This window comes from Phenylobacterium sp. 58.2.17 (assembly GCF_026411515.1).
GTDB lineage: Bacteria > Pseudomonadota > Alphaproteobacteria > Caulobacterales > Caulobacteraceae > Phenylobacterium.
On sequence record NZ_JAPMTQ010000004.1, the window covers coordinates 158,358 to 212,885 of the forward strand.

General features: G+C 68.1%; 54 protein-coding genes, 1 tRNA gene and 1 riboswitch (2 of these 56 running past the window's edge). Of the genes, 19 read left to right on the forward strand and 36 right to left on the reverse strand.

Features of this window, described 5'->3' with window-relative positions; genetic code table 11:
• On the reverse strand, nt 1–69 hold the 5' portion of the coding sequence (locus OUA97_RS05265; protein ID WP_267230765.1) for a DUF1971 domain-containing protein. 237 nt of this gene lie to the left of the window's left edge; only the first 69 of its 306 coding nucleotides appear in the window; the start codon lies at nt 67–69; the stop codon falls past the left edge of the window.
• Nucleotides 70–162: 93 nt separating this feature from the next.
• On the opposite strand from OUA97_RS05265, the gene OUA97_RS05270 reads away from it, so the two are divergent.
• Nucleotides 163–864: a DUF4336 domain-containing protein gene (locus tag OUA97_RS05270; protein ID WP_267230766.1), complete on the forward strand. Its 702-nt coding sequence runs from the start codon at nt 163–165 to the stop codon at nt 862–864.
• 17 nt (nt 865–881) lie between these two features.
• Here the strand turns inward: OUA97_RS05270 and OUA97_RS05275 are convergent, their stop codons facing one another.
• From OUA97_RS05275 to OUA97_RS05285, 3 genes are all read right to left on the reverse strand, one after another.
• Nucleotides 882–2,036, reverse strand: coding sequence for a serine hydrolase domain-containing protein (locus tag OUA97_RS05275; protein WP_267230767.1), 1,155 nt, complete (start codon nt 2,034–2,036; stop codon nt 882–884).
• The gene (locus tag OUA97_RS05280; protein ID WP_267230768.1) at nt 2,033–2,620 is read right to left on the reverse strand and encodes a TetR/AcrR family transcriptional regulator; all 588 of its coding nucleotides are present in this window, start codon (nt 2,618–2,620) and stop codon (nt 2,033–2,035) included. Before OUA97_RS05280 ends, OUA97_RS05275 begins: the two co-directional genes overlap by 4 nt.
• A gap of 91 nt (nt 2,621–2,711) precedes the next feature.
• On the reverse strand, nt 2,712–3,278 hold the full coding sequence (locus tag OUA97_RS05285; protein WP_267230769.1) for a TetR/AcrR family transcriptional regulator: 567 nt from the start codon (nt 3,276–3,278) through the stop codon (nt 2,712–2,714).
• A gap of 142 nt (nt 3,279–3,420) precedes the next feature.
• On the opposite strand from OUA97_RS05285, the gene OUA97_RS05290 reads away from it, so the two are divergent.
• Entirely contained in the window at nt 3,421–4,872 is a 1,452-nt protein-coding gene (locus tag OUA97_RS05290) for a flavin monoamine oxidase family protein (protein ID WP_267230770.1), read from the forward strand.
• Here the strand turns inward: OUA97_RS05290 and OUA97_RS05295 are convergent.
• The 3 genes from OUA97_RS05295 to OUA97_RS05305 form a co-directional block, all read right to left on the reverse strand.
• A complete protein-coding gene (locus OUA97_RS05295; RefSeq protein WP_267230771.1) occupies nt 4,869–5,558 on the reverse strand; it encodes an aspartate/glutamate racemase family protein in 690 nt (229 codons plus the stop codon). The genes OUA97_RS05290 and OUA97_RS05295 overlap by 4 nt on opposite strands.
• Nucleotides 5,555–6,559: a D-cysteine desulfhydrase gene (locus OUA97_RS05300; protein ID WP_267230772.1), complete on the reverse strand. Its 1,005-nt coding sequence runs from the start codon at nt 6,557–6,559 to the stop codon at nt 5,555–5,557. Before OUA97_RS05300 ends, OUA97_RS05295 begins: the two co-directional genes overlap by 4 nt.
• 69 nt (nt 6,560–6,628) lie before the next feature.
• Nucleotides 6,629–7,036: a DUF6491 family protein gene (locus tag OUA97_RS05305; protein WP_267230773.1), complete on the reverse strand. Its 408-nt coding sequence runs from the start codon at nt 7,034–7,036 to the stop codon at nt 6,629–6,631.
• An 89-nt stretch (nt 7,037–7,125) separates the two neighbouring features.
• A riboswitch (TPP riboswitch) is annotated at nt 7,126–7,233 on the forward strand.
• Between the two features lie 55 nt (nt 7,234–7,288).
• Between OUA97_RS05305 and thiC the strand changes: the two genes are divergently transcribed.
• Together thiC and OUA97_RS05315 are read left to right on the forward strand one after the other, a co-directional pair.
• A complete protein-coding gene (gene thiC / locus OUA97_RS05310; RefSeq protein WP_267230774.1) occupies nt 7,289–9,106 on the forward strand; it encodes a phosphomethylpyrimidine synthase ThiC in 1,818 nt (605 codons plus the stop codon).
• A 130-nt stretch (nt 9,107–9,236) separates the two neighbouring features.
• Nucleotides 9,237–9,980: a pentapeptide repeat-containing protein gene (locus OUA97_RS05315; protein WP_267230775.1), complete on the forward strand. Its 744-nt coding sequence runs from the start codon at nt 9,237–9,239 to the stop codon at nt 9,978–9,980.
• On the opposite strand, the gene OUA97_RS05320 is transcribed toward OUA97_RS05315, so the two are convergent.
• The 3 genes from OUA97_RS05320 to OUA97_RS05330 all read right to left on the reverse strand — a co-directional run bounded on the left by OUA97_RS05320 (nt 9,981) and on the right by OUA97_RS05330 (nt 13,170).
• Complete coding sequence (locus OUA97_RS05320; RefSeq protein WP_267230776.1) at nt 9,981–10,196, reverse strand: hypothetical protein; 216 nt, start codon at nt 10,194–10,196, stop codon at nt 9,981–9,983.
• A gap of 84 nt (nt 10,197–10,280) precedes the next feature.
• Nucleotides 10,281–12,314 carry a hybrid sensor histidine kinase/response regulator gene (locus OUA97_RS05325; protein ID WP_267230777.1) on the reverse strand — a complete coding sequence of 678 codons (2,034 nt, stop codon included), beginning with the start codon at nt 12,312–12,314 and terminating at the stop codon, nt 10,281–10,283.
• A 121-nt stretch (nt 12,315–12,435) separates the two neighbouring features.
• Nucleotides 12,436–13,170 (reverse strand): HAD family hydrolase, encoded by a 735-nt coding sequence (locus OUA97_RS05330; protein WP_267230778.1) that lies wholly within the window; start codon nt 13,168–13,170, stop codon nt 12,436–12,438.
• A 172-nt stretch (nt 13,171–13,342) separates the two neighbouring features.
• On the opposite strand from OUA97_RS05330, the gene OUA97_RS05335 reads away from it, so the two are divergent.
• From OUA97_RS05335 to pgsA, 4 genes are read left to right on the forward strand one after another with little or no spacing between them, the layout of a single operon-like run.
• Nucleotides 13,343–15,130, forward strand: a complete 1,788-nt coding sequence (locus OUA97_RS05335; RefSeq protein ID WP_267230779.1) for a long-chain-acyl-CoA synthetase — start codon at nt 13,343–13,345, stop codon at nt 15,128–15,130.
• Nucleotides 15,131–15,176: 46 nt separating this feature from the next.
• A complete protein-coding gene (uvrC, locus tag OUA97_RS05340) occupies nt 15,177–17,045 on the forward strand; it encodes an excinuclease ABC subunit UvrC (protein ID WP_267230780.1) in 1,869 nt (622 codons plus the stop codon).
• 48 nt (nt 17,046–17,093) lie between these two features.
• The gene (locus OUA97_RS05345; protein ID WP_267230781.1) at nt 17,094–17,216 is read left to right on the forward strand and encodes a hypothetical protein; all 123 of its coding nucleotides are present in this window, start codon (nt 17,094–17,096) and stop codon (nt 17,214–17,216) included.
• 25 nt (nt 17,217–17,241) lie between these two features.
• Complete coding sequence (pgsA, locus tag OUA97_RS05350) at nt 17,242–17,865, forward strand: CDP-diacylglycerol--glycerol-3-phosphate 3-phosphatidyltransferase (protein ID WP_267230782.1); 624 nt, start codon at nt 17,242–17,244, stop codon at nt 17,863–17,865.
• 165 nt (nt 17,866–18,030) lie between these two features.
• Here the strand turns inward: pgsA and OUA97_RS05355 are convergent, their stop codons facing one another.
• From OUA97_RS05355 to OUA97_RS05365, 3 genes are all read right to left on the reverse strand, one after another.
• Nucleotides 18,031–18,648 (reverse strand): glutathione S-transferase family protein, encoded by a 618-nt coding sequence (locus tag OUA97_RS05355; RefSeq protein ID WP_267230783.1) that lies wholly within the window; start codon nt 18,646–18,648, stop codon nt 18,031–18,033.
• A 74-nt stretch (nt 18,649–18,722) separates the two neighbouring features.
• Nucleotides 18,723–19,613, reverse strand: coding sequence for a pirin family protein (locus tag OUA97_RS05360; RefSeq protein WP_267230784.1), 891 nt, complete (start codon nt 19,611–19,613; stop codon nt 18,723–18,725).
• 47 nt (nt 19,614–19,660) lie between these two features.
• A complete protein-coding gene (locus OUA97_RS05365; RefSeq protein ID WP_267230785.1) occupies nt 19,661–20,158 on the reverse strand; it encodes an Lrp/AsnC family transcriptional regulator in 498 nt (165 codons plus the stop codon).
• Between the two features lie 141 nt (nt 20,159–20,299).
• Here OUA97_RS05365 and OUA97_RS05370 point away from each other — a divergent pair, with 141 nt between their 5' ends.
• Both OUA97_RS05370 and OUA97_RS05375 read left to right on the forward strand, forming a co-directional pair.
• Entirely contained in the window at nt 20,300–23,713 is a 3,414-nt protein-coding gene (locus OUA97_RS05370; protein WP_267230786.1) for an indolepyruvate ferredoxin oxidoreductase family protein, read from the forward strand.
• Nucleotides 23,714–23,732: 19 nt separating this feature from the next.
• Nucleotides 23,733–24,218 (forward strand): VOC family protein, encoded by a 486-nt coding sequence (locus OUA97_RS05375; RefSeq protein WP_267230787.1) that lies wholly within the window; start codon nt 23,733–23,735, stop codon nt 24,216–24,218.
• A 12-nt stretch (nt 24,219–24,230) separates the two neighbouring features.
• On the opposite strand, the gene OUA97_RS05380 is transcribed toward OUA97_RS05375, so the two are convergent.
• The 3 genes from OUA97_RS05380 to OUA97_RS05390 all read right to left on the reverse strand — a co-directional run bounded on the left by OUA97_RS05380 (nt 24,231) and on the right by OUA97_RS05390 (nt 26,752).
• Nucleotides 24,231–25,178, reverse strand: a complete 948-nt coding sequence (locus tag OUA97_RS05380; RefSeq protein ID WP_267230788.1) for a tetratricopeptide repeat protein — start codon at nt 25,176–25,178, stop codon at nt 24,231–24,233.
• A 14-nt stretch (nt 25,179–25,192) separates the two neighbouring features.
• The gene (locus OUA97_RS05385; RefSeq protein ID WP_267230789.1) at nt 25,193–25,504 is read right to left on the reverse strand and encodes a hypothetical protein; all 312 of its coding nucleotides are present in this window, start codon (nt 25,502–25,504) and stop codon (nt 25,193–25,195) included.
• Nucleotides 25,505–25,573: 69 nt separating this feature from the next.
• On the reverse strand, nt 25,574–26,752 hold the full coding sequence (locus OUA97_RS05390; protein ID WP_267230790.1) for a serine hydrolase domain-containing protein: 1,179 nt from the start codon (nt 26,750–26,752) through the stop codon (nt 25,574–25,576).
• A gap of 90 nt (nt 26,753–26,842) precedes the next feature.
• Here OUA97_RS05390 and OUA97_RS05395 point away from each other — a divergent pair, with 90 nt between their 5' ends.
• Nucleotides 26,843–27,955 carry an NAD(P)/FAD-dependent oxidoreductase gene (locus OUA97_RS05395; RefSeq protein WP_267230791.1) on the forward strand — a complete coding sequence of 371 codons (1,113 nt, stop codon included), beginning with the start codon at nt 26,843–26,845 and terminating at the stop codon, nt 27,953–27,955.
• Here the strand turns inward: OUA97_RS05395 and OUA97_RS05400 are convergent.
• The 3 genes from OUA97_RS05400 to OUA97_RS05410 are packed head-to-tail and all read right to left on the reverse strand — an operon-like array spanning nt 27,952 to nt 31,912.
• On the reverse strand, nt 27,952–29,178 hold the full coding sequence (locus OUA97_RS05400; RefSeq protein WP_267230792.1) for a PQQ-dependent sugar dehydrogenase: 1,227 nt from the start codon (nt 29,176–29,178) through the stop codon (nt 27,952–27,954). The genes OUA97_RS05395 and OUA97_RS05400 overlap by 4 nt on opposite strands.
• Before the next feature lie 14 nt (nt 29,179–29,192).
• A complete protein-coding gene (gene asnB, locus OUA97_RS05405; protein ID WP_267230793.1) occupies nt 29,193–30,884 on the reverse strand; it encodes an asparagine synthase (glutamine-hydrolyzing) in 1,692 nt (563 codons plus the stop codon).
• On the reverse strand, nt 30,884–31,912 hold the full coding sequence (locus OUA97_RS05410; protein WP_267230794.1) for a glycosyltransferase: 1,029 nt from the start codon (nt 31,910–31,912) through the stop codon (nt 30,884–30,886). The genes asnB and OUA97_RS05410 overlap by 1 nt, the downstream gene beginning before the upstream one ends.
• Nucleotides 31,913–32,037: 125 nt before the next feature.
• Between OUA97_RS05410 and OUA97_RS05415 the strand changes: the two genes are divergently transcribed.
• Nucleotides 32,038–32,114: transfer RNA gene (locus OUA97_RS05415), tRNA-Met, on the forward strand.
• 256 nt (nt 32,115–32,370) lie between these two features.
• Here the strand turns inward: OUA97_RS05415 and OUA97_RS05420 are convergent.
• From OUA97_RS05420 to OUA97_RS05430, 3 genes are all read right to left on the reverse strand, one after another.
• Nucleotides 32,371–32,676: a hypothetical protein gene (locus tag OUA97_RS05420; RefSeq protein WP_267230795.1), complete on the reverse strand. Its 306-nt coding sequence runs from the start codon at nt 32,674–32,676 to the stop codon at nt 32,371–32,373.
• A gap of 105 nt (nt 32,677–32,781) precedes the next feature.
• Nucleotides 32,782–33,444 (reverse strand): DsbA family oxidoreductase, encoded by a 663-nt coding sequence (locus tag OUA97_RS05425; protein ID WP_267230796.1) that lies wholly within the window; start codon nt 33,442–33,444, stop codon nt 32,782–32,784.
• 161 nt (nt 33,445–33,605) lie between these two features.
• Nucleotides 33,606–33,788: a hypothetical protein gene (locus OUA97_RS05430; protein ID WP_267230797.1), complete on the reverse strand. Its 183-nt coding sequence runs from the start codon at nt 33,786–33,788 to the stop codon at nt 33,606–33,608.
• Between the two features lie 142 nt (nt 33,789–33,930).
• Here OUA97_RS05430 and OUA97_RS05435 point away from each other — a divergent pair, with 142 nt between their 5' ends.
• Nucleotides 33,931–34,218: a hypothetical protein gene (locus tag OUA97_RS05435; protein ID WP_267230798.1), complete on the forward strand. Its 288-nt coding sequence runs from the start codon at nt 33,931–33,933 to the stop codon at nt 34,216–34,218.
• Between the two features lie 15 nt (nt 34,219–34,233).
• On the opposite strand, the gene OUA97_RS05440 is transcribed toward OUA97_RS05435, so the two are convergent.
• Nucleotides 34,234–34,407 (reverse strand): hypothetical protein, encoded by a 174-nt coding sequence (locus OUA97_RS05440; RefSeq protein ID WP_267230799.1) that lies wholly within the window; start codon nt 34,405–34,407, stop codon nt 34,234–34,236.
• A gap of 65 nt (nt 34,408–34,472) precedes the next feature.
• Nucleotides 34,473–34,880 carry a hypothetical protein gene (locus OUA97_RS05445; protein ID WP_267230800.1) on the reverse strand — a complete coding sequence of 136 codons (408 nt, stop codon included), beginning with the start codon at nt 34,878–34,880 and terminating at the stop codon, nt 34,473–34,475.
• A gap of 255 nt (nt 34,881–35,135) precedes the next feature.
• On the opposite strand from OUA97_RS05445, the gene OUA97_RS05450 reads away from it, so the two are divergent.
• On the forward strand, nt 35,136–35,342 hold the full coding sequence (locus OUA97_RS05450) for a hypothetical protein (protein WP_267230801.1): 207 nt from the start codon (nt 35,136–35,138) through the stop codon (nt 35,340–35,342).
• Here OUA97_RS05450 and OUA97_RS23350 read toward each other — a convergent pair.
• The 5 genes from OUA97_RS23350 to OUA97_RS05480 all read right to left on the reverse strand — a co-directional run bounded on the left by OUA97_RS23350 (nt 35,339) and on the right by OUA97_RS05480 (nt 44,673).
• Nucleotides 35,339–36,979: a M10 family metallopeptidase C-terminal domain-containing protein gene (locus tag OUA97_RS23350; RefSeq protein WP_323690523.1), complete on the reverse strand. Its 1,641-nt coding sequence runs from the start codon at nt 36,977–36,979 to the stop codon at nt 35,339–35,341. The genes OUA97_RS05450 and OUA97_RS23350 overlap by 4 nt on opposite strands.
• Before the next feature lie 100 nt (nt 36,980–37,079).
• Complete coding sequence (locus OUA97_RS05465; protein WP_267230802.1) at nt 37,080–37,703, reverse strand: class I SAM-dependent methyltransferase; 624 nt, start codon at nt 37,701–37,703, stop codon at nt 37,080–37,082.
• A 39-nt stretch (nt 37,704–37,742) separates the two neighbouring features.
• The gene (locus OUA97_RS05470; RefSeq protein WP_267230803.1) at nt 37,743–38,852 is read right to left on the reverse strand and encodes a response regulator; all 1,110 of its coding nucleotides are present in this window, start codon (nt 38,850–38,852) and stop codon (nt 37,743–37,745) included.
• Nucleotides 38,853–39,035: 183 nt separating this feature from the next.
• On the reverse strand, nt 39,036–41,552 hold the full coding sequence (locus OUA97_RS05475) for a TonB-dependent receptor (RefSeq protein ID WP_267230804.1): 2,517 nt from the start codon (nt 41,550–41,552) through the stop codon (nt 39,036–39,038).
• Between the two features lie 394 nt (nt 41,553–41,946).
• Nucleotides 41,947–44,673, reverse strand: coding sequence for a TonB-dependent receptor (locus OUA97_RS05480; RefSeq protein WP_323690524.1), 2,727 nt, complete (start codon nt 44,671–44,673; stop codon nt 41,947–41,949).
• A 511-nt stretch (nt 44,674–45,184) separates the two neighbouring features.
• Between OUA97_RS05480 and queC the strand changes: the two genes are divergently transcribed.
• The 3 genes from queC to OUA97_RS05495 are packed head-to-tail and all read left to right on the forward strand — an operon-like array spanning nt 45,185 to nt 46,962.
• Nucleotides 45,185–45,916: a 7-cyano-7-deazaguanine synthase QueC gene (queC, locus tag OUA97_RS05485; RefSeq protein WP_267230806.1), complete on the forward strand. Its 732-nt coding sequence runs from the start codon at nt 45,185–45,187 to the stop codon at nt 45,914–45,916.
• Nucleotides 45,913–46,545, forward strand: a complete 633-nt coding sequence (queE, locus tag OUA97_RS05490; protein WP_267230807.1) for a 7-carboxy-7-deazaguanine synthase — start codon at nt 45,913–45,915, stop codon at nt 46,543–46,545. The genes queC and queE overlap by 4 nt, the downstream gene beginning before the upstream one ends.
• Nucleotides 46,546–46,587: 42 nt before the next feature.
• The gene (locus OUA97_RS05495; protein ID WP_267230808.1) at nt 46,588–46,962 is read left to right on the forward strand and encodes a 6-pyruvoyl trahydropterin synthase family protein; all 375 of its coding nucleotides are present in this window, start codon (nt 46,588–46,590) and stop codon (nt 46,960–46,962) included.
• A gap of 6 nt (nt 46,963–46,968) precedes the next feature.
• Here the strand turns inward: OUA97_RS05495 and OUA97_RS05500 are convergent, their stop codons facing one another.
• The 5 genes from OUA97_RS05500 to OUA97_RS05520 all read right to left on the reverse strand — a co-directional run bounded on the left by OUA97_RS05500 (nt 46,969) and on the right by OUA97_RS05520 (nt 50,791).
• A complete protein-coding gene (locus tag OUA97_RS05500) occupies nt 46,969–47,949 on the reverse strand; it encodes an NADPH:quinone oxidoreductase family protein (protein WP_267230809.1) in 981 nt (326 codons plus the stop codon).
• Nucleotides 47,950–48,006: 57 nt separating this feature from the next.
• Nucleotides 48,007–48,231: a hypothetical protein gene (locus OUA97_RS05505; RefSeq protein WP_267230810.1), complete on the reverse strand. Its 225-nt coding sequence runs from the start codon at nt 48,229–48,231 to the stop codon at nt 48,007–48,009.
• A 65-nt stretch (nt 48,232–48,296) separates the two neighbouring features.
• On the reverse strand, nt 48,297–48,812 hold the full coding sequence (locus OUA97_RS05510) for a response regulator (protein ID WP_323690525.1): 516 nt from the start codon (nt 48,810–48,812) through the stop codon (nt 48,297–48,299).
• 134 nt (nt 48,813–48,946) lie between these two features.
• A complete protein-coding gene (gene aroC / locus OUA97_RS05515) occupies nt 48,947–50,071 on the reverse strand; it encodes a chorismate synthase (protein WP_267230811.1) in 1,125 nt (374 codons plus the stop codon).
• 33 nt (nt 50,072–50,104) lie between these two features.
• Nucleotides 50,105–50,791 carry a J domain-containing protein gene (locus OUA97_RS05520; protein ID WP_267230812.1) on the reverse strand — a complete coding sequence of 229 codons (687 nt, stop codon included), beginning with the start codon at nt 50,789–50,791 and terminating at the stop codon, nt 50,105–50,107.
• A gap of 97 nt (nt 50,792–50,888) precedes the next feature.
• Here OUA97_RS05520 and pdxH point away from each other — a divergent pair, with 97 nt between their 5' ends.
• Both pdxH and OUA97_RS05530 read left to right on the forward strand, forming a co-directional pair.
• Entirely contained in the window at nt 50,889–51,554 is a 666-nt protein-coding gene (gene pdxH, locus OUA97_RS05525; protein ID WP_267230813.1) for a pyridoxamine 5'-phosphate oxidase, read from the forward strand.
• Nucleotides 51,551–53,053 carry an AAA family ATPase gene (locus tag OUA97_RS05530; protein ID WP_267230814.1) on the forward strand — a complete coding sequence of 501 codons (1,503 nt, stop codon included), beginning with the start codon at nt 51,551–51,553 and terminating at the stop codon, nt 53,051–53,053. Before pdxH ends, OUA97_RS05530 begins: the two co-directional genes overlap by 4 nt.
• Nucleotides 53,054–53,164: 111 nt before the next feature.
• Here the strand turns inward: OUA97_RS05530 and OUA97_RS05535 are convergent, their stop codons facing one another.
• Together OUA97_RS05535 and OUA97_RS05540 are read right to left on the reverse strand one after the other, a co-directional pair.
• Nucleotides 53,165–54,343, reverse strand: coding sequence for an NAD(P)/FAD-dependent oxidoreductase (locus tag OUA97_RS05535; RefSeq protein WP_267230815.1), 1,179 nt, complete (start codon nt 54,341–54,343; stop codon nt 53,165–53,167).
• Between the two features lie 58 nt (nt 54,344–54,401).
• Nucleotides 54,402–54,528: the end of a VOC family protein gene (locus OUA97_RS05540; RefSeq protein ID WP_267230816.1), read on the reverse strand. The gene runs 242 nt beyond the window's last position; the window shows 127 of its 369 coding nt (coding positions 243–369); its start codon lies off the right edge, out of view — the gene reads right to left on this strand; it ends in the stop codon at nt 54,402–54,404.

Below are 54,528 nucleotides of genomic sequence, written 5' to 3' on the forward strand. Positions count from 1 at the left end.
CTCGTCGAACTCCGGAGTGCGGCGATAGGCGACCACGTCGTTGGGAAAGCTGTCGGCCGGTTTGGTCATGACTTGATCCCGCTGCTGGGTCCGCGGAGACTGCCATGACTTCCAATGGGGAGCAGTGATCGTCGTCAAAGACGCGGCGGCGAAGGGGGATCCATGAGCATGTCGCGTCTACGCCCCTTCGGGCCCGAGATCTGGCTCGCGGACGGCGGCCAGGCGCAGGTCGCCGGGTTTCGCTATCCGACGCGGATGGCGGTGATCGGCCTGACCGGCGGCGGCTTGCTGGTCTGGTCGCCGGTAGCGCTCGACTACGACCTAGCCGCGGAGCTTGCGGCGCTGGGCGAGGTCGCCGTCCTGGTCGCGCCCAATTCGCTGCATGACCTGCATCTGGCGCAATGGCGCTCGGCGTTCCCGACCGTTCGGCTGTACGCCGCGCCGGGGCTGGCGGCCAAACGGGCCGACCTGCGCATCGATGTCGAGCTTGGGGATACGCCGCCGGGCGACTGGCCGGCCGACCTCGACTACGTGCTGATGGCCGGCAACGCGATCACCACCGAGGCGGTGTTCTTCCATCGCCCCAGCCGCACGGTGCTGTTCACCGACCTGCTGCAGCAGTTCCCGCCCGGCTGGTTCACCGGCTGGCGGGCGCTGGTCGCGCGGCTGGATCTGATGACGCAGCCCCAGCCCGCCGTGCCGCGCAAGTTCCGGGTCGCCTTCACCGACCGCCGCGCCGCCCGCGCCAGCCTGGCGCATATCCTGGACTGGCCGAGCGACAAGGTGGTCATGGCGCACGGAACCCCCGTGGAACGCGACGGTCGCGCGTTCATCGCCGGCGCGTTCGGCTGGCTGACGCGCTAGGCGCGCAGCCTTGGCGATCAGTCGAGGGACCTGGCGATCGCGCGCAGGAAAGCGACGTTTTCCATCTCGCGATTGGTCGCCTCGTCCATCGAGGTGCCGTACGCCCGGTTCGCCGACAGCTTGACGATCACCACGCCCCGCGAGGGATCGACGTAGACCAGTTGGTTGTAGATGCCGATTGCACAGAACTCCCCGCAGTCGCCATCGGGCAACCACCACTGGTAGCCGTAGCCGAGTTCCAGCGCGTGGTCGGCCAGGATCGGCCGGCCGGGCGCAAGATGGGGTGCGTCGGCGCGGGTGGAGGCCTTCACCCAGGCCTCAGGCACCACCTGGACGCCCTGCCAGACCCCGTTATTGCGATAGAGTTCGCCGAGCTTGGCGAAGTCGCGAGCCGTCAGGTTGAGCCCGGCGAAGGCCATCTCCATCCCGACGCTGTCGCACAGCCAGTCTCCCGGGGCTTCCAGCCCCAGCGGCTCGACCAGCTTTTCCTGCATGTAGTCGGCGATGGATCGGCCGGTCGCGCGGACCAGCAACGCGCCGAGGGCCTGGGTGTCGCCGGAATTGTAGCGGCAGACAGTCCCGGCGGCCGACTCCGGCGTCATCGTCGCGACAAAGTGGTCGAGCGTGGAGCGCCCGCTCATCGCCGCGCTGAGGCGGAAGATGTCGGAGGTCGGGTCGTTGTAGTCCTCGTTCCAGCGCGCGCCCGAGGACATCTGGAGGACGTGGCGGATGGCGACGCCATCATAGGCCGAGCCGGGCTCGACTGGCACATAGCGGCTGATCGGATCGTCGATGCTGGCGATCTTTCCGTCGTGGATGGCGATGCCGACCAGCGCGGACACGAAGCTCTTGGCGACCGACCAGGAGATCCACTGAACGTCGCGGCCGCCCGTCAGGGCGTAGCGTTCATGGCGGACACGCCCGTCCTTGAGCACCAGCAGGGCGACGGTGTCCGTTTCGATGAAGAACTCCTCGGAAGACTTCCGCCGCCCGTCGAAGTCGTACTGGGCCGGCGGCAGGACCGACTCGCCATCCGGAAACTGGTACGGCGCGCGGGCCGGCGACATGTGACTGGAGGGCATCAAGTCCTTCAGTCGGGGGAAGTTCTCGTGCTGCGGCGCCCCTGAGAACATGCCGGTGTCGGACATCGTCGCTGCCTTTTCGGTGGTCATGGCTCGCCCTCCTGGGACGGTTCGGATTTGGCGCTGAGCAGGGACGCGCCAGCGTTGCGGATCAGTTCCGGATTGGGGGGCGTAAGCCCCAGGTGCGCGAAGAACGCGGCGCCGAAGGCCAGGCTCACGGCCGCATAGGCTCGGTCGAACCCATCACCGCTGAAACGGTCGGCGATCCTTGTGGCGACTTCGGTGATCAGCCTCTGATAGATGGCGGCCAGCCGGGTCTTGAGCTCGGCGTCGCGCAGCGACAGGTGCCAAAGTTCCATCATGACGATGTTGGTCGTGCTGTCGGCGAACACCTCATGGAACAGCACCCGGCTCAACTCGTCGGCTGTCGTGGCGCGCCCCTGCACCTCGACCCTGCGGAGCTGGGCCTCCCCTCGCTCCAGCAGCCGGTCGATCAGGGCGGTGACCATGTCGGCGCGGTTGCCGATGAAATAGCGGACCAGCGAGCGCGGCTGGCCGGCCTCGACGGCGACGTGGGTCAGGGTGGTGTCGGCCAGGCCCTTGCGTACGACGCAGGCCTCGAACGCCGTGAGGATCTCGCCCCTCCGCTCGTCTCCGATACGAGGTCGCGCCATCACCAGCCCTCCGACTTTCGAATCTTGTCAAAAATGACAATTTACGACCGGCAGGCGTCTGTCAACCTGAGGGCCAAAGCGGGGCAGGGGCTTAGGCGCGCTGGGCGAACAGTCCGTCCAGCATGACGTCCAGCAACTGCGGTCCCGGCGACCAGCGATGCTCGCTGACGGTGATCAGGTTGTGCGCCACGCCGATCATCATGCAGAGCAGCGCCTCGCCCTTGGCGGTCTTGTCGCCGGGTGCAATCTCGCCCGCGGCCTGGCAGGCGGCGATGGCTTCGGAGAACACCGCGTGGCGGTTCGTGGTCTCCGGCAGGTGGGCGTAGAAGACCTCGCCGTCCTCAACGCGGTCGTCGTTCAGATAGACCAGCCGGTACTGGTCTGGATGCGCCAGCCAGTAGGCGAGATAGGCCTGGCACATGGCGCGCAGGCGCTGCTGCGGCGTCGCCGCCGTCGCCGCCGCTTCGGCGACCGAGGCGAACAGCGGGTCGAAGAACTGCTCCCAGACGTGGCGCAGCAGTTCGTTCTTGTTGCGGAAGTAGCCGTAGAGGGCCATCGGCGAGCAGCCGGCCTCGGCCGCGACCTTGCGCATCGAGACGCTCTGGAAACCCTCGGCGGCGAACAGGCCGCGGGCGGTGGCGACAATGCGCTCGCGCATGGCGTCCACCTGCTCCCGCGAGCGCCGGGGCCGTCCCCTCCGAGCCTGCGTCATCCGTCCTCCGTGGCCGCACGAACCCTATTGCACGATCGCCGTTCGCCGATTTAATTATACGCGTATAAATAAATAATCGGAGGCGAGGATGCAGAACCAACCTGATCGGCGCGCGGTGCTGACGGCGTCGATGGCCGGCGCCGGGGCCATGGCGGTCGGCGGATCGGCCGGGGCGTCGACACCGGCGGCCCAGACTGCCGACGTGATCGTGGTCGGCGGCGGCTTTTCGGGCCTGGCCGCGGCCCGCGCGCTCAAGGCGGCCAGACGCCGGGTGGTGGTGCTGGAGGCCCGCGACCGCGTCGGCGGGCGGGTCAAGCCGGGCCGTATCGCCGGGGTGACCATCGATCTGGGCGGCATGTGGCTGGGACCGACCCAGACGCGGCTGGCCGAACTGGCCAAGGGCTACGGCGTGGCCACCTATCCGACCTTCCTGGAAGGCAAGAACCTGTTCGAGGTGAACGGCGTGCGCGGGACGGGACGGGGCGAGGACTCCTTTTCGGCCCTGCCGCCCGACGCCCTGGCCGACTTCGCCGCCATGGTCGGCGAACTGGAGCAGATGGCCGGCAAGCTCAAGGGCGTGGCGCCCTGGGCCGCGCCCGACGCCGAGGCGCTGGATCGGATCACCTTCGCCACCTGGCTCGACGGCCACGCCAAGACCAAGGGCGGGCGCGGAGTGTTCGAGATGTTGATCCCGGCCCTGCTGTGCGCGCAGCCGCACGACGTCTCGCTGCTGTTCGTGCTGTTCTACCTGCAATCGGCCGGCGACCTTGCGACCCTGACCTCCTCGGGGCCGGGTGGGGCGCAGAACTTGCTGTTCGTCGGCGGGCTGCACCAGGTCGCCGCACGGATGGCCGCCGAGCTTGGCCCGGCGGTGAGGCTGAACAGCGCCGTGCGCACGATCCGCCAGGACGGCTCGGGCGTGGAGGTGGTCTGCGATGACGGCCGTTACACCGCCCCGCGGGTGATCGTCGCCCTGCCGCCGCCGCTGGCCGGCCGCATCGACTATGCGCCGATGATGCCGCACGCGCGCGATGCCCTGACCCAGCGGATGCCGATGGGCTCGTGCATCAAGGTCTGGGTGGCCTACGAAAGCCCGTTCTGGCGCAAGGCGGGCCTGAACGGCTCATTGTTCAGCGACGCCTTCGCCTTCGGTCCGGCCTTCGACGTCAGCCCGCCGGGGCAGCCGCGCGGCCTGATCGCCGGGTTCTTCGACGGCGCGCACGCCGGTGAGTGGAGCCCGCGCTCGCCCGCCGACCGGCGCGCCGAGGTGCTGCGTCTGCTGGTCGAGGGGCTGGGGCCCGAGGCGGCGACGCCGCTGGACTATGTGGAGCAGGACTGGTCGACCGAGCAGTGGTCGCGCGGCTGCTACGGCGCCTTCGCGCCGCCCGGCGTGCTGTCGGCCTATGGGCCGTCGCTGCGCGCGCCGGTCGGCCGGGTGCACTGGGCCGGCACCGAGACCGCCGAGATCTGGACCGGCTATGTCGAAGGCGCGATCCGGGCCGGCGAGCGCGCCGCCGCCGAGGCGGTCGCCGCCGGCTAGTAGGCGGGAACCGGTTCGAGGCCCAGGCAGACCGCGACGCAGCGGCGCGCCAGGGCCTCGCCGGCGTCGATGAACGGCAGCCGGCCGGAGCCGGCTTCGATCACCAGCGGAACCTCGGTGCAGCCGGCGATGATCGCCTCGGCCCCGCCGGCCGCCAGGTCGGCGGTCAGGGCGGCCATGCCGTTGCGCACGTCGGGTCCGCGCTCGCCGGCCTTGATCCGATAGAGCAGGGACATGAACGCCTCCTGCCGCTCGGGCTCCAGGGTGACCATGCCCATGCCCTGGGCGGCCAGGTATTCGCGATAGAGCTTCAGCGCCTCGCGGGTGCCCAGCACCCCGGCCCGCCGCGCGCCGCTGTCGCGGGCCGCCGCCGAGGCCGTGCCGATCATGTCGATCAGCGGCAGGCCGCTCGAGCGGGTGATGACGTCGGCATAGGCGTGGGCGGTGTTGCAGGCGATGGCCAGCACGTCGGCGCCAGCCCCGCGCAGGGCCCCGGCCATCTCGGCCAGCACCGGGCCGGGCCGGTTCACCGGGTCGTTGCGGTCGGGCACCTGTGGATTGATGTCGACCAGGGTGCGGATATGGTCCTGGTCACGCTCGGCGGGCGTCAGCGCCTGCAGCTTGGCGAGGAAGTCCAGCGTCGCCGCCGGTCCCATCCCGCCCAGCACGCCCAGGACCAGGCTCACGTGAGCGATCCTTCGAGCTCGCTGTGATAGCCGAACAGGCCCTGCGCTCCGCCGGTGTGCAGCAGCACGACCGTCTCGTCCTTGAAGACCCCCTTGCGGGCTAGGTCGATCAGGCCCTTGACCGCCTTGCCGGTATAGACCGGGTCGAACAGCAGGCCCTCCGTCCGCGCCGCCAGCTTCAGGGCGTCGATCACGCCCTCGTCGATCAGGCCGTAGCCGGCGCCGACATAGTCGCAATTGGCGAGAGTCATCTCGCGGGTGACCCGATCGCCGTGGCCCAGGAGGGCGGCGGTCTCGACCGCCAATTTGTGAACGTTGGCTTCCTGGACATCTCTCGGCGCCCGCACCCCGATGCCCAGCACGGGGATGTCGGCCCCCAGCAGGGCAAGGCCGGCGACCAGGCCGGCGTGGGTACCGGCGCTGCCGGTCGCCGTGACGATACGGTCGATGGTCAGGTTCTCGGCGTCCGCCTGGCGCACCAGCTCCAGCGCGCAGTCGACATAGCCGAGCGCCCCGATCGCGTTCGAACCCCCGCCTGGAATAACGTACGGCTTGCCGCCGCGCTCGCGCACCGCCTGCGCGGATTTTTCGAGCTCGACGTTCATGTCGGTCCCGCCCGGCACGTTCCTGATGGCCGCGCCGAGCAACCTGTCGAGAAGCACGTTGCCCGAGCCGTTATAGTCGGCCGCGTTCGACCCGGTGCGCGCCTCCAGGATGACCTCGCAGGCGAGGCCGAACTTGGCGGCTGCCGCCGCCGTCTGGCGCACGTGGTTGGATTGAACGGCGCCTTGGGTGATCAGCGTATCGGCGCCTTTCGCCAGGGCGTCGCCGATCAGGAATTCCAGCTTGCGGGTCTTGTTGCCGCCGCCGGCCAGGCCGGTGCAGTCGTCGCGCTTCACGTAGAGCGACTTGATTCCCAACTCGGCCGCGAGCCGCGGGGCGGGCTCCAGCGGGGTGGGAAGGTGCGCGAACCGCGCGCGCGGGAACCTGGCAAGCTGCATGGGATACTCCTCGAGCGCCTGCCTAGCACGCGGCCAATGTTGCTCGCGAGCCCAGATTAGCTGGCCCGTCTAGGGTTTCACCTTGGGCGGCAGGGCGGCGACCTGTTCCGGCGTCAGCTTGGTTATGTCATTGATGATGCAGGGAGAAAGCATCCCGGGGCTGGTGCGCACCTTGAGGTCCAGGTCCAGCGGGCGGCAGATCAGGTCAACCCCGGCGGTCGGCTGCATGACCAGGGCGTCGTTGGAGCTGGCGCCGGCCAGGCAGTTCCCCGACATGCCCAGGCGATAGACGTCGCGATGGCGCACGGACAGATAGAGCGTCTGGTCGTCGCCCTTAGTGTGGTTGTCGATCTGGCTCATCCGGAAGCACGGGTTGGGCGAGGCCGCTGGCTTGGCGGACTCCTGGGCCAGGGCCGGTGCGGCGAGCGCGGCGGCCGACAGGGCGGTCAGGGCGGCGGCGAGGACGAGGCGTTGCATGGCGATCCTCCTTCAAGGGCGCAGTCTAGGCGCCAGATTGCGGCTGGACGGCGGCGCTTTCAATCGGCGGCGTTCGCGCCTATGACTGGCGCTTGTCCTCGGGGGGCCGCGCTTAGGCGGCTGAGAGGCGGGCGAGCCCGCGACCCGTAGAACCTGATCCGGGTCATGCCGGCGAAGGGAAGGCGTTCCGAGCATGCTCATGCCCGGATTCCCGGTCGCCGGCAGGCCTTCTGGCCGCATAGGAGCTTGCCGGTGAACATTCAGACGCCCGTCAAAGACGCCATTCCCACCGGCGAGCGCCCCGGCTCGCGCAAGGTCTACCAGCCCGGCGTGCTGTGGCCCGACATCCGCGTGCCGTTCCGCGAGGTGGCGGTGCATCCGTCGGCGAACGAGCCGCCGGTGACCATCTACGACCCCTCCGGTCCCTACACCGACCCCAAGGCGAAGATCGACATCAACCAGGGTCTGGCCCGCGTGCGCGAGCCCTGGATCGTCTCTCGCGGCGATATCGAAGTGGTTGAAAACCCTCGTGAAGTGAAGCCAGAGGACAACGGCTTCGCCAAGGGAGAGCATCTGGCCCCGCAATTCTCCGCGCCGCGCCGGGTCTACCGCGCCAAGGGCGGGGCGGCCGTCACGCAGCTGGAATACGCGCGCCGCGGGATCATCACCCCGGAGATGGAATACGTCGCCATCCGCGAGAACCTGCGTCGCCAGGAGAACGACGGGGCGATCCGCGACGGCGAGGATTTCGGCGCCTCGATCCCGGACTTCGTGACGCCCGAGTTCGTCCGCGACGAGGTGGCCCGCGGCCGGGCGATCATCCCGGCCAATATCAATCACACCGAACTCGAGCCGATGGCTATCGGCCGGAACTTCCTGGTGAAGATCAACGCCAACATCGGCAACTCGGCGGTGCTGTCGACCGTCGCCGACGAGGTCGACAAGATGGTCTGGGCGATCCGCTGGGGCGCCGACACGGTCATGGACCTGTCGACCGGCAGGAATATCCACAACATCCGCGACTGGATCATCCGCAACAGCCCGGTCCCGATCGGCACGGTGCCGATCTACCAAGCGCTGGAAAAGGTCGGCGGGATCGCCGAGGACCTGAACTGGGAGGTCTTCCGCGACACCCTGATCGAGCAGGCCGAGCAAGGCGTCGATTATTTCACGATCCACGCAGGGGTCCGCCTGCCGTTCATTCCGCTGACCGCCAAGCGCGTCACCGGCATCGTCAGCCGCGGCGGCTCGATCATGGCCAAGTGGTGCCTGGCGCACCACAAGGAGAACTTCCTCTACGAGCACTTCGAAGAGATCTGCGAGATCATGCGGGCCTATGACGTCTCGTTCTCGCTGGGCGACGGCCTGCGCCCCGGCTCGATCGCCGACGCGAACGACGCCGCGCAGTTCGCCGAGCTGGAGACCCTGGGCGAGCTGACGCCGATCGCCTGGAAGCACGGCGTCCAGGTGATGATCGAAGGGCCGGGCCATGTGGCCATGCACAAGATCAAGGCCAACATGGACAAGCAGCTCGCGGCCTGCGGCGAGGCGCCGTTCTACACCCTCGGCCCGCTAACCACCGACATCGCGCCGGGCTACGACCACATCACCAGCGCCATCGGCGCGGCGATGATCGGCTGGTTCGGCACCGCCATGCTCTGCTACGTCACGCCCAAGGAGCACCTGGGCCTGCCGGACCGCGAGGACGTCAAGGAAGGGGTGATCACCTACAAGATCGCCGCCCACGCCGCCGACCTCGCCAAGGGCCATCCGTCGGCGCGGATGTGGGACGACGCGCTCAGCCGCGCGCGGTTCGAGTTCCGCTGGGAGGATCAGTTCAACCTCGGACTCGACCCGGAAACCGCGCGCCAGTACCACGACGAGACCCTGCCCAAGGAGGCGATGAAGACCGCACACTTCTGCTCGATGTGCGGCCCGAAGTTCTGCTCGATGAAGATCAGCCAGGACATCCGCGAGGCCGCCGCCAAGCAGAACGACGTCGCCGCCGGCATGGAGCAGATGAGCGAGAAATTCCGCGCTGAGGGCGGGGAGATCTACGTGAAGACCTAGTGATCCGATCCCCCGCTCGTCCCGGCGGAAGCCGGGACCCATGCGGCCTTACCGCTTGCGACCGATTTCGACGTGGATAGGGCTTAGTCAGCTTGGGCCCCGGCTTCCGCCGGGGTGAGCGGAGGTGAAGATGGCGATCGAACTCAAGGCTGGCGTGAAGGTCGCCGATCTGGACCTGTCCAATCTCGACTTTACAGACGCCGACTTGACCGATGCGGTGTTCGAGGGCTGCACGCTCAAGGACGGCCATGTTCAGGGCGCGGTTCTGCAGGGCGCGCGGTTCAAGGACTGCCGCCTGGTCCGCTGCCGTTTCACCCACGCCGACCTGCGCGAGGCGGTGTTCGAGGGCTGCAGTTTCGCCGACGACGAGGGCCACGTCGGGACGGTGTTCGCCTTCTGCCGGCTGGAGGAGGCGCGGCTGCGCAAGTGCGACCTGTCGTTCGCGCGGCTTGAGCGTTCGAGCCTTTGGGGCGTCGAGATGGAGGCTTGCAACCTGCGCGGATCCGCCTTCGTCCGTGCCGACTTCGGCCGCGCCTTCGGGCGTAATGTCGTTCAGTGGGCCGGGGCGCTGAAGGGCTGCAACCTGGAACTTGCGGACCTGACCCAGCTGCGGCTGCCCAAGGGCGACCTCAATCGCTCAAACTTCCGCGAGGCGGTGTTGGTCGACGCCGACCTGGAGGGGGCGGATTTGCGCGAGTGCGACCTGTTCCAGGCCCTGACCGTCGGCGCAAAGCTGGCCGGCGCCGATCTGCGCGGCGCGGAGGTGAGCGGCCTGAACCTGACGGAACTGGCCACCCTGCAAGGGTTGAAGATCACGGTCGATCAGCAGTATCGGCTGCTGAACGCAATGGGCGTGGACGTCCACGCCGAGTGATCAGTCGCGGTCGGCGCGGACCTTCACCGGCTCGGCCTTCCAGACGCGGACGGCGACGGCGGCGGTGATCGAGGCCAGGACCGCGGTGATCGCGCCGCACCACTGGAGGGTGTTCATGCCCTCGGCGGCGAAACGGCCGACGGCGGCGCTGACGAAGAACACCAGGGCCGCGGTGCCCCACTCGGCGCCCCAGCTCGAAAACAACAGCTTCAGCATCAACAAGACCTCACGATCGCGACTGCGGCCGGCAAAAGCCACAGAGAACGGCGTTCGGGAATGCGGCAAGGGGTCGCTTGGCCGTTAGGCGGCGACGGCCACGGTCTGGCGATCGGCGACGGCCTGCAGCACCCCGAACAGCTTGGCCGCCTCGATCGGTTTGGCCATGTGCAGGTCGGCGCCGGCGCTCAGGCTCGCGGCCTGGTGCGAGGGCAGGGCGTTCGCGGTCAGCATGACGATCGGGGTGCGGCTCATGCCCCGCAGGCGTTCGCGCTCGCGGATGGCGCGCACGGCGGTCAGGCCGTCCATCACCGGCATCTGCATGTCCATCAGCACCAGGTCGAAGCGCTGGACGGCGAAGGCGTCGCAGGCCTGTTCGCCGTTCTCGACGCAGACCAGGTCGACCGGCAGGTCGGTGAACAGCACCTGGACGACGCGGCGGTTGGTCGGGTGGTCGTCGGCCAGCAGCACGCGCAGCGGGCGGTCGGGCGCAGCCTCCGCCTCGATCTCGGGATCGACCTGAACCGGCGCGGCGACCACGGCCATCGGCAGCCGGACGGTGAAGGTCGAACCTTCGCCGGGGGCGCCGGTCGCGTCGATCTCGCCGTCCATCAGTCCGACCAGATGCTTGGCGATGGTGAGGCCAAGGCCCGCCCCGCCGTGGCGGCGGGTGCGCGAGCGGTCGCCCTGCTCGAAGCGCCCGAACAAGCGCTCCTTGTCGGCCGGATCGAAGCCCATGCCGGTGTCCTGCACGTCGATACGCCAGCGGTCGGGACCGTCGGTACGCACCGCGATCGCGACATAGCCTTCGCTGGTGAACTTCACGGCGTTGGCGAGCAGGTTGACGAGCACCTGCTTCACTCGCACCGCGTCGCCGACCACCACCGTCTCGGCGGCGGGGTCCAGGTCGAGGATGAGGTCGAGGGCCTTCTCTTGCGCCCGCGGGCCGGCCAGGGCGGCGACGGCGCGGACCGCCTCGCCCAGGTGGAACGGCCGGGTGACGACCTCGACGTCGCCGGTCTCGATCTGTGAAAGGTCCAGCACGTCCGAGAGCAGCCGCTCCAGCGACTCGCCCGAGCCCTGGATGATGCCGACCATCTCGGCCTGAGAGGCGGTCAGGGAGGTCTTGCCCAGCGCCGCGGCGATGGCGTTGACTCCGTTAAGCGGCGTGCGGATCTCGTGGCTCATATTGGCGAGGAACTCGCTCTGCGAGCGGTGGCTGGCCAGGAACTCCAGCGCCGCCTTGCGAATCCGGGCGATCATCACCGCACCGACCAGGCCGAAGGCCAGAAGCACCAGCGCCACCGGCAGGGCGGAGGCGCGAGCCAGGGCCGCGCCGGGCTTCTGGGGCGTCCAGCTCAGATAGAGCGGGATCTCGCCCTGGCCGGTCGGCAGCTTCAGTTCGGCGTCGCCCGGTGCGGCGAGCGAGGCGCCGACGCCCGAGCGCAGGTTCTGCAGCTGCAGCCGCTCCTGCAGCTTGCCCAGCGAGGCCGGGTCGATCTTCAGAGCCATGACGATGATCGGCGCATAGGCGCGCCGCGGCACGGCGGTTGCGAAATCCGGTTGCACCAGGGTGGCCGTGACCAGGTAAACGGCGCCGTCGTGGGCGATGAAGTCGCTGGCCTGGATCGCGTGCGAGACGGGCTCACGCGGTCCCCCAGGGCCGCGCCGTCCGATCGGGCCGCGCTCGGCCTCGGCCTGCCTGACCTGGGCGATCAGCGGCTCGGCGCCGCGGAACCGCTTGTAACTGGCAGGATCGACGGTCTGGCGATGCAGCCGCGCATAGAGCGGGCGATTGTCGCCATCGAGGACGAACAGACGCTCGAAGTCGATGTTCTGGGCGAAGTAGTCATTGAGGTTGGCGTCGGCCCAGGCCGCGTCGAAGCGGTTGTCCAGGTTGACCACCGCCTCGTCCCAGTTGGTCTCGGGAAGGATCGAGCGTTCGATCTCGGCGATGCTGGTCAGGACGCCGCGCTCGACCAGGGCGATCTCGCGGCTGCGGACGTCGGCATCGACTTGCCGCGCCCAGATCAGCAGGCTGGCGACGAACACGGCCATCGCGCCCAGGGCCAGCGCGACCAGCGGCGCCAGCAACCTAAACTCGGACTCCCGCCGCATTTGCCCCCGGCCCTTAATCGGCGCTACAGATCGCGACAGTGGCGACAAGGTGGTTAAGGGAGGGTGTGGCCCGGCAAGTTGCACGAAATAGGCGACTGGCCCGCAGGTTTCGCCCTGAGCTTCAGCCCCGATTGTGCGGGTTGAGTTCTGCGATGGAGCGCACGATCCGATCCGGCCGGATCGGGCTGCCGGCCGGCAGTCCCTCGCCGAGATGGTCATGCCAGATGGCGTAGATGCCCAGCCGCTGCGGGGCGGCGACTTCCCATTCGAGGTTGTCGCCGACCATCCAGGTTTCATGCGGCTGCACGCCGAGCACCTGCATGGCGTGGACGTAGGCTTGTTCCTGCGGCTTGCCGAACCCGGCCTCGCCCTCGATCTGCACATGATCGAACAGCGGCGCGAGGTTGAAACGCTCGACCTTGGCACGCTGCGGCTCGGCCGCGCCATTGGTGACCAGGGCCAGCTTCACGCCCAGGTCGCAGAACGCCTGAATCGTCTCCAGCGCGCCGGGGAAGAACTTGGCCTGCTGCTCGCGATAGGTATGAAAGCGCTCGCCGAAGGCATGGGCGAATTCAGCGGTCAGGTCGGGCGCGCGGTCGCGAAGTTCCGCGAAGCCTTCCTCGACCGCCAGGATGCGGCCGGCGCCTAGGTTCTGACGCCAGATGGCGGCCCGGGCCTCGTCCGACCAGAACCGCCGGAACCCGGCCTCCATGACCACGCCGGCGTCCTCGGGCGTCACCGGGGCGAAGCGGGCGGCGAACTCTTCGATCACCGCCTGCAGGATCAGCCGGCGCGATCCGAAGGAGATGATGGTTTCGTCCAGGTCGAACAGAATCGCTTTGGGCAGGCTGCTCATGGCGCGTTGGGATGCCAGCGAAAGCCCGGCGATTCCAGCCCCGCCGGCGCCGGGTGAGTCCTTTCCGCCACGCTCGCGCTCGCCTGACGCGTGTGTGACCGGATGCGGCCATGGCCCAGCTTGACCCCCCTGACCGGGCGCCTCCAAGGTGGTGTCACGTCGGAGGGAATGAATGCGACTCAAGGCGCGTCTGGAACGTGATTGGCGGTTCTTTCGCAGTCTGAGACGCACCCTTAAGCGGGTGAAGTCGATTGCGCCGACCTCGGACAACCTGATCTGCGACGACATCCAGGCGGCGGTCGAGCAGTGGCGTGAGCGTCCGGCCCTGACCTTCGAGCACAAGACGCTGACCTATGGCGAGATGGACGCCGTGGCCAACCGTTTCGCCCACTGGGCCAAGGGGATCGGTGTGCGGCGCGGCCAGACCGTGGCGCTCTTCCTGCCTAACCGGATCGAGTACTTTCCGATCTGGTACGGCCTGACCAAGATCGGCGCCGTCACCGCCCTGATCAACAATCAGCTGGCCGGCGCGCCGCTGGCCCACTGCCTGAACATCTCGGGCGCGGCGCATGTCATCGTCGACAGTGAGACCTCGCCGGCCTTCGAACAGGCCAAGGGGCTGCTGGAACGGCCCATGCAGCAATGGGTGCTGGGCCAGGCGCACGGCGACCAGCGTGATTTGAGCCAGGCGCTGAAGAGCTGCAGTCAGCTGCCGCCCGACCGCTCCGTGCGCGACGGCATGACCGCCAAGGATACGGCGCTCTACATCTACACCAGCGGCACGACCGGCCTGCCGAAGGCCGCGCGCATCACGCATGTCCGAGCCCAGCTCTACATGCGTGGATTCGCCGGCTCGACCGGGGCGACCGACAAGGACCGCGTCTACGTCACCCTGCCGCTCTACCACGCCACCGGCGGGCTCTGCGCGCTGGGCGCGGCGCTGCTGAACGGCGGCTCGGTGGTGCTGCGCAAGAAGTTCTCGGCCAGCCACTTCTGGGACGACGTGGTCGAAGAGAACTGCACCATGTTCGTCTACATCGGCGAGCTGTGCCGCTACCTCGTGAACCACGAGGAGGTCGAGGCCGAGCGCGCGCACAAGATCCGCCTGGCCTTCGGCAACGGCCTGCGCGCCGACGTCTGGGCGCAGATGAAGAGCCGGTTCCGCATTCCGGAGATCCTCGAGTTCTACGGCGCGACCGAGGGCAACGTCTCGATGTTCAACTTCGACGGCAAGGTCGGGGCGATCGGGCGGGTGCCGAAGTGGTTGAAGGAGCGGTTCAACTTCCGGCTCGTCCAGTTCGACGTCGAGAAGGAAGAGGAGGTCCGTGGCCTGAACGGCCTCTGCATCGAGGCCGGTCCGGGGCAGATCGGCGAGTGCATCGGCAAGATCGGGCACGATGCGCGCAGCGAGTTCACCGGCTATGTCGACAAGGCCGCCTCGGACAAGAAGATCCTGCGCGACGTGTTCGCCAAGGGTGACGCCTGGTTCCGCACCGGCGACCTGATGAAGACCGATGTCGACGGCTACTTCTATTTCGTCGACCGGATCGGCGACACCTTCCGCTGGAAGGGCGAGAACGTCTCGACGGGGGAGGTGGCCGGCCACCTGCAGGCGATCCCCGGCGTGGCCGAGGCCAATGTCTACGGCGTTGCGGTCGAGGGCGCGGACGGCCGCGCCGGCATGGCCGGGCTGGTGGTCGAGCCGGAGTTCGACATCAAGGCCTTCGAGGAGGTCGTGAACCGCGAGTTGCCGCCGTACGCTCAGCCGGTGTTCGTGCGCATCCTGCCCGCGATCGAGACCACCGGCACCTTCAAGTACCGCAAGATCGACCTGGTCGACGAAGGCTTCGACCCGACGCGCTTCAAGGGGCCCGTCTACTACAAGGATCCGAACAAGGGCTATGTGAAGCTGACCAAGCCCGGTCACGCCAAGATCCTGGCCGGCGGGGTGAAGCTCTAGCGCCGCGCGCCCTACGCCGCGGCGCGGACTCGCCTATATTGGCGACATGCCGACCGAAGTGACCGCCGACGCGCCTCTGCAGGGCGCAGCCCTGATCAAGGACGAGGTGCGCCGCCTGCCGGACGCGCCGGGCGTCTATCGTATGATGGGCGAGGGCGGCGAGGTGCTCTATGTCGGCAAGGCGCGGTCGCTGAAGAAGCGCGTGCTGCAGTACGCGCAAGGCCGCTTCCACACCCAGCGCATCGCCCTGATGGTCGACCTGACCCGGTCGATGGAGTTCGTCACGGTCCGCACCGAGACCGACGCCCTGCTGCTGGAAATCAACCTGATCAAGCAGTTGAAGCCGCGCTTCAATGTGCTGCTGCGCGACGACAAGAGTTTTCCAGAGATCGTCATCCGGCGCGAGCATCCGGCCGCCCAGCTGCGCAAGCATCGCGGCGCGCATACCATCAAGGGCGACTATTTCGGGCCGTTCGCCAGCGCCCTTTCGGTCAACAAGACCCTGAACACCCTGCAGAAGGCGTTCCTGCTGCGCTCCTGCTCGGACAGCGTCTACGAGAGCCGCACGCGCCCCTGCATGCTGCACCAGATAAAGCGGTGCTCGGCGCCCTGTACAGGGCTGATCAGCCTGGAGGACTATGGCGGGCTGGTCGACCAGGCCGAGGATTTCCTGCGCGGCAAGAGCCGGGCGGTGATCGGCAGGCTGTCGGCCGAAATGCAGGCGGCCTCCGACGAGATGGAGTTCGAGCGCGCCGCCCGCATCCGCGATCGCATCCGGGCCCTGGCCTCGGTTTCGCAGGAACAGCAGATCAATCCGGAGACCTTGGAGGAGGCCGACGTCTTCGCCCTGCACGCCGAGGGCGGCCAGGCCTGCGTGCAGGTGTTCTTCTTCCGCGCTGGCCAAAACTGGGGCAACCGCGCCTACTTCCCGCGGGTCGACAAGAGCGACGAGGACCCCGAGGTGATGTCCGCGTTTCTCGGCCAGTTCTACGACGACAAGCCGATCCCCAAGCTGATCCTGACTAATATCGAGCCGGCGGAGAGCCCGCTGCTGTCCGAGGCGTTCGCCGTGAAGGCCGGGCGCAAGGTCGAGATCCACCAGCCCAAGCGCGGCGAGAAAGCCCAGCTGGTCGAGCACGCCCTGACCAACGCCCGCGAGGCGCTCGGCCGCAAGATGGCCGAGAGCTCGGCCCAATCGAAGTTGCTGGCCGGGGTCTGCGAGGCGTTCGGCCTGGAGGCCAATCCCGAGCGGATCGAGGTCTACGACAACGCCCACATCTCCGGGACCAACGCGGTCGGGGGCATGATCGTGGCCGGGCCCGACGGCTTCCAGAAGGGCCAGTACCGCAAGTTCAACATCAAGGGGACCGACCTCACCCCGGGGGACGACTACGGCATGATGAAGGAGGTGATGCGTCGCCGCTTCTCGCGCCTGGTCAAGGAAGAGGAGGCCGGCGAGAACCCGGTGCGCCCGGACCTGGTGCTGGTCGACGGCGGCGCGGGGCAACTGGCCGCGGTGCTGGAAGTGATGGCCGACATCGGCGTGGACGACATCAACGTCGTCGGCGTCGCCAAGGGGCCGGACCGCGACGCCGGGCTGGAGCGGTTCTTCATCGAGGGCAAGACGCCCTTCATGCTCGAGCCGAAATCGCCGGTGCTCTACTACCTGCAGCGCCTGCGCGACGAGGCCCACCGCTTCGCCAACGGCAGCCACCAGACCCGCCGCTCGATGGATCTGAAGAAGAACCCGCTCGACGAGATCGACGGCGTCGGGCCGGGCCGCAAACGCGCCCTGCTGCACGCCTTCGGCTCGGCGCGCGGGGTCAGCCGCGCCTCGGTCGACGATCTGGCCAAGGTGGACGGGGTGAGCGAGGCGCTCGCCCAGCGGATCTTCGACTTCTTCCGCAAGAGCTAGGTCTGCGGTTAGTCTGTCGCCCCGACGAGGGCCGACTGGGAGAGGCCCATGATCCGCTGGTCCATAGGTACGCAGACCTCCGGGCTTGCCGTGTTACGGGAAGGCGCGGACAAGCGAATCTGCGTCTATGTCAAGCAAACCCAGAAGGTCGAGCTGACGCCGGCCACCTAAAGGACCGCACTGCGTTAAAGCCGCCATGAAAGCTCTGCCGAACATCCTGACCTCGCTGCGGCTGGTCCTGACCCTCTTCGTGTTTCTGGCGCTGGCGACGGCGGCAGGGGCGGTGCCCTATGTCAGCGAGCACCTGACGCCCGAGGCGCAGTTTTCGCTGCAGCGCTGGGCTTTCTGGTCGTTCGTGATCGCCGCGGTCACCGATTTCTTCGACGGTTGGTTGGCGCGCAAGCTGGACGCGGTCAGCGTCTGGGGCGCGATCCTCGACCCGATCGGCGACAAGGTGCTGGTCTGCGGCGCGATCCTCGGCCTGCTGGCCATGGGCGGCCAGCCGGCGGTGGTGCTGCCGGCCGGGCTGATGCTGTTCCGCGAGTTCACGGTTAGCGCCCTGCGCGAGGTCGGCGCCGGTAAGGGCGTCAAGCTGCCGGTCACCATGCTGGCCAAGTGGAAGACGACGCTGCAGCTGACCGCCTTGGCGGCCGAGCTGCTGGTCGCCTCGTGGGGCGCTTTCGGCCTGCCGCCGGAACCGGCCATTGAGCAGCCGGTCACCCTGTTCGCCCATGGCCTGATGTGGCTGGCGACCATCGTCACCCTGATCACCGGGGCCCAGTACTGGGAACAGACCCGCAAGGCGCTGATCGGAAAATAGGGCCGTTGTCGCCCTGGGGGTCATCCCGGAAGTCGCGCCGCGACTGTCCGGGATCCATGAACACCCGATAGGGCCGCGCGAGCACGGCCTTTGCTTCATTCCGCCAGGCGGGCGCGAATGGATCCCGGTCCTTGGCCTACGGCCGAAACCGGGATGATCCTCGCATCAGGCCGGCGCTTTCTCGGCGGCGCGGGCCTTCACGCGCTCGACCCAGGCGACGATATTCTTGTTGTCCGGGTTGATCGGTTGGCCGACCGAGGCGCCGAACTGCAGGAAGCAGAACAGCAGGACGTCAGCCAGGGTGAAGCGGTCGCCCGCCACCCAGGTCTTGCCGGTCATCAGGCCGTCCAGCCAGGCGATCTTCTCCTGGGCCAGTTCCTTCAGGTCGCCGGCGGCGTGCGGAATGGTGCGCACGCGGCTCTGGAACAGCGGCAGGCCCTCGGCGAACCGGAAGCCGTTGGTCATCGGCTCGCAGATGTTCAGGTCGATGCGGCGCACCCACATGCGGGTGGCGGCGCGCTCTTCTGGGGTCGAGCCGATCAGCGACGGGCCGGGGAACTTCTCGTCGATGTACTCGCAGATGGCGGTTATCTCGGCCAGGTGCGAGCCGTCGTCGAGCTCCAGGCAGGGCAACTGGCCGGCCGGGTTCTTGGCGACGTAGGGCGGCTGGCGGTTTTCGCCGGCCATCAGGTCGACCTTCTCGGTCGGAACCTGCGCGCCTTTCTCGGCCAGGAACATGGTCACGACGGCCGGATTGGGGCCCATCGACGTGTAGAGTTTCATGCCGTCCTCCCTGGACTCTTGTGTGGCCGGCATTTGGCGCGGTTTACGTTGGGGCTATCAAGCCCCAAGCGCCCTCAGGACATGGGATTGGCCGCCGGGGGCGGCTCGGGCAGGGGGATGAATTCCTGGTCGTCGGCGTCGGGCAGCTTCATCCGCCCGGCCCGCCAGTCGGCCTTGGCCTGTTCCAGGCGGTCCTTGGACGAAGAGACGAAGTTCCACTCGATCAGGCGCGGGCCGATCGGCTCGCCGCCCAGCAGCATGACGATGGCGTCGCTGATCGCCGTGACCAGGATGGGCTGGCCTGGTTCGAAGACCAGCATCTGGCCCTCGTGGAACTGGCGGCCGTCAACCTCGACCATGCCCTGGGCGACATAGGCCGCGCGCTCGGGGTACTCGGCCGGAAGCTGCGCCCGCGCGCCGGCGTTCAGGTGCCAGTGGACATAGAACATCGGCGAATGGGTCTTGACCGGGGACGAGGCGCCGAAGGCTTGGCCGGCGATCAGCCGCGCCCACATACCCTTTTCCTCATGCGTCGGCAGGACGTCCGGCGAGTAGTGGTTGAATGCGGGGGCCATCTCCTCGTCTTCGACCGGTAGGGCGATCCAGGTCTGGATGCCGTTCATCCGGCCGCCCTTCTCGCGTAGGGTCTCGAAGCGCTCGGAATGGGTAATGCCGCTGCCAGCGGTCATCCAGTTCACCTCGCCCGGCCGGATCGGCTGGGTGACGCCGACGGAATCGCGGTGGGTCATCTCGCCCTCGAACAGATAGGAGAGCGTCGAAAGCCCGATGTGCGGGTGCGGGCGCACGTCGACCTCGCGGCCGAAGCCGGCCTGGAATTGTGCCGGCCCCATGTGATCGAAGAAGATGAAGGGGCCGATCATCCGACGCTTGGCGAACGGCAGGACGCGGCCGACTTCGAACCCGCCGAGGTCCTTGCGGCGTTGGTCTATGACGAGGTCGATCATGGTCCGGCTCCCTGCGCAGGTTCCTGCGAGGGAGCGCAGGAACGAGGCTAGCCTTGCGCGCTCACATAGGGGCTGACAAGGCCGAGCGGAGCGGCGGTGGTGTTCTTCACAGAGCGGATCACGATCCGGCTCTCGATGTTCGACACCAGGCCCAGCGACAGGATCTTGTCGCGCAGGAAATCGTCGAATGCATGCATGTCGCGGGTCACGACGCGCAGCTCGTAGTCGGCCGCGCCGGTGACGGTGGCGCACTGCACCACCTCCGGCAGCTTGGTGATCGCGGTCTCGAAGGCGTCGAGGTTGTCCTTGGTCGGCAGGCTCAGCTTGACGGTGCAATAGACCTCGAAGCCCAGGCCCAGCAGATCGCGGTCTAGAATGGTCACCCGGCGCTGAATGACGCCCGTATCCTCCAGCCGCTTGATCCGCCGCCAGCAGGGGCTGGAGGACAAACCGACCCGTTCAGCGATCTCGGCGACCGACAATCCGGCGTCATGCTGGATGAGATCCAGAATCTTGGCATCGACCGCGTCGAGGGCCTCGGACAATTTTTCCTCCATCAAACCGCATAATTCGGCGTCAATCTTGCCCCGAAATGACCTTGTCGGGGCACGCCTTTGGCAAGCAATTCCATCGATCTTATATGATCTTCTATTGGCATTGGGGAGCCGAAAAGGAAAGATATTGCTATGCGGCACGCTGACGTGACGCTCGACGACAAATTCCTGCTCACGGAAGGTCGAGTTTTCATCACGGGCGTCCAGGCGCTGCTCCGGGTGATGATCGATCAGCACCGTCTGGACAAGGCCGCGGGCCTCAACACGGCCGGTTTCGTCTCCGGTTATCGCGGTTCGCCGCTCGGCGGGCTGGACCAGCAGGCGCACCGCGCCGCCAAGTTCCTCAAGGACGCCGAGGTCGTCTTCAAGGAGGGCCTCAACGAGGACCTCGCCGCGACCGCCGTCTGGGGCAGCCAGCAGGCCAACCTGTTCCCGGGCGCCAAGTTCGATGGCGTCACCGGCATGTGGTACGGCAAGGCGCCCGGGGTGGACCGCACGGGCGACGCCTTCAAGCACGCCAACTTCGCCGGCACCTGGGCCAAGGGCGGCGTGCTGGCGGTGGCCGGCGACGACCACACCTGCAAGTCCTCGACCCTGCCGTCACAATCCGAGTACGCGTTCCAGGACTTCGAGATGCCGGTGCTGTCGCCGGCCGACGTGCAGGAAGTGCTCGACTTCGGCCTGATGGGCATCGCCATGTCGCGGTTCTCGGGCCTATGGGTCGGGCTGATCGCGCTGGCCGACACCATGGACTCCGGCGTCACCATCGACGTCTCGATGGACCGTCACCAGATCCTCGCGCCTGCGAACTTCGCCCTGCCGTCCGGCGGCCTGGGCATCCGGCTCAAGGACCAGCCGCTGGAGAAGGAGCGCCGGCTCCGCAACTTCAAAATCCCAGCCGCCTTGGCCTTCGCCCGCGCCAACCGCCTCGACCGCGTGATGCTCGGCTCCTCGCGCCCGCGCCTCGGCATCGTCTGCCAGGGCCAGGCCTACAAGGACGTGATCGAGGCGCTCGCCGCCATGGGCGTTTCGGCCAAGCAGGCCTCGGACCTCGGCGTCGCGATTTACAAGGTCGGCATGCCATGGCCGCTGGAGCCGACCGGCCTGCGCGCCTTCGCCGCCGGCCTCGAGACGCTGATGGTGGTCGAGCACAAGCGACCGCTGATCGAGACCCAGGCCCGCGCCGCGCTCTACGATCTGCCGGCCCACGCCCGCCCGAAGATCATCGGTAAGGTGGACGAGCAGGGTCACCCGCTGCTGTCCGAGCTTGGCTCATTGTCGGTGGCCGAGGTCGCGCTGGCCATCGCCGACCGGCTTCCGCCTGGTCCGCACATGGAGCGGGTGCACGACTACCTTTCCCGCGTCTCGGCCGCCTCGATGGCCGCCGTGACCCTGGCCGCCGAACAGCAGCGCAAGCCGTTCTTCTGTTCGGGCTGCCCGCACAACACCTCGACGCGGCTGCCGGAGGGGACGCGCGCCCTCGCCGGGATCGGCTGCCACTACATGGCCAGCTTCAACGACCCGCAGACTGATCTGAACAGCCACATGGGCGGCGAAGGCCTGACCTGGGTCGGCTCGGCGCCGTTCACCAGCGAACCGCATGTGTTCGTGAACCTGGGCGACGGCACCTACAACCACTCCGGTTCACTGGCGATCCGCGCGTCGATCGCGGCGAACAGCCACGTCACCTACAAGTTGCTGTTCAACGACGCCGTCGCCATGACCGGCGGCCAGGCGGCCGAGAGCGGCTTCACGCCCGCCCAGATTACTCGCCAGCTGGCCTCGGAGGGCGTGACCAAGACCGTCATCGTCGCCGACGATCCCAGCCGCTACGAGAGCGTCACCGACCTCGCGCCAGGCGTCGAGGTCAAGCCGCGCTCCGAGCTGATGGACGTGCAGAAGATGCTGCGCGAGACGCCCGGCACCACTGTTCTGCTCTATGACCAAGTCTGCGCCACCGAGAAGCGCCGCCGCCGCAAGCGCGGTTCGATGGACGTCGCCACCAAGCGCGTCTTCATCAACCCCCTGGTCTGCGAGGGCTGTGGCGACTGCTCGAAGAAGTCAAACTGCGTCTCGGTCGAGCCGCTGAACACCGAGTTTGGCCGCAAGCGCAGGATCAACCAGTCGAGCTGCAATACCGACTATTCCTGCCTGCAGGGGTTCTGTCCGTCCTTCATCACCATTGAAGGCGGCGAAAACGCCCAGGCCAAGTCGATGCCGGCTCTGACCGCCGATTCCACCCCGCTGCCGACGTTCGAGCCGCTGGAAGGCGTGCGCAACATCGTCTTCACCGGCATCGGCGGCACCGGCGTGACCACCGTCGCCTCGATCCTGGCCATGGCCGCGCACGTCGACGGGCGCGCCTCGTCGGTGGTCGACATGACTGGCCTGGCCCAAAAGGGCGGGGCGGTGTTCTCCCACGTGCGCATCGGCGAGACCGAGGAGACCGTAGTCGGCGGCCGCGTGCCGGCGGCCTCGGCCAATGTGCTGATCGCCTGCGACATCCTCTCGGCGGCGGGCGCCGACGCCCTGGCGCTCTATGCAAAAGACCGCACCGCGGCGGTGGGCAACGAGGATTTCGCGCCGACCGCCGATTTCGTCAGCGACCGCGACGTGCGCTTCGACGCCGGCCTGATGTCGCGCAAGATCAAGGCGGCGACCAAGACCTATGACGAGTGCCCCGCCCATCATTTGGCGGAGAGCAACTTCGGCGACGCCATCTACGCGAACATGATCATGGTCGGTTTCGCTTGGCAGAAGGGCCTGATCCCGCTGTCCAGCCGGGCGGTCTATCGCGCCATCCGCTTGAACGGCGTCCAGGCCGAGGCCAATCTCCAGGCCTTCGAGCTGGGCCGCCGCGTCGCCCACGACCCGAGCCTGGCCCGGGCGGCCGAGGATCGCACCCCGACGCCGGAGACGATGCCGCTGGACGAGCTGATCGCCCACCGCACCCGCGAGCTGACCGCCTATCAGGACGCCGCCTACGCCCGGCGCTACGCCGACCAGGTGGCCAAGGTCGCCGCGGCCGAGGCTCCGCTTGGTTCGGACAAGCTGACCCGCGCGGTGGCGGTCAACCTCTACAAGCTGATGGCCTACAAGGACGAGTACGAGGTCGCTCGCCTCTATACTGACGGTCGTTTCGCGCAGGAGCGCAATGCAGCCTTCAAGGGCGGCAAGACCAAGATCCTGCTGTCGCCGCCGCTGATCGCGCCCAAGGGGCCGGACGGCAAGCCGAAGAAGATCGAGTTCAGCGGCTGGATGCTGGAGACCGCCTTCCCGATCATGGCCAGGATGAAGGGGCTGCGCGGCGGTCCGCTCGACGTCTTCGGCCGCACCGAGGAGCGCCGCATGGAGCGCGGCCTGATCGCCGACTACGAGGCGGGCCTGGCCAAGCTGCTGGCCGGCCTCGACGCCGAACGCCTGCCGCTGGCGATCAAGATCGCCGCGGTCCCGCAGGCCATCCGCGGATTCGGGCACATCAAGGAAGCTGCGGTCAAGACCGCCAAGGCCGAAGAGGCCAAGCTGTGGACCAAGTGGGAGGCCTAGAGCCTCCCGAAAGGGCGCCGTGGCTCGACGGTTCGCCTGCATTGCCAAGGTTGGTCGTGGCTCCCATGTTCATCGCATGGGAGATCGTTCTGAACCGGACATCGAGACTGCGCAGCCTGCTCTGCGCGTCGAGTTGTTCGTTCATGACGTCAGGCGTTCGGCCGCCTTCTATCGGGATGTTCTCGGTTTCGAAATTCTGCGCGAGGCTCCCGGCGGTTACGTCTCCATCGGCCGTGGAGGCGCCGTCCTCGGGCTCAGCTCAGCGTCTCAACTTCCGGCGGGTCATCCGGTTCGCCCGGAGCCTGGCCGCAGGGTGGGGCTCGGCGTCGAACTGGTCGTCGTGGTCGACGATGTCGCAGCTGTCCGTGCCCGCGCTGTCGCCAGCCGACAGGCGGAGATCACCGCCCTCGTCGATCAGCCCTGGGGGTTGACCGATTTCCGCATCCTGGATCTCGACGGCTACTATGTGCGGATCACAGGTCGATCACCCGTCGCTCAGTCGTGAGCGCTCGCCGAATCAGACCGGCAGCGCGTTCGCCCGTTCGGCCAGCAAGGCGTCGCGCAGGGGGAGGTCGCCGTTGCGGGCGGCGGCCTCAATGATGGTCAGGTCGATGACGTCGCGTTGGGCGTGGCTGCCGCCGAAGCGTGCGGCACGGTTGCGCACGTCGCGCAGGCGGTCGAGCGTCAACGCGTAGCGGCCCTCGCCGAAGGCGTGCAGGGCCTCCATCACCGGCAAGCCGACGTCGCGGACGAAGCCGGCGTTGTCGCGTCCGCCGGCCAGAACCTGTCTTTGAAGGTCGAGCAGGGCCCTGGCCGCCTCAGTGCGGCCGGCGCCGACGAAGGCCATCATCGCGTGGGCGTCGTCGAAGGCGTAGGTCCCCTTGTCGATCTTGGCCTCGTAGGCGTCGGCCAGCGGGGCCCAGCGCTCGCCCAGGTCGACGCCGCGCAGGTGTAGCCGCCAAAGCAGGGCCGCGGCGTCGACCATGTCGAAGGCCATGTCCGATTTCGCGCCCCAGATCGGGCCGTCGAAGAGGGCCAGCGCCTCGTCCACCTCGCCGAGGCCTAGGTGAAACAGCGCCAGGTGCCACCAGTTGTGCACCTGGAAGAAGCTGTCGCCGGTCCAGGCTGGCAGGTCTCCGCGGAACCAGGCCACGCCGTCGCGGCGGCGGTCCTGCATCTCCATCACGTGCGCCACCGCGTGCCATGACCAGCCGTTGCGGGGATTGAGATCAAGGGAGCAGCGAGCAGTGTCCTCGGCGCGGCCGTACTGACCGGATTCCTCCAGGCCGAACGCGTGCATGCCAAGCACCGCGTGATAGCCGGGCGCCGCTGGCGACCAGGAAGGCAAGGCCCGGCCGATGCGGTCGCGCAGCATGCGGCTGTCGCCGACCAGGAAGTCGACCAGGTGTCCGACCTGCAGCGCCAGTCCGTCGCGCGGATTGGCGATGGCCAGATCCTCCAGCACGCGCCCCGCAGCCTTCAGCTCGCCGTCGCGGAGGTGGGCGAGGGCCGCCAGGTGTCCGCGCTCGCGGTCGTTGGCCGGCAGCCCTCGGCCCTGGCCAGCGCCTGGACGCCGAGGGCGGCGGCCTCGGCGTTGGTCCCGATCATGGTCAGATAGGCCTTCAGAGCATGGCCCATGACGAACTGCGGACTGTCGGAGAGCGCCTCCTCCAGCAGGGCCAGAGGATCGCCCGCGTAGCAGTAGAAGGCCTCGAGGGCGCTCTCGTAGCGCTCAGCGGCCTGGGCGCTGGCGCCCGTGAGGACATCGCCTGAATGCGCCTTCTGCACCATTGCGTATCCCCTCCTTGGGGCGAGGTGACGCGGCCAGGATACGCTCGGTGCTGGAGGCCAGTAAATGTGTTACTTGGCGGCCTGCCGCACCGCTTGAGCGAACGCCATCTGCGCCTGCCAGAGCTCGTCCTTCGACGCCGCTGGCCAGGCCGAGTTGATCGCGATGACCAGCTTTTCGGCCGGGTAGACGAAGATCTGCTGGCCGAAGATGCCTTCGGCCGCATAGCCGTCCGGGATGATCCACCAGAAATAGCCGTAGCCGGTCTCGACCCCGCCGGGCGGGAACGATTGGTGGGCGCGGGTGGCGTCGGCGACCCAGCCGACCGGCAGCACGTCCTGGCCGTTCACCTTGCCGCCTTCCAGCATGAACTGGCCAAGCCGCGCGTAGTCGCGGGCAGTCATCGACATGCAGCAGCCGCCGCGTTCGTGGCCGGCCGGGTCCTTAACCCAGATGGCGTCCTGCTCCATGCCATAGGGCGCCCAGATCTTTTCCGAGAGATAGGTCGACAGCGGCTTGCCGACGGCGTTGGAGACCAGGATTCCGGCCAGGTCGGTTTCGCCGGTCTTGTAGACGAACTTGGCCCCGGGCTCGGCCTCGCGCGGCAGCTTGCGCATGTAGCTGACGATCGGGTTCATGCCCGGCTCGCCCGGCGTCGTCCCGGCCTTGGCGACGTCGGAATTGAGGTCGGTATAGTCCTCGTTCCACTTCACGCCGGAGGTCATGGTCAGCAGCTGGCGGACCGTGACGCCCTCGTAGGCGCCGCCTTTGAGCTCGGGAATGTAGTTGGTGACGACGTCGTCCAGGCTCTTGATCTTGCCGTCCTTGATCGCCGCCCCGACCAGGGTGGCGGTGACCGACTTGGCGACCGAGAACGAGGTCCAGCGTTCATTCGGCTTGCGGTCCAGGCCGTAGCGCTCGAGCACGATCTGGCCGTCCTTCAGCACCACCACGCCGGAGGTGTTCATCGCGGTCATATAGCTGTCGAGGCTCTGGGCCTGGCCGTTCCAGGTCCACTTCGGATCGATCTGGCGGGGCGCAAGCGGCAGCTCGCGCACCTGCGCACCGCGCGGCACGACCTCGACCGGGGTGAGCTTCTCCATGTTGCGATAGCCGTAGCGCTGCTGGTCCGGCGTCCAGGCCAGGATCGAGGCGCCGGCGGACGGCGGGGCAGGGTCCTGTGCCAGCGCAGCGCCATGCAATCCGCCGGCGACCGCCAAGGCCATCAGTGTGAGTCTGCTTGCGTGCATGGGCGCCCTCCCGCTCTATTTGTGATTGACGGCCAAGCTAGACAGCGGTGGGCGGTTTGCATACCGCCGTCGTTCGGCTAGGCCTTGGCCATGGCGGATTTCGATTTCGACGCGGTGGTGGTCGGGGCTGGCGCGGTGGGCCTGGCCTGCGGTTATGCGTTCAGCAAGCGCGGCCTGGTGGTCGCGGTGCTGGAGGCCGGGCCGATCATCGGCGAGGGGGTCTCGGCCCGCAATTCCGAAGTCATCCACGGCGGCCTCTACTATCCGACCGGCTCGCTGAAGGCGCGACTCTGCGTCCAGGGGCGGCGGGCGCTCTACGCCTTCCTCGACGCGCACAAGGTCGCCTACGACCGCTGCGGCAAGCTGGTGGTCGCCACCAACGCCGAAGAGGTGGGCCGCCTCGACGGCATCCTGGCGCAGGCGCAGACCAACGACGTCGAGGGCATGGCCCGCCTGACCAAGGCCCAGGCGCTGGCGCTCGAGCCCCAGCTCAACTGCGAGGCGGCGCTGATCTCGCCCGAGAGCGGCGTCTTCGACAGCCACGGCTACATGTTGGCCCTACAGGGCGAGATCGAAGCGGCCGGCGGGGCGGTGGTCACTTCCACGCCGTTCGAGGGCGCGACCCCGCTGGACGGCGGCGGCTACAGGGTCCGCGCCGGCGGCGCCGAGCCGACCGCTCTGACCGCCCGCCTGCTGGTCACCGCGCCGGGGCTGTCGGCCCAGGCTGTCGCTGGCGAGATCGAGGGATTTCCGAAGGATACGATCCCGCCGCTGCACTACGGCAAGGGGGTCTATTTCCGGCTCAGCGGCAAGGCGCCATTCGCGCGGTTGATCTATCCGCCGCCGATCCCGGGCGCGCTGGGCACCCACTATCGCCGCGACCTGGGCGGCCAGGCGGTGTTCGGCCCCGACCTGCACTATGTCGACGAGCTGGATTACAGCGTCGACCCGGCGCTGGGCGATGAATTCTACGCCTATATCCGCAAATTCTGGCCGGCCCTGCCGGACGGCGCCTTGGCGCCTGACTATGCCGGCATCCGACCCAAGCTGCACGGCCCGGGTGAGCCGCAGCCCGACTTTCGCATCGACGGACCGGAGGCGCACGGCCTAGCCGGCCTGGTCACACTGTTCGGCATCGAGAGCCCGGGCCTGACCTCCTCGCTGGCGATCGGCGAAGAGGTCGCAGGCCGGCTGGGGCTCTAGCCCTTCGGCGTGACCTTCAGCACCCGGCCGTTCTTGCTGTCGGTGGCGAGGTACAGCGCCCCGTCGGGGCCGACGACGACGTCACGGATGCGCTCGTTGAGGTCGGTCAGCAGCCGCTCCTCGCCGACCACCTTGCCGTTCTGCATGACCAGCCGCACCACGGCCTTGCTGCCCAGGCCGCCGATCAGGATGTTTCCCTTCCAGGCTGGGAACAGGTCGGCTTCGTAGAACGCCATACCAGCCGGAGCGATCACCGGGTCCCAGTAGTAGACCGGCTGCTCCATACCGTCCTTGGCTGTGAGTCCAGCGCCGACCGGCTTGCCAGAATATTCCAGGCCATAGGTGATGGTCGGCCAGCCGTAGTCCTTGCCGGCCTGCGGCTGGTTCAGCTCGTCGCCGCCGCGCGCGCCGTGCTCGACTTCCCACAGCTTGCCGGTCTTGGGGTCGATCGCCGCCGACAGGATGTTGCGGTGGCCGTAGGACCAGATCTCCGGCCGCACGCCGGGCTTGCCCACGAACGGGTTGTCCTTGGGGATAGTGCCGTCGGAATTGATGCGAACCACCTTGCCTAGCGTGCCGTCCAGGCGCTGGGCCTGAGCGCGGCCCTCAAGGATCGAACGCTCGCCTGTGGTGACGAACAGCGTGCCGTCCGGCGCGAACACCAGCCGCCCGCCATAGTGCTTGGTCGAGTTCAGCGACGGGGTCTGGCGGAAGATGACCTGGACGTCCTCGATCCGGTCGCCGCTCAGCTTTCCGCGCGCGACGGCGGTGTTGTTGGTCCCGTCAGCTGCCGGTTCGGCGTAGCTCCAGTAGATCAGGCCGTTGTCTGCGAACTTCGGATCGACCGCCACGCCCAGCAGTCCGCCCTGGTCGGCGCCGACCACGGCGGGCAGGCCGATGATTGGACCCGACAGCTTGCCGTCGGTTCCGAGGATCTGCAGCTGGCCGAGGTGCTTTTCGGTGATCAGCAGCCGGCCGTCCGGGAGGAAGGCCAGACCCCAGGGCATCTCCAGGCCCTCGGCCAGCGTCGTCACCTGCAGGGCGAGGTTCGACTTCACCTCCGGCGCGCGGGTCTGGCCGGGGAAGGCGGGCTTCTGATCGGGCGCATTGGCGGGCTTGGAGGCGACCGGCGCGCCGGCCGCGCCGGACTGCGCCTGGCCTTCGGTTCCGCCGCAGGCGGCGACCAGGGCGGCGAGGGCGGTGGTGAGGACAAGACGGCGCATCGGGACTCCTGGGATCAAGGGCGGCCGGCCACGGCGGCCAAGGCGTCGCTCGGCGCGGCGCCTTCGAGATGGATGAGCGACCAGACCGCAAAGAACAACAACGGCCAGCGCCCGGTTTCCTGCGCCGCAAAGGCGGCGCCCGCCTCCGGCCCCAGGATACGCCGCACCGCCTCGACCTGGCCGATCCGCGCGGCGATCTCGCCGGCGCGCGGCGCGATCCAGGCGTCGACCGGCACGGTGAAGCCCTTCTTGCGGCCCCAGGGATCGGCGGCGGGACAGGCCTGCTCCAACCACTTGCGCAGCAGCCACTTGCCGTAGCGGCCTTGGACCTTCATCCGGTCGGGCAGGGGAAAAGCGAACTCTGCGACCTGCGGGTCCAGGAACGGCGTGCGCCCCTCCAGCCCGTGGGCCATCAGGCAGCGGTCGAGCTTTAGCAGCAGGTCGTTGGGCAGCCAGGTGGCGATGTCGGCCCACTGGGCCCGCTGCAGGCCCGATAGGCCTTTGGGCGCGGCGGCCGCGGCGCGCCAGCGCTCGACCACGCCCTTGTCTGCGTGACGCGGCTCGGCTGGGCGTCCGCCCAGCCAGGCCGGGCGCAGGGCGCGGCGATAGCGGCCGTAGCCGCCGAACAGCTCATCGCCGCCTTCGCCGGTCAGCACCACGGTCAACGTGCCTTTGGCGGCTTCGGCCAGTTTAAAGGTCGGCAGGGTCGCGTAGTCGGCGGTCGGGTCGTCCATGGCCCAGGCGACCTGCGGCAGGATCCGCCAGAAATCCTCCTCGCCGAAGCTGGTCTCGCGCCAGTCGAGGTTCAGCGCCGTGGCCACGCGCTCGGCCTGGGCCCGCTCGTCGCGCGCGCCCGGCGCGTCGAACCCGCAGGTGAAGGCGGTGACCGGGCGCGCGTTCAGCCGCGCCATGAGGGTGGCTATGGTCGCCGAGTCGATCCCGCCGGACAGGAACAGGCCGTAGGGAACGTCCGAGCGCTGGTGCACCCGAACGCTGTCTTCCAGCACCGCGTCGAGCCGCTTGATCAGGTCTGCTTGATCGCCGCCGCGGGCCGGCGGCCGGGCGACGACGGCGGGGCGGATTTCTCGCGGGACGATCCTTCCATCCACCACCTCCACGATCTCGCCGGGCGCCAGGCGGCGCAGGCCCTGGAAGATCGTCTCGCCGGTCAGGGTGTAGTTGAAGGCCAGCAGTTCGCGGGCCCGGTCCGGCGACAGCTCGGCCCCGATCATCCCCGCGGCCAGGAACGCGCGGGGCTCGGAGGCAAACGCCACCGAGCCCTCGTGCTCGAGCAGATAGAGCGGCTTGATGCCGAACGGATCGCGCGCCAGCCAAGTGCGGCCGTCGTTCCCGACCAGGCAGAAGGCGTACATGCCCCTAAGTCGGTGGAAGGCGGCGGGGCCTTCTTGGGCGTAGATATGCAGCAGCGGTTCGAAGTCCGAGCCGGTGCCCATCCGGCCCTCAAGGCCGAATTCCTGCGCCAGCTCGACATAGTTGTAGATCTCGCCGTTGCCGATGACCGTGCAGCCGGCGCCGTGCAGCGGCTGCCAGCCGCCCTCCAGGTCGATGATCGACAGTCGCGCGTGGGCCAGGGACCGGCCGTCCGCCTCCTCGACGAACACGCCGTCGGGGCCGCGATGGGTCAGGGCCTCGATCATCGGTTGGGCCGAGCCGTTCGCGCCGAGAATCCCGGCGATGCCGCACATCAGACCGCTCCGTAGTCGGCGAACAGCCGCCGCCACTGGGCGACCACCGCGGCAGGCGAGAAATCGGCCTCCACCCGTTCCGAGCCGTTCTGCACCATGCGGATGCACAGCATCGGGTCGGCGATCATCCGGTTCACCGCCTCGGCCAGCGCGCCGGGGTCGTCGATCGGGACCAGCAGGCCGTCCGCCTCGTTGCGGATCAGCGCCGACGGTCCCTGGCTGGCTGCGGCGACGACCGGCAGCCCATGCGCCCAGGACTGGATGACCACGTTGCCCAGCGGCTCGTAGCGCGACGGGAACACGCAGATATCGGCCGCCCGGTAGAGCGCCGAGGGATCGTTGCGCCAGCCCAGGAATCGCACCCGCGGCGCGACGCCGAGCGCCTCGGCCATGGCCCGCAGCTTGGCTTCCAGCGGTCCGGCGCCGGCGATCCAGAGATAGGCCTCGGGAATCTGGGCCAGGGCCTCCAGCGCCACGTCGTGCGCCTTGGCATCGTGCAACCGGCCCATGGCCAGCAACAGCGGCGCATCCTCGGGGGTGTGCAGTTCGGCGCGGTCGGCCGGCGCGGCGTCGGGCGGGGCGAGAGCGAAGTTGGGGATGTAGCGGACCTTGCCGGCCGGCCAGCCCTGGCTCACCACCCAGTCGGCGATGTCCTCGGTGTTGGCCACCAGTTCCTCAAAGCCCTTGTAGTACTTCAGGCTGTAATAGCCGCCGAGCCGGCCGATCCGCGCCCAGGGCCCCGACGGGGTGTGCCGCGCCGCCCGGTTCATCCAGGCCAGAGCCAGTTTCACGTCTTGGCGGCCGGCGAAGGCCTTCAGTTTCGGCCGCGTCAGCAGGTCGACGGGCCCGCCGAACCGGAAGACTCCGGCCGGGACGTCCAGCCGCCGCAGGGCCGCTTCGCGATTCGGATTGGCGCGGATGGCGGCGGCCTGCTTGACCCCGTCGTCAGCCAGGGCCGCGATCAGATCGAGGAAATAGGTCTCCGCGCCGCCTTCGCCGGCCGTTCCCAGAAGATGCAGGACGCTCATGCCGGGGCGACCCTAGTGTGGGCCGCGGCAAAACGGAATCCGCTTTTGGTCGACAGGTCGCATCCTACCCGCTTGAAGATGCGAAAAACCCAATCTATAAACCGCGCCTCGCCGAATGGCCCGGCGGCTGGGTAGCTCAGATGGTTAGAGCGGTGGATTCATAACCCACAGGTCGGCGGTTCGATCCCGCCCCCCGCCACCACCTTTTACAGGCACGAATTCAAGCCCCTTGGGGTTGGAGCGTCGCCTTCAATTGGTCCGTATTCCCGTTGTCTCTGCACCGCGCAAATTCGGTGTCGCGCAGAACGTCAGTGCTGACTGCGTCGCCGGCGCCGACAAGAAAAGCGGGTCGAGCGGCATGCGCTCGACCCTGGGATTCAATTGTTAGACCGGCGGAGCGGTGAACAGGGTCGCCAGACCGCTGTCCGGATCGCCCGGGAACACGTAGCGCCGGGGAGTCAGCGCGTACGCGCCATAGTCGCCCCGGTTCCGGCGCCGTTCGGACCCCAATCGGCGTTATAGGCGAACTCCGGGCCGGTGAGGTTCGCCGGGAGCGGCAACGTATTGTCGCCCCAACCCAGCGTGATCTCGCCGATCGCGCCATGAAATGCGTCGTTCCCGCTCCCGTTCGCGAACGCGAAGAAACCGTTCGCGAACATGGTCGTCATCTGGCCGACCCACGTCCCGTCCAGCGTGCCGGTAGACGCGGCCAGCCGCTTTGCGATGGTCTGGGTCAGCGCCGAGCCATCGAACATCATGTGCATGGTGATGATTTTGCCGACAGGCAGATCATCCAGCAGATAGGGCGCGCGAATGCTTTGACCGGCCGACCCGCCGCCAAGAAGGACGTCGCAGGGCGTCGCGGCCGATCAGCCGGCGGTTGCGGCTGCTTCGGCGGCGATGGTGCGGATGGCGCGTTCGAACGCAGCGGCGGGCTGGCCGCCTGAAATCAGGTAGCGGTCGTTGACGATCACCGCCGGCACCGAGTTGATGCCGGCCTGATGCCAGTGGCGTTCGGCGGCGCGGACCTCGTCGGCGTAGCGCCCGCTGGCGAGCACCTCGCGCGCGGCGTCGGCGTCCAGGCCGGCGGCCTGTGCGGCGGCGACCAGCACCTCGTGATCGGCCGGGCTCTGGTTGTTCGTGAAATAGGCATCGAACAGCGCACGCTTCAGCGCATGCTGGCCGCCGACGATCCCGGCCCAGTGCAGCAGCCGGTGCGCGTCGAATGTGTTGTAGATTCGGCTCTGTTCGTTGGTCTTCATGGCGAAGCCCACCTCGGCCGCGCGGGCGTGGATGGCGGCGCGGTTGGCGGCCGACTGTTCGGGCGTGGCGCCGTACTTCTGGCCGACGTGCTCGACGATGTTCTGTCCCTCCGGCGGCATGTCCGGATTGAGCTCGAAGGGATGGAAGGTGATTTGCGCCTGCACCAGATCGCCGACCTGGCGTAGCGCCTCCTCCAGGCCGCCCAGCCCGACGATGCACCAGGGGCAGGAGACGTCGGAGACGAAATCGATCTTCATGGGCTGGGTCATGGGGGCTTCCCTGGGCCTGGACGAACAACGCCCGCGCCGGGGGGAAGGCGCGGGCGTTTCTCTGTGGACGCGAGTCCCGGTGGGGGAACCGGGGAGGGGGTCTCGCCGTCGAACGAGAGATTGGGATCGGTGGCGCGAAGTTCAATAGGCGTCTGTCGCTACTACGCCATTTCGGCGACCCATCGGCTCAGGGCGGCCATCTCCTCACGCGAGCGCGAGATGTCCTGGCGGATCACCACGCAGGCCGACGGATCGATGACGCCGTTCTCCATGTGAATTTCCAGCGCGGCGATCACGGCCTCCTGCGCGGCTTCCACGCGCGAGACCGGATAGGTGTTGGACAACGCACTACTCCCGATTGCAACAACCTTGGCCTTGGGCGAGGAGGGGCGTCAACTGGCGACGGCTTGTTTGTTGTGTACGCTCGCATTGCCCGCAGGGCGCCAGTGCGCGATGATCGCTGGCATGAAACGAGGGGCGATTGCGTTGAGGTCGTGGGTCTTGTTCGCCGTCCTGGCGGCGACGGCGGGCGGCTGTTCGCCGCGCGAGTTCAAAGACCGCGCTGGCGAAATCCAGCTCTGGGCCCAGCGCGGCTTCGCCGAATCCCAGGCCGACTACGGCGACAGCTTCCCGACCGGTGGCGGCGGGGGCGGGGTCTATCCCCGGCCAAAGGCCGATCCGGCCGCGGAGAAGGCGGCTGCCGAAAAGGCCGCGGCGGAGGCCGCCGCGCCCCCGCCGGCGCCACAGCAGCGGTACGTGGTGATCATCCCCTGATCAGTCGGGCCCTGATCAGTCGGGGCGCTGGTTTTCCAACTCGCGAAGCGCCTTGACGCCGCGCGCGTCGGTTGCGTGCCAGAGGGCCGGCAGGAAGCGGCGCAGGCCGGTGCGCCAGCGCTTGCGGTAGCGCCAGCGCTCGCCGTCGGGGGCGATCTCAAGTTCGTAGGCCGCGGGCGTCTTGTCCATAATCGATCCTCACGCGCAACGTTCGGGCCGCTGCGAGCAGGATCGGCGCCATCCTGGCGCGGGGGTCAGCGGTCGTCGCGCAGATAGACGACGTTCGAGCGGGCGGCGCTCATCAGATGGCCGATCAGGAAGCCGGCCAGCGCGGCGGCGGCCAGGGCGACATAGGGCCGCTCGTGCACGAATACATCGGCCTCCTCGGCGCGCTGCTTGGCCTGGACCTTCAGCTTGCCGTACTGGACCTCGGCCTCGCGGCGGGCCTTGCCGACCTTGTCCTCCATCACCGAGCGGGCGTCCCGCGCGAAGGTGGTGGCCGCTTCGGCCAGGGCGCCGGACGCCGCCACGGCGCTCTTCTGGGCGCGCTTGGCGGCGCGCTTGGTTTCAGTCCGCACGTCGCTGGCCGCGTCCTTGAAGGTGTCAGCAGCTTCGCGCACAGCCTCGCGGGCTTCGTCGCGTGTTCCATAGGCGTTGGTCATGGGTCCTCTCCGCTCGGTGGACGCGGCGCGCCCTGATCTCCTGGGGGTGAGCCCTTGAAACGGGAGCGGAAAGCGAGGGTTCCGGTCGGCCCAGCGAAAAGGCGCCGCGGCGGCGTAGGCGCCACGGGCCGCAAAAATACTGGGCGCCTACATCAATCTGACATTGCGCTGCAGCAGAATAGGGGTACCTCGACTTTTGCAAGTGCACAGTTGCGTAGACCCTCGACGGGTCAAATTGAGGCAAGTCCGATGATCATGACGTCCCTTCGTGTTTTCCCGAGCCTGTTCATCGGTCGGCGGGAAGTCCTCCAGGCGGTCGAAAGCCCGGTGGTCTCGGAGAGCGAGGCGGGCTCGGTGTTCCTCTGCGGCGCCTGCGAAGAAATCGTGATGACCGGCCGCGACAACGCGCAGATGCGCGACGTCGTCGTGAAGTGCCGCTGCGGCGAGTACAACCAGCTCTAGATCGCCACGATCCAACCGCCGGTCAGGCTGGCCGCGGCCACGCCGACCAACACCAGTTGGGCGCCCCCGCTCAGGGCGACGACGGTGTCCGCGTCCACCTGGCTCACGGTCCAGGTTGCGCCGTCGCTGACCAGCACGCGGTCGCCTTCGGCGCGGTTGAAGTCCATGACGCGGTCGATGCCCGCCTCGGACCAGGTATGGAAGCTGTCGGCGCCGGCGCCGCCCGTCATGGTGTCGTCGCCGCGGTCGCCGGACATCCAGTCGTCGCCGGCCTCGCCGTACATGACGTCGTTGTGCTGGCCGCCGCGCATGAGGTCTGCGCCGACGCCGCCGTACATCGTGTCGTCGCCCATGTTGCCATAGACGATGTCGGCGCCGTTCTCGCCGAACAGCAGGTCGTTGTGCTGGCCGCCGACGACCCAGTCGTCGCCGTCGCCGCCATAGGCGGTGTCCGCCCCCTGGTTGCCATGGATGTCGTCGAAGCTCGCGCCGCCGACGATGTAGTCGTCGCCCGTCTCGCCGCGCAGGAAGTCCTGGCCCTCGCCGCCGTTCAGGTTGTCGTTCCCGCCCCCGCCATAGACGATGTCGTCGCCCGCGCTGCCGGTCAGGGCGTTGGCCGCGGCGTTGCCGGTCATGGTGTCGGCGGCGCTGCCGCCAATGGCGTTCTCGATGGTCACGCCGACCGCCACCGCGACGTTGCCGACCAGTCCGCCGACGTTCGAGAACGCCCCCGCGCGCAGGTCGATCAGTTGGCGGATTGCAAAGCCCGAGAAGTCGAAGGTGTCGACGCCGCCGGCGTCCCAGGCTGCGAAAATCAGCTTCTGCCCAGAGGCGATCGCGTCGAACCACGGCTGGCCCGCGGTGGAGTTGAAGCCGTAGACCGTGTCGCCCGTGCGGGTCGACATGTTCGCCCCGTACTCCAATTGGGCGGCTGCGATGTCGTCGAGCAGCGGCGCGGCCGAATAGCGGCCGCCGAAATTGGCCCCGGTGTTCTGCTCTTCGAAGTAGCTCATCACCGTGAATTGGCGGGAGTCTTCGTAGTAGAGCGCATCGGCGCTGTAGCTCGGCTCGCCCTCGGCGTCGTAGTCGGCCGGGTGGGCGAGACCGATGGCGTGGCCGATCTCGTGGACCAGCACCATGCCGCCATAGTTGCCGGTGGTCGGATTGATGTTGCTGCCCGACGTCGAGTTCAACCACACGTCGCCCGACTGGGCCGAGGGGGCGCTCGAGCCGGGGAAGTAGGCGAAGGCGGCGGAGCCGTCGGAGCCGCTCGAATAATTGCCGAACAGGATGGTCGCAGAGTCGGAATAGGCCGCCTCGCTGCCGGTCCCGACCCCGACCCGCATGAAATGGATGTTGGCGACGTCGCTCCAGCCGTGCAGGGCCAGTTCGGCCTGGGCGATCTGGGCGGCGTTGAAGCGCGAGAAGCCGGCGGTGTCGTCGGGCATGGTGGCCGGGGCGCTGGCGCGGAACGCATAGGTGACGGTGGCGGGGGCGCCCAGCACGTTCGACCAGCCCGGCTCGCCGCGGATGATCTGGTCGGCCGCTTGCGCCACCGTGTAGCTCTGCTTGCCATCGACTAGGCCGCCGCGGGCCTCGGCGTTGAGGAAGAATTGCGGGGCGGAATCTAGCGACATGGGTAAGCTCCGAGCGCCTCTGGCGGGCGCATGCGGCAAGTCCGGCTAAAGGGCGCCGGCATGTGCATTCCTGCCTAGCGCCGCGAACTTGAAAAACAATTTACGCGGGCGTTGCGGCGCCCCACTCGTTCCATCCGGCGAAGCGCGGGGTTCCGGGCAGGTACATCGTCTCTGAGCGTTCAATGCGGAAACCGGCGTCCGCGATCGCCCGCGTCACCGGCCGGGTCAGGTGGCAGCCGCCGGCCAGGCGCTTCCACAGCGGCTCGATACGGCGCTGCCATTTAGCGACGTCCGGGTCGGGCGCCAAACCGTGCTCGCAGTACAGCAGCCGCCCGCCAGCCTTCAGCACCCGGCGCGCCTGGGCCAGGGCGGCGGCGGGGGTATGCACCGAGCAGAGCGTGAAGGTGCAGACGACGGTGTCGAACGCGCCGTCTTCGAACGGCAGCGCCTCGGCCGTCCCGTCGGCGATCGTCACGTTCAGCCGCGGATCGCGAGGCGCGGCCATGGCCTGGGCGCGGAGCTCGGCCGCAGGGTCGACGCCGGCGACGCTGGCGACCTTGGCCGCGTCGTAGAGCGCCAGGTTCAAGCCCATGCCGACGCCGAGCTCCAGCACCCTGCCTTCCGCCAGCGGCACGATCTTCGCGCGCTGCTTCATCATCGGCGGCGAGGCGCACGCGCAGGTCAGCAGCTTGGGCAGGATCCGACGTTCGTAGAAATTGGCCATGCGCCGACGATGACCCCAGTCGGCGGACGCGACTAGCCCTTACGCAGCGGCAGCGTCGTCGCTCGAGCCGCCGAGGTTTTCCTGCAGGGTGCGCAGCAGGTGCTCCGGCTTCATCGGCTTTTCGACCACCCCGTTCATCCCGGCCTTCAGATAGCCGGCGGCGTCTTCGGGATCGGCGTTGGCGGTCAGGGCGATGATCGGCACGCGGCCGGCGGCGCCGGGCAGGGCGCGGATCTCACGTGTGGCGGTCACCCCGTCCATGCGCGGCATCTTGATGTCCATCAGGATCAGGTCGAAGCGCCCGGTTCGGGCGGCCTCCACGGCCTCGACCCCGTCGGTAGCCGACTCCGAGGTGCAGTCGAACATTTCGCACAGGGTCTCGGCGACCATCCGGTTGGTGGCGTTGTCGTCGACGACCAGGATGTGGGCGGCGCGCTCGGTCTGGCCCAGCGTTTCCTCGGCCGGGACCTCCTCGTAGGCGGTTGGCACGGCGACCTCGAAGACCAGGGTCTCGCCCGCCCCGACATTGGCCTCGGCCCGAACCTGGCCGTGCATGGCGTCGACGATCTTGCGGCTGAGCGCGACGCCGAGCGCCGTCTCCAGCCCGAACAGAGCCTCGATTTCCCTCAGGTCCAGCGCCCGGTCGCCCATCACTCGATCGGCCGCACCGCGGATGCGGCCTTCCAGTCGGGTGGACTCGCCGTCGGCCACGGCCCTCAGCGTCGCCTCGACGGCGCCGCGGCGGACGCCGGCCAGCGCCTGGGCGATGAAAGCGTCGAAGATCTGGTTGATGCGTCCGCTGTCGACCATCACCAGGGCGTCGGGATCGCCGTCATAGGAAACCAGCAGGGTGACGCCGCCGTCCGTGGCGCGTTCTTCCCAGCGGGCCTGGACGTCGTCGGCCAGCTCTGCGGCGCGCCGCGGCTGCAGATCGAACGACAGCCCGTCGGCGGCGGCGGCCTTCAGGTCCGATGACGACACAAGGATCTGGCGCACCGCGCGGGCGGCCTCGGTGACGCCGGCGACGCAGGCCTGTGCGTCCGCACCCATCGGTTGGCGGGCAAGGCGTTCGGCGAGAGCTAGAACGCCCTCCATCTGTTGATGGATTTCGCTCGTGACGCGCTCGTAGAAGAACTCGGGCAGAGACATGAACGCCAGGGTCCAAAGGGAACTTATGCTCAGCATGGGCCTAAGCGCTTGCGGAGACGTTAAATTCCACCCAGGGTTAGCGTAAATTGACGCTATGTCGAAAAGAGGCGTCGGGTTCCCGACAACAGAAAGGGCGGCGGGACTTCTCCCGCCGCCCTTCGCCGTTCCAGGTGGGGTCCGCCTTTAGAAGCGGTACTGCAGTTCGACCCCGTAGGTGCGCGGCTGGATCAGGCCGCGGGTGATCGCGGTGCTGGTCTGGCGCAGATAGCCGGTTCCGCCGACGACCAGGCCCGGGTTCGGGTTGCCGAACACCGCCGTCGGGTTGGTCGAGGACGTCGAGGTGAAGCCCTCTTCGTCGGTCACGTTCTTCACGTAGCCGATGAGCGAGTAGCGGTCCTGGGCGTCCTTCCACAGCACCCGCAGGTCGGCGGTGCCATAGGACGGCACGGCGAAATCGGGGTTGTCGAAGGGCTGGTAGGTGGTCTCGTCGGTCCAAGTGTAGCTGCCCGAGAGGATCAGCGAGCCCGGCTCGAAGTCGAAGGTGTAGTTGGCGTTCAGCGCGAACTTGTTTTCCGGCGACTGGTAGATCTTCGATCCGGCCAGGTCCTGGAACACCAGCAGCACGCCGTTGGTGGTCGCCGTGCCGCCCGACGGGCGGGCCGTCGACTTCAGGGCGCTGGGGTCCGCCGGGTCGTAGAAGCAGCAGCCCTTGGTGATCTCGGTGTGCAGGTAGCCGTACGAGGCCGAGATCTGCAGCGGCTGGATCGGCTGCCACATGGCTTCCAGTTCCAGGCCATAGGCTTCGGCGTCGACGTTGACGAAGTTGTTCGAGGACGCGGTGCCGGCCGCGTTCAGCTGCGACAGGTTCAGCTGCAGGCCTTCGAAGTCGTTGTAGAAGGCCGAGGCGTTGAGGATCAGCCGCCCGCCGATGGTCTGCTTCAGGCCGACCTCGTAGGCGTTGACGGTCTCTTCGTCGGCGGTCGGCTTCGGGGCCAGGGTGCCGAGCAGGAAGCCGCCCGACTTATAGCCGCGGCTGTACTTGGCGTAGACCAGGGTGTCGTCGTTCGGCGTCCAGTCGAGGTTCAGGGTGCCGGTGACGGCGCTCCATTCGTCCGACAGGTTGCGGAAGTTCTGCACGCCGGGACGGGTCGGGTCCATGTCGCTGGAGACGTCCACGGCCGCGCCGCCGAAGGCGCTGGTCGGGTTGAACAGCACCAGCCGCTGGTACTCGTAGCCGTCCTTCTGGTCCTTGGTGTAGCGCAGGCCGCCGGTCAGCGCCCACTGGTCGTTGAATTCGTAGGTCGCCTGGCCGAACACGGCCCAGGCCTTGGATTCCAGCTGCGCCTGGTTGTCGGCGAAGTTGCGCGACGGGTTGGCCGCCTGCTGGCCGGCGCCGGAGACCCCGGCGGGGCCGCCATTGACCGAGCCGTAGTGGAACAGCGGCGTGGCGAGCTGGGCTTGCAGCGGGCTCGCGAGCTGGATGCGCTGCTTGTACTCTTCCTTGTACTGGTAGAGGCCGACGATCCAGTTCAGCGGGCCTTCGCCGTTCGACGACAGGTTGATCTCGTTCGAGAAGTACCGCTTGTGCTCGTCGAAGTCCGTCGTCTGGTCGCTGAACACCGGCACGTTGTTCATCAGGTACGACGTCGTCCGGTTGGTGCCGTCGTAGTCGCCGCCGGTCTGGTAGTTGTACTGCTGGAAGCCGCCGATGTACTTCAGGCTCGCCCAGCCCAGATCGTAGGTGATCGAGGTCGTGAACAGGTGGTTGCCGCGCAGCTGGCCATAGCCGTCGCGGTTGGTCGATTGCTTGTACGGATCGGCCACGCCCGGATTGGCGGTGGTCATGCCGAATTGGCCGTTCGGCACCAAGCCGCCGATCGGCTGGAACGGACGGGTCGTGTCGTAGGGGGTGATCTGGTTGGCGAGGCGGTCGCCGACGCCGGTCGAGTCGTCCCAGTTCGAGCGCGAGTAGCGGGCCCAGACGTCCAGGTTGTCGCCCAGTTCGGCCTCGGCCTGGATCTCGAAGTAGGTGCGCTTGATGGTGGCGCCGTCGTTGGCCCCGCCGATGTTCTCGATGAAGCCTTCGCGCTGCCAGTCCTGGCTGCCGCCGATCTTGAAGCGCAGGTTGTCGGCCACCGGCACCGAGAGGACGCCCTCGATCTTGGTGCGGTCGAAGTTGCCGTAGCCGGCGCGGATCTCGCCGCCGAATTCATGCGACGGACGCTTGGAGATGGTGTTCAGCGCCCCGCCCATCGCGTTGCGGCCGTAGAGCGTGCCTTGCGGGCCGCGGAGGATTTCGGTCCGTTCGACGAACAGCGAGCTCTTGAACAGCTCCGAGGACGAGGCGGAATAGAAGCCGTCGGTGTAGGCGGCCACGCCCGGATCGTTGCCGATGTAGAAGGTGTTGCGGCCGGCGCCGCGCAGCGACACGCGGTCGGTGCCCGAATAGTTCATGCCGGGCGTGAAGTTCACGAAGTCCTGGATGCCGGTCATGCCGCGCACGTCGCGCTGCTCGGAGGTGTAGGCCGAGACGGCCACCGGCACGTCCTGCAGCGCCTGCTCGCGCTTCTCAGCCGTGACGACCAGTTCTTCGATCTGGAAGGCGTCCTGCGCGAAGGCCGGCGCCGAAATTGCCGAAAGTGTCAGAACTGACGCGCTCAGGGCCAGCAGGGTCCGCAGACGCGGGGCGTTGGTAGCCATCAAGTATCCTCCCTGGGCGGAGGGGCGTGGGGCGCCCTCTTCATTTCCGCCCGCATGATGTGTGTAGTCCGGCGCGGGGAGGCGCCGAGGACGGGGAGCCTCCGCCCGGCTGACGTGGCCGTCAATGTGAACCGCGATAACTGAACGCAATTCATCGGTGCTTTTGAAGTTCTGTGGCCGAAATACCGCGCTTTCAAATCGAGCGCACAAAAATGACCATCGTTCTTCGAAGGTTTATGAATCAAAGGAAAACAAGGGGTGATGGCGGGGCGGCGGCTGTGGGCGCCGTACCTAAAACGCAAACTTGCATTCAAATTCCACTGGCACGCCAAAGAAAAAGGCCGCCGTCCCGGAGGACGGCGGCCAAGGCCTTACGGCTGGGTAAATCAGGTCGTCAGAAGCGCTTCTGCAGCGACACGCCGTAGGTGCGCGGCTCGGTGTAGAAGGCGTTGCGGAACAGGCCCGAGGAGTCGTCGGTCAGGTAGAAGTCGGTGATCGCCTCCTCGTCGGTGGCGTTCTTGACGTAGGCGCCGACCTCCCAGCCGTTGACCGGGTTGCTCAGCGTCAGGGTCAGGTTGACGTTCTGCCAGTCGTCGATCCGATCCGGCTCGGTGTTGTAGATCCGGGCGAAGGTCTCGGTCTGCTTGTAGTAGTCGCCGCGCGCGGTCAGCGACCAGTCATTGCCGAATTCCCAGGTGTACTGGGCGCCCAGCGAGACGGTCCAGTGCGGGGCGTTCGGCAGTTCCTTGCCTTCGAGCGACAGCGGCACGCCGTCGCTGACCAGGCCGCCGAAGGCGTTGGTGCCCACCGCCAGCGCGCCGCTGCCGATGTTGGTGCCGGCGCCCGCGGTCGAGACCGGGGTGCAGACGCCCAGCAGGGCGAACGGGTTGTTGGTGGCGTTCGAGACGGCGAGGGCCGTCTGGGCCGCGGCCATATTGACCACGCAGTTCGACGCCGCGCTCGACTTCACCAACACCAGGTTCGGATTGCCGCCGGTGCGGTTGAAGGTGTCGATCGAAGAGCCCGAACCGATCTCGGTGTCGAGCCAGCCGATCTGGGCGTTGAGGCGCAGGCCTTGCAGCGGTTGCCAGACGGTCTCCAACTCGACGCCCTTGATCTTGGCGTCGATGTTCTCGTTGGTGGAGGCGCGGTTGACGATCTTGGAGACCTGATAGCCCTGATAGTCGTAGTAGAAGGCGGTCAGGTTCAGGGTCATCGTGCCGTCGAGCACCGTGTTCTTGGTGCCGATTTCGTAGGCGTTGATGAACTCCGGGTCGAAGGTCGGCGGGCCGCAGATCACGCCCTGGCCGCCGCTGCAGGGGGAGTTCAGGCCCCCGGCCTTATAGCCGCGCGAGAAGAAGGCGTAGACTAGGGTGTCGTCGGTGAAGTCGAGATCCGGCTTCCAGTCGAAGCCGATGCGGCCAGTCGTCTCCTTGAACTCCACATGCAGGATGTCGGGCGTGCCCGGAATGGGGCCGGCGATGCCGACGCCCGGAATGCCCAGATTGACCTGGTGGTTCTCAACCTCCTTGTCGTCGACCGTGTAGCGCAGGCCGCCGGTGAACTTCAGGGTGTCGGTCGCCTGCCAGTAGAGCTCGCCGAAGAAGGCGTGCGAGCGCAGGTCGTAGGGGCCGTAGGCGTCGTAGTAGTTCCGACCGACGCGGTTCGGCTCGTAGTTCGGGTCGACCGACACGCACGGGGCGGCGCCGATGCAGTTCGGGTTGCCGGTGCTGAACAGGTTGTTGATCTGGTAGTAGCCGGTCCCGGTGTTGAACATCACATAGTAGTCGCCGGTCGCCTGGTAGCGAACCATGATCCCGCCGACGTTGAAGTTGAACGGGCCGTCATAGGCCGACTGCAGCCGCACTTCCTGGCTCCAGCCCTTGGTGTAGGCTGAGGAGATGTCGCTGGTCGTGAAGCGATTGAAGGGCCTGTTCTGGGCGTCGTTGATCACGCCGCCGGGGAACAGCGCCGCATAGATCGCGGCGTAGCCCGGCACCGCGGCGAAGGCGTTCACCGGGTTGGGGCTGGTGTTGAAGCTGTTGCTGGGGACGTAGCGGTTGTAGTCCTGGCGCGTATAGAGGTCGAAGTCGGTGTAGGACGTCAGCCAGGTCAGCCGCAGTTCGTCGGTCAGGTCCCAGTCGACGTTGAACTGATAGATATCGGTCGTCGATTGGTAGATCGGGTCGAAGGTCGACTCGATGTCCCGCACATTGGTCGTCTGCATCTTGCCGGCGTAGGCGTCGCCGGTCTGGAAGCCGCCGAGCGCGCCGAACAGGCCGCCCAGCGTCGCCTGCGAGTTCACCGTCCCCAGCGCTCCGGCCGAATACAGCGAAGTCGCCGAGCAGCCTTGGCTGAACAGGCCGCGCTGGATCTGGCCGATCAGGCCGCCGGCTGCCGCCGAATAGCCGAGTCCGCCGACGTTCGCTGGTCCCAGGTCCTTGGTGCAGAACTGCTTGCCGATCCGCGAGCGGTTGTCGTCCTCGTCGAAATGGTCCCACAGGAAGTAGGCGTGGAAGGTGTCGGTCGGGTTGAACGCCAGGGTCGTGCGCGTCCCGAACAGGTCGCGATCGTCGGCGTCGTTGCCGGTCACCAGGTTGTCGCCGAACCCGTCGCGCTTGAGCCACGAGCCGGCGACGCGCAGGGCGAACATGTCGCCGAGCGGCACGTTGATCATGCCGCGCAACTTCATGGTGTTGTAGTTGCCGACCTCGCCGCGGATCATCGCCTCGAACTCGTCGATCGGCTTGGCGGTGATCATGTTGACCACGCCGCCGGTGGCGTTGCGTCCGTAGAGGGTGCCTTGCGGGCCGCGCAGCACTTCGACCCGTTCGACGTCGTAGAACTCGGTCTCGAACAGGTTGTTGGAGAGCAGCGGCGCGTTGTTCAGGTGGATGCCGGTGCCAGCGTCGCCCGAGCCGGCGACCAGCTTGGAGCCGATGCCGCGGATCTGGAAGTTGTAGCCGGTGAAGTTCCCCTTGGAGAAGTTCACGTTCGGAACGGCGATGACCAGGTTCGGACCGCCGTCGATCTTGGCCTTCTCAAGGGTGTCCTGGTTGAACGCCGACACCGCGATCGGCACGTCTTGCAGCGCCTCCTCGCGTTTCTGGGCGGTGACCACCAGCTCCTGAATGACGTTCTGGGACCAGGCCGGGGACGCAACTGAACTCAACGCTACAGCGGACGCGCCAACAACCAGCGCGCTCCGCAAATGCAGAGTATTCAACATTCCAGGTTCCTCCCAAGACGCCCACGGCTCTCTACAAACCGGCCTGGTGCGTCACCTTTCGCCGCACGGAGAATTCGTCCTGGGTTGGCGGCCACACCCGCGACAAGGCAAAGGCTCGCGCCCAGTTGTAGAGTCTGTCAACGTGACGATGTTAAGTTATCGGCGATTACGTCGAAACTAACCAAGCTCTGTTGCTGAAATGCACAAGCTTCGACTTCTTTCAATTCAAGGTAGTTGAACCACGCTCTCTTGGCTGGAAGCTTGAGCGCGTGCGGTATTCGTCGTGCTGCATGTGCGAAATCGTTGTTTCTGCGAGACTTTCGGATTCAGTGGTATGGTGCGGGCGGCGGCGCGGCGACGCGCCGGGCTTCCGATTTGCGCCGCGCGCGCGCATATGGGGCCGATGAGCCAAGCTTCTCCGCAGTCCCGCGCCCTGGTCCTGTTCTCGGGCGGCCAGGATTCCAGCGTCTGCCTCGCCTGGGCGCTGGCCCGGCACGACCATGTCGAGACCGTCGGCTTCGACTACGGGCAGCGGCACGCGGTCGAAATGGAACAGCGTTCTGTGGTTCGCGAGGCGATCCGCGCGCGGTTCCCGCAGTGGGCCGGCAAGCTGGGCGAGGATCACGTTCTCGACCTGACCGGCTTTGGCGCCGTCGGCGACACCGCCATGACCCAGGAGCGGGCCTTCGAGATCACCGAGAAGGGGCTGCCGAACACTTATGTTCCCGGCCGAAACCTCGTCTTCCTGACCTATGCGGCCGCCCTGGCCGATCGCCGGAAATTGAAATTTCTAGTGGGCGGCATGTGCGAAACCGACTTCTCCGGCTACCCGGACTGCCGGCGCGAGACGCTCGACGCCCTGGAGCGGGCCCTGAACCTCGGCATGGCCCAGGATTTCGTCGTCGAGACTCCGCTGATGTGGCTGACGAAGGCTGAGACCTGGGCGCTGGCGAAGGGCCTTGGGGGCGAGGCGCTGGTCGACGTCATCGTCGCCGACAGCCATACCTGTTATCGGGGAACCCGCGGGTCGTTGCACAATTGGGGGCATGGCTGCGGCGACTGTCCGGCCTGCGACCTGCGCGCCAGGGGCTGGGCCGAATGGGTCGCCAGCGGCCGTCCGGAGCTGACGCCATGAGCTACGCCGTCAAGGAGATCTTCCTGACCCTCCAGGGCGAGGGCGGCCAGGCCGGTCAGCCGGCGGTGTTTTGCCGCTTTGCGGGATGCAACCTGTGGTCGGGCCGGGAGGAGGATCGCGCCAAGGCGGTCTGCACCTTCTGCGACACCGACTTCGTCGGCATGGACGGCGAAGGCGGGGGGCGCTTCACCTGCGCTGAGGATCTGGCCGCTGCGGTCGAGGCGGCCTGGACCGGCGGCCCCGACCATCGTCTGGTGGTCTGCACCGGCGGCGAGCCGCTGCTGCAGGTGGACGGGCCGCTGATCGCGGCGTTGCACGCCCGCGGCTTCCGCATCGCGTTGGAGACCAACGGCACTCTGCCGGTCCCCGATGGCGTCGACTGGATCTGCGTCAGCCCCAAGGCCGACGCCGAGGTCGTGCAGACGCGCGGTCAGGAATTGAAGCTGGTCTTCCCTCAGCCTCTGGCTGATCCGGCGCGCTTCGAGCACATGGATTTCGAGCGCTTCCTGCTGCAGCCGATGGACGGCCCGGCGCGCGTCGAAAACACCCAGGCGGCGATCGCCTATTGCCTTGCGCACCCGCGGTGGCGTTTAAGCGTGCAGACCCATAAGTATCTCGGCATTCCGTGACACGCGCGCCAAGCGCGGCCGGACGCCTTCAGACCCTCCCAGATGACCCAGCCAGTCTTTGAAATCACCAAGGCGGCGACGTTCGACGCCGCGCACTATCTCCCCGAGGGGCCCGAGCATCGCCCCTACCGCAACCTGCACGGCCACTCGTTCAAGGTCGAGGCGACCGTGCGCGGCGCTCCGGCCGAACCGGTGGGGTGGGTGGTCGACCTCGCCGACCTCGACGCCGAGCTGAAGGCGGTCGCCGCCGAGCTCGACCACGGGCTGCTCAACGAGAGGCCGGGCCTCGAGCGTCCGACCCTCGAGCACATCTGCCTCTACTTCGCCCAGCGCCTGCAGCCGAAGTTCCCGGGCCTGTCGCGGATCGTCGTTTCGCGCCCGACCATCGGCGAGAGCTGCGCCATGGCGGTGGCCTGACGCGATTCAGAGGTCGGCGACCTCGATCACCGTCTTGCCGAGCCCCTGTCCGGTAAGGGCGAACTCCAGCGCCTCGGCGTAGCGGTCGAGCGAAAACGCCCGCCCGAGCGGCGGGGCCAGGCGCCCGTCGTCGGCCCAGGCCAGAAGCTGGCTGAGGTGCGCCCGGGCGCGGTCCGGCTCCAGCAGCATGAACTGGCGCACGTCCACCCCGACCAGGGCCGCGCCCTTCATCAGGGTCAGGTTGGCCGGCAGGGCGGGGATCGGTCCGCCGACGAAGCCGAGCACCAGGTGACGGCCGCGCCAGCTGAGCGAGCGGAACGCAGGCTCGAACAGGGGGCCGCAGACGGGATCGAACACCACGTCGGGCCCGCGTCCGCCGCAGGCCGCCTTCAGCCGCTCGCGCCATCCTTCGCCGTTGGCGTCCAGCACCTCGTCGGCGCCCAGGTCACGGCAGAAGTCGCGCTTGGCCTCGCTTGAGGCCGCCGCGATCACTCGCGCGCCCAGCAGTTTGGCGACCTGCAGCCCCGCGGTCCCCAGGCCGCCTGCCGCGCCTAGCACCAGCACGGTCTCCCCGGCCTGCAGACTCGCCCGATCGGCCAGCGCGTGCAGGGCGGTGACGTAGTTGATGTGGAAGCCGGCCGCCTGCGCGAACGCCATCCGCTCCGGGATCGCCCGAACCGCGGCGGCCGGGGCCAGGGCCTGCTCTGAGAAGCCGCCGCGGACGCTCGCCATGACCCGGTCTCCCGGCGCCAGGCCGGTGACGCCGGCGCCTACCTTGGCCACTCGGCCTGCGGCTTCCTGGCCGGGCGTGTGCGGCAGCGGCGGCTTGACCTGATAGCGGCCGAGCGCCACCAGCGCGTCGACATAGCCGACGCCGCAGGCCGCCACGTCGATCAGGACTTCGCCTGGGCCCGGCTCGGGCGGAGCCGTCTCGACGATCCGATAGTCGTCGATCGACGACAGCGTAGCCGCCTGAACCATGCGCATGGGCGCCTCCCTTGAGCCTGGATCGTGGAGCCGCTGACGCCCGGGCAGTCCAGGGGCCTATTTGCGCTTGCCGTCCTTGTCGTCCTTGTCGTCGTCGCCGTCGGGGATGATCGCGCCGGCCGCCATGCCCACGCCCTTGGCCGTGACGCCGACCGCCGCGCCGGTGACGCCGACGGCGGTTCCGACCACCGCGCCGGTGGCGGCGACCGCCAGGCAGCCCGACAGGCTCAGGGCCGCGCCCGCCAGCAGCGACAGCTGGGCGAGAAGGCGAAGGGGGCGCATTGAGGGATCCTCCGACAGGGTCGATCCCTGCCTAGCTGTCGAAGATCACCAAATGGTGGCGAACGCTAAAGCTCGATGGCGCGGACGTTTTGGCGGTCGCACGAACGCCGCATGGGACCGTCATACCGGGGATCGTGGCGGCGCCGTCGATCGGGACCGAAATAGTCGGCGGTGCGGATGAACGGGCGGGCGTGGTCGACCACCTGGGCCAGCCGTTCGATCACCCCCCGGGCGGTGATCGGTTTGCCCATGAACTCGTTGACCCCAGCGTCGCGCGCCTCCTGCAGCCGCTTCATCGTTGCATGGCCGGTGATCATGATCACCGGAAGCATCGGGCCTGGGCTGTCCGGGCCGGTCCGCAACGAGCGCACGAACTCGATTCCGTTCATCGGCTCCATCGCCAGGTCGGTCAGCACGATGTCGACGGCGTGGTTGCGCAGCGCCGCCAGGCCCTCGACGCCGTCCGCCGCCTCGATGGTCTGGGTGATCCCCAGCGCCCGCAGGATCTGCGCCAGCAGCAGGCGCGTGTGCTTGTTGTCGTCGACGATCAGAACCTTGAGGCGATCGAGGCGCACGGTCACCGCGCTGTCTGTGGGGCCGAAGTCCGCACGGTGATTGCACCGCCGACAACAGGTGATTAGCGGCGAGAAAGCTGCGCGGTCAATGTCAAAAAACGTCGGTTCGCGAGTGGCGGGCTCCCGACCTCGGCCACCGGTCAGCGCCGTTCGGAAACGCCTGGAACATAGGCGCCGCCGCCGGTCTGGGCCCGGTGGCGCAGATAGGCGTCGGCCAGCACGCAGGCGGTCATCGCCTCGACCACCGGCACGGCGCGCAGGCCGACGCACGGGTCGTGGCGGCCCTTGGTGCGCAGGTCGACTTCTTCTCCGGCCTCGTTCAGGCTGCGGCGCGGGGTCAGGATCGACGACGTCGGCTTGAACGCCACCCGCGCCACCACCGGCGCGCCCGAAGATATGCCGCCCAGGATGCCCCCGGCGCTGTTGGACAGGAACAGCGGCTGGCCGTCATTGCCCATCCGCATTTCGTCGGCGTTCTCTTCGCCCGAGAAGGCGGCGCTCGCGAACCCGGCGCCGATCTCCACGCCCTTGGAGGCGTTGATCGACATCAGGGCCGCGGCCAGCTCGGCGTCCAGCTTGCCATAGATCGGGGCGCCCCAGCCGGCTGGCACGCCGACCGCCTCGACCTCGACGATCGCCCCGGTGGACGAACCGGCCTTGCGGACCTTTTCCAGGTGTTCTTCCCAGACCGGCACGGTCTCCGCGTCCGGGCACCAGAAGCCGTTCTCGTGCCGCTGGTCCCAGTCGAAGCGGCTTCGGTCGATGGCGTGCGGGCCGATCTGCACGACGGCGGCGCGGACGGTGACGCCCTCGATGATCTTGCGGGCCACCGCGCCGGCCGCGACCCGTGCTGCGGTCTCGCGGGCCGAGGCCCGGCCGCCGCCGCGATAGTCGCGCACGCCGTACTTGGCGAAATAGGTGTAGTCGGCGTGGCCCGGCCGGAACTGGGTGGCGATCTCGCCATAGTCGCGCGAACGCTGGTCGATGTTCTCGATCAGCATCGAGATCGGCGTGCCGGTGGTCACCTGGCCGTCGGTCCGTTCGTCCTGGAACACCCCCGAAAGGATCTTCACTGCGTCCGGCTCCTGGCGTTGGGTGACGAACTTGCCCTGGCCGGGACGCCGCTGGTCCAGCCACACCTGCACCTCGTCGGCGGTCAGGCCGATGCCGGGAGGGCAGCCATCGACGACGCAGCCCAGCGCCGGTCCGTGGCTCTCGCCCCAGGTGGTCACGCGAAACAGATGGCCGAAGGTGTTGTGCGACATGGCGGCGTTCTTAAAGCCGGCGCGCGCCGGAGGCTAGGCCGCCCACGCAGCCGCGAAGCGGCGGCGCAGCGTCCGGGCGGCGCTGTCGGTGGTACGGGTCTGCTCGGTCAGGCGCAGGAACAGGTGCCCCTGCGGGTGGTCGCCGCGCGCGGGCAGACCCTGGCCGGCCAGCCGCACCAGGCCGCGCTCGCCGACCTTCTTGGTGACCCAGACCACCCGGCGGCCCAATGGCGTGTCCACCGCCACCCGGCCGCCCTGGGCCAGGACATGCGGGTGCAGCGGCGTGGTGACCCACAGGTCGTGGCCGCGGACCATGATCTGCGCATCGCCGCGCACGGCGATCTCGAACATGTCGGCGCCGGCCCGCAGCAGGTCGCCCGAGCGCAGGCCTGCGGGGAGGGTGATCTTCAGGCTGCGCCCGTCGGCCGTCTCACGCAGGACGACGCCGCCGTTCAGGGCGATCAGCGGCGTGATCGGCAGGGTGCTGTCGTCCTGGGCGCTTTTCCTGACGGTGGCGGGCGGCTGGACGATGTCGCCCGTGGGGACGGGCTCGGTCAGCAGGCGATAGGCCTCGACGGCTCGGCGGAAGCGTTCGGCGTCGCCGCCGGGGCGATCGGGGTGGGCGCTCTTGGCGGCTTCGCGAAAGGCGCGGCGCAGTTCGGCCGGCGTGGCCCCCGGCGCGACGCCTAACACGGCGCGCGCCTGCTTCCTGTCCAGCATGGGTGACTTGGGCGCGGCCATCCGGCGACTGTGGACGGGGCATGGTCAACGGTGCGTTAAGCATGGCAAGCGCGCGGCAAGGCGCTATATCGACGGCATGAGCGACAAGGCTGCGATCCCTCCCTCGCCCAGCGAGGATGACTATGTCCGCCAGGTGGCTGCGGCCGAACCGCCGCCGCTGCTGTCGGCCCAGGATCCCTTCGCGCTGTTCGCCGAATGGATGAAGGAGGCGACCGCCAAGGAGCCCAACGATCCCAACGGCATGGCGCTGGCCACGGTGGACGAGACCGGCATGCCCGACCTGCGGATGGTGCTGCTCAAGGACGCCGGCCCCGACGGTTTCGTGTTCTATACCAATCTCGGCAGCGCCAAGGGCCGGCAACTGGTTGCCAATCCCAAGGCGGCCCTGCTGTTCCACTGGAAATCCCTGCGCCGCCAGGTGCGGGTCCGCGGCCTTGTCGAGCCGGTGACGGCTGAAGAGGCCGACGCCTATTTCGCCACCCGCGCCCGTCCGGCCCAGATCGGCGCCTGGGCCTCGGAGCAGTCCCAGACCCTGCCGGACCGCCTGGCCCTTGAAAAGCGCATCGCCGAAATCGGCCTGAAGTTCGGCCTGGGCAAGGTGCCGCGTCCGCCGCACTGGTCCGGCTTCCGCGTCCGGCCCGAAGCCATTGAGTTCTGGCGTGATCGGCCGTTCCGCCTGCACGAACGCCTGGTCTTCGAGCGCGTGGGGGAGGGCTGGACCACCCAGCGCCTCTATCCTTGACCGGCGCCGAAGAGGCCGAGGTCGTCGCCTGGCTGGAAGGCGAGGCCGAAACCAAGATCGAGACTGGCTGCGCCTGGGTGTTCCTGGCCGGCGACACCGCCTTTAAGGTCAAGAAGCGGGTTGATCTCGGCTTCCTCGACTATTCGACGCTGGACCTGCGGCACTGGGCGCTGGAGCGCGAGCTGCGCTTCAATCGCGCGGCCACCTCGGACATCTATCGCGCCGTGCGGACCATCACACGCAAGGCCGGCGGAGGGCTGGAGCTCGACGGCGCCGGCGAGGTGGTCGAGTACGCGCTCGAGATGCGCCGCTTCGATGAGAGCTTCGTGCTCGCCGCCCGGCCCTGGGCGGTCGACGGGCCTTTGGCCGAGGCCATGGGCCGCGAGGTCGCGTCCGTCCACGTCAAGGCTGAGCTGCGTCCGCGGGGCGGTGGCGGCAAGGCGCTGAAATACACCATCGACTCCAACGCCAAACTGCTGCGCGAACTGGCCGGCAAACTTGGCGAGGCCCGGGTCGAGGCGCTGGTCGCCGCCACCGACGCCGAGTTCTTCCATCGCCAGCCGCTGCTCGACGCCCGCCGCGACGCCGGCTTCGCTCGCCTCTGCCACGCCGACCTGCACCTCGGGAACATCCTGCTCGAAGATGGCAGGCCGGTGCTGTTCGACTGCATCGAGTTCAACGACATCCTCTCGGACATCGACGTCCAGTACGATCTGGCGTTCCTCCTGATGGATCTCGACTTCCGCCGCCGTCGCGACGCCGCCGTGCGGGTGCTGTCGGCCTATGTCGACGAAGGCCGCCGCCATTTCGGCCCCGACCTGCTGGCTGGGCTCGCCGCCTTGCCGCTGATGATGTCCGTGCGGGCAGGGGTGCGCGCCCACGTCCAGGCCCACAGCGGCGACCTGGAAGGCGCCAGCGCCTATCTCGACGCGGGCTTGGCGCACCTTGCGCCGCCTCCGCCGAAGCTGACGGCCGTCGGCGGGCTCTCGGGCTCGGGGAAGTCGACCTTCGCGCGGCTGATCGCACCTGGCCTGGGCGCCTCGCCGGGCGCCGTGGTCCTGCGCACCGACGAGATCCGCAAGCGCCTGCTGGGCGTGGCGCCAGACGCCAGCCTGCCGGCCAGCGTCTATTCGCCGGCCTTCTACGCCGAGGTTTACGACACACTGTTCGCCGAGGCCCGCGCCCTGCTGGACGCCGGCCGCGCGGTGGTGGTCGACGCCACCTTCATCCAGCCCGAACTGCGCGGCCGCGCCGCGAGGCTGGCCGAGGAGGCCGGCGTTCCGTTCCACGGCGTCTGGCTGCAGGCCGCCCCCGAAGTGCTGGCCCAGCGCATCGAGGGCCGGGAGGCAGACGCCTCCGACGCCACCGTCGCCACCTTGAAAATGCAGCTGGACCGCGATGTCGGCCTGATCGACTGGGTCCGTGTCGACGCCTCGGGTCCGGCCCAGGACGCGGCCGAAGCCTGGTCCATCACGTACGGCGGCGCGCCGCTGAATTAGAGCGCTCCCAAGGTGTCATCCCGGTGTGCGAAGTAAGGCCGGGCCCCATGAACACCTGATCCCTCAGAGTTGTCCGAGCGTCTCACCTCATTCCGCCGACGCGGCGAGGGATCAGACGGACTGCCCCGCCACCCAGCCCGACGACCACGCCCACTGAAAATTGTACCCGCCGAGCCAGCCGGTGACGTCGACCACCTCGCCGATGAAGTAGAGCCCCGGCACGGCCTTGGCCTGCATGGTCTTGGACTCCAGGCCGCCCGTGTCCACGCCGCCCAAGGTCACCTCGGCGGTGCGATAGCCCTCCGAGCCGACCGGCTTGACCGTCCAGGCGTTGACCGCCGTGGCGATCCGGCCGATGGCCTTGTCCGACAGGTCGCCGGCGTTGGCGGGGGCGGCGGCTTCCTCGAGGATCAGCTGCGCCAGCCGCCGGGGCAGGTGCTCGGCCAGCACGGTGATCGCCGCCTGCTTGCCGCGGGTCTGGCGCGCGGCCTTCAAGGTCGCGGCGATGTCGACGCCCGGCGCCATGTCGACGGTGATCGCCTGGCCTTCTCGCCAGTACGACGAGATCTGCAGGATCGACGGCCCTGACAGCCCGCGGTGGGTGAACAGCATCGCCTCGGCGAACCTGGTCTTGCCGCAGGAGACCACGGCGTCCACCGCCACGCCGGCCAGCGGCTTCAGCCGTTCCAGCATCCCGACCTCGAAGGTCAGCGGCACCAGGGCCGGGCGGGTCTCGACGAGGTTCAGGCCGAACTGCCGGGCGATCTCGTAGCCGAAGCCGGTGGCGCCCATCTTCGGGATCGACTTGCCGCCGCTGGCGATCACCAGCGCCTCGCAGGCGACCGCTCCGCCGCTGGTCGAAAGCAGGAAGCCCTTGTCCTGCTGCTCGACCCGTTCGACGGTGGTCTTCAGCCGCAGGGTCACGCCGGCCTGGCGCACCGCCCCCGTCAGCATGGCGATGATCTCCTTGGCCGAGCCGTCGCAGAACAGCTGGCCGAGAGTCTTTTCGTGGTAGGCGATGCCCTCGCGCTCGACCCAGGCGATGAAGTCCTTGGCGGTGTAGCGGCGCAGCGCCGAGATCGCGAAGTGCGGGTTGGCCGAGATGAAGTTGGCCGGCGCGGCGTTGATGTTGGTGAAGTTGCAGCGCCCCCCGCCCGAGATGCGGATCTTCTCGCCCGGCGCGTCGGCATGGTCGATCACCAGCACCTTGCGGCCGCGCTTGCCGGCTTCGGCGGCGCACATCATGCCCGCCGCCCCGGCGCCGATCACCACGACGTCGAACTGATCCACTCGGCCCTCACGCCTGGAAGAAGGAAGTCGGCCCTTCGATAGGAGCGGGCCTCGGAAGTCAACCGGCCGGTTGGAACAGCTCGATCGGATTGCCCGATGGATCTTCGCACAGGATCTGCCGCCCGCCGGGGCCGGTGACGATCTGGTTGCGGAACGGCACGCCGCGCGCCTCGAGCGCAGCGATG

What these genes read in the sequence shown, in the direction of transcription:
- OUA97_RS05270 (WP_267230766.1), top strand. Translation starts at nt 163, where the DNA reads ATGAGCATGTCGCGTCTACGCCCCTTCGGGCCCGAGATCTGGCTCGCG.
- OUA97_RS05275 (WP_267230767.1), bottom strand. Translation starts at nt 2,036, where the DNA reads ATGACCACCGAAAAGGCAGCGACGATGTCCGACACCGGCATGTTCTCA.
- OUA97_RS05280 (WP_267230768.1), bottom strand. Translation starts at nt 2,620, where the DNA reads ATGGCGCGACCTCGTATCGGAGACGAGCGGAGGGGCGAGATCCTCACG.
- OUA97_RS05285 (WP_267230769.1), bottom strand. Translation starts at nt 3,278, where the DNA reads ATGCGCGAGCGCATTGTCGCCACCGCCCGCGGCCTGTTCGCCGCCGAG.
- OUA97_RS05290 (WP_267230770.1), top strand. Translation starts at nt 3,421, where the DNA reads ATGCAGAACCAACCTGATCGGCGCGCGGTGCTGACGGCGTCGATGGCC.
- OUA97_RS05300 (WP_267230772.1), bottom strand. Translation starts at nt 6,559, where the DNA reads ATGCAGCTTGCCAGGTTCCCGCGCGCGCGGTTCGCGCACCTTCCCACC.
- OUA97_RS05305 (WP_267230773.1), bottom strand. Translation starts at nt 7,036, where the DNA reads ATGCAACGCCTCGTCCTCGCCGCCGCCCTGACCGCCCTGTCGGCCGCC.
- OUA97_RS05315 (WP_267230775.1), top strand. Translation starts at nt 9,237, where the DNA reads ATGGCGATCGAACTCAAGGCTGGCGTGAAGGTCGCCGATCTGGACCTG.
- OUA97_RS05320 (WP_267230776.1), bottom strand. Translation starts at nt 10,196, where the DNA reads ATGCTGAAGCTGTTGTTTTCGAGCTGGGGCGCCGAGTGGGGCACCGCG.
- OUA97_RS05325 (WP_267230777.1), bottom strand. Translation starts at nt 12,314, where the DNA reads ATGCGGCGGGAGTCCGAGTTTAGGTTGCTGGCGCCGCTGGTCGCGCTG.
- OUA97_RS05330 (WP_267230778.1), bottom strand. Translation starts at nt 13,170, where the DNA reads ATGAGCAGCCTGCCCAAAGCGATTCTGTTCGACCTGGACGAAACCATC.
- OUA97_RS05335 (WP_267230779.1), top strand. Translation starts at nt 13,343, where the DNA reads ATGCGACTCAAGGCGCGTCTGGAACGTGATTGGCGGTTCTTTCGCAGT.
- uvrC (WP_267230780.1), top strand. Translation starts at nt 15,177, where the DNA reads ATGCCGACCGAAGTGACCGCCGACGCGCCTCTGCAGGGCGCAGCCCTG.
- OUA97_RS05345 (WP_267230781.1), top strand. Translation starts at nt 17,094, where the DNA reads ATGATCCGCTGGTCCATAGGTACGCAGACCTCCGGGCTTGCCGTGTTA.
- pgsA (WP_267230782.1), top strand. Translation starts at nt 17,242, where the DNA reads ATGAAAGCTCTGCCGAACATCCTGACCTCGCTGCGGCTGGTCCTGACC.
- OUA97_RS05355 (WP_267230783.1), bottom strand. Translation starts at nt 18,648, where the DNA reads ATGAAACTCTACACGTCGATGGGCCCCAATCCGGCCGTCGTGACCATG.
- OUA97_RS05360 (WP_267230784.1), bottom strand. Translation starts at nt 19,613, where the DNA reads ATGATCGACCTCGTCATAGACCAACGCCGCAAGGACCTCGGCGGGTTC.
- OUA97_RS05370 (WP_267230786.1), top strand. Translation starts at nt 20,300, where the DNA reads ATGCGGCACGCTGACGTGACGCTCGACGACAAATTCCTGCTCACGGAA.
- OUA97_RS05385 (WP_267230789.1), bottom strand. Translation starts at nt 25,504, where the DNA reads ATGGTGCAGAAGGCGCATTCAGGCGATGTCCTCACGGGCGCCAGCGCC.
- OUA97_RS05390 (WP_267230790.1), bottom strand. Translation starts at nt 26,752, where the DNA reads ATGCACGCAAGCAGACTCACACTGATGGCCTTGGCGGTCGCCGGCGGA.
- OUA97_RS05395 (WP_267230791.1), top strand. Translation starts at nt 26,843, where the DNA reads ATGGCGGATTTCGATTTCGACGCGGTGGTGGTCGGGGCTGGCGCGGTG.
- OUA97_RS05400 (WP_267230792.1), bottom strand. Translation starts at nt 29,178, where the DNA reads ATGCGCCGTCTTGTCCTCACCACCGCCCTCGCCGCCCTGGTCGCCGCC.
- asnB (WP_267230793.1), bottom strand. Translation starts at nt 30,884, where the DNA reads ATGTGCGGCATCGCCGGGATTCTCGGCGCGAACGGCTCGGCCCAACCG.
- OUA97_RS05410 (WP_267230794.1), bottom strand. Translation starts at nt 31,912, where the DNA reads ATGAGCGTCCTGCATCTTCTGGGAACGGCCGGCGAAGGCGGCGCGGAG.
- OUA97_RS05420 (WP_267230795.1), bottom strand. Translation starts at nt 32,676, where the DNA reads ATGCACATGATGTTCGATGGCTCGGCGCTGACCCAGACCATCGCAAAG.
- OUA97_RS05425 (WP_267230796.1), bottom strand. Translation starts at nt 33,444, where the DNA reads ATGACCCAGCCCATGAAGATCGATTTCGTCTCCGACGTCTCCTGCCCC.
- OUA97_RS05440 (WP_267230799.1), bottom strand. Translation starts at nt 34,407, where the DNA reads ATGGACAAGACGCCCGCGGCCTACGAACTTGAGATCGCCCCCGACGGC.
- OUA97_RS05445 (WP_267230800.1), bottom strand. Translation starts at nt 34,880, where the DNA reads ATGACCAACGCCTATGGAACACGCGACGAAGCCCGCGAGGCTGTGCGC.
- OUA97_RS05450 (WP_267230801.1), top strand. Translation starts at nt 35,136, where the DNA reads ATGACGTCCCTTCGTGTTTTCCCGAGCCTGTTCATCGGTCGGCGGGAA.
- OUA97_RS23350 (WP_323690523.1), bottom strand. Translation starts at nt 36,979, where the DNA reads ATGTCGCTAGATTCCGCCCCGCAATTCTTCCTCAACGCCGAGGCCCGC.
- OUA97_RS05465 (WP_267230802.1), bottom strand. Translation starts at nt 37,703, where the DNA reads ATGGCCAATTTCTACGAACGTCGGATCCTGCCCAAGCTGCTGACCTGC.
- OUA97_RS05470 (WP_267230803.1), bottom strand. Translation starts at nt 38,852, where the DNA reads ATGTCTCTGCCCGAGTTCTTCTACGAGCGCGTCACGAGCGAAATCCAT.
- OUA97_RS05475 (WP_267230804.1), bottom strand. Translation starts at nt 41,552, where the DNA reads ATGGCTACCAACGCCCCGCGTCTGCGGACCCTGCTGGCCCTGAGCGCG.
- queC (WP_267230806.1), top strand. Translation starts at nt 45,185, where the DNA reads ATGAGCCAAGCTTCTCCGCAGTCCCGCGCCCTGGTCCTGTTCTCGGGC.
- queE (WP_267230807.1), top strand. Translation starts at nt 45,913, where the DNA reads ATGAGCTACGCCGTCAAGGAGATCTTCCTGACCCTCCAGGGCGAGGGC.
- OUA97_RS05495 (WP_267230808.1), top strand. Translation starts at nt 46,588, where the DNA reads ATGACCCAGCCAGTCTTTGAAATCACCAAGGCGGCGACGTTCGACGCC.
- OUA97_RS05500 (WP_267230809.1), bottom strand. Translation starts at nt 47,949, where the DNA reads ATGCGCATGGTTCAGGCGGCTACGCTGTCGTCGATCGACGACTATCGG.
- OUA97_RS05505 (WP_267230810.1), bottom strand. Translation starts at nt 48,231, where the DNA reads ATGCGCCCCCTTCGCCTTCTCGCCCAGCTGTCGCTGCTGGCGGGCGCG.
- aroC (WP_267230811.1), bottom strand. Translation starts at nt 50,071, where the DNA reads ATGTCGCACAACACCTTCGGCCATCTGTTTCGCGTGACCACCTGGGGC.
- OUA97_RS05520 (WP_267230812.1), bottom strand. Translation starts at nt 50,791, where the DNA reads ATGCTGGACAGGAAGCAGGCGCGCGCCGTGTTAGGCGTCGCGCCGGGG.
- pdxH (WP_267230813.1), top strand. Translation starts at nt 50,889, where the DNA reads ATGAGCGACAAGGCTGCGATCCCTCCCTCGCCCAGCGAGGATGACTAT.